The following is a 55153-nucleotide window of genomic DNA, read 5'->3' as shown; positions in this document are numbered from 1 at the left end:
GCGGGGCGAGCACCAGCACCGCCACCTCGGCCAGGGTCGGCACCGCGAGTCGGACGACCGCGGCGGCCGCCCGGTCGGGGTGCAGTGGGTTGCCCAGCTTGTCGCCGACCACGGCCAGGAACGCCGAGCGGGCTCGTTCGGCGAGCAGCGCGTCGGCGCGGCTGACGCTGTCGGTGACGTCCTCGACGTACCAGCAGCAGCGGTCACCGGAGAGCGGCACCGGGCGCGCGGTGAGCCGGCGCCCGCGATGGGTGAAGCTCCCGGGGACGCCTTCGCTCAACCCGGGCACACCGGCCGCGCCGAGCACCTCGCCGGGCGTCACCTCGGGCAGCAACCGCTCAGCCACCGGGCTGACGTGCCGCACGACGCCATCGGCGTCGCAGACCACCAGGCCCTCGCGGAAGTGCTCGACGACCTCTAACCAGTCGGGCGTGGCCTGCCCACTGTCGGGGGCCAGCGGCGGCAGGGCCGCGGTGGGGCGGCGAACGTCGGCGGACCACGCCGAGGGTCGTGTCGTGCTCGGCGTGGAGAGCCGTCCGTCGCCTGGGTCCCAGTCCCTGACGTCGGAAGCAGTCACCAGCTGAGCCTCACTCCTTGTCGTTCACCGAACCCGTGCCGGAACCGGCGTCCACTGTCAAAACTCTCCAGCCACCCTACGCCCGAACCCGGAAAGCGGCATCTCACGGCAGGTGGCGGGCACCGCCACCGCGAGGGCGTCGACGAGGCACACGGGAGCGTGTCGCCGCCCTGCTTTGCGTTTTGTCGCTGGACAAGGAGAATGGTGGGATGCCCGACCAGCTGTTGACCATCGAGACAACCCGGCTCGCCGCCGGGAACGTCCGACTCCGGCTGACCGGCGAGCTCGACTACGACAGCGCGCCCGAGCTGATCGCCGCGGCGGCCGAGCTGCGCGGCGACGACGACGCCCCGGTTCTCGTCGACCTGACCGGGGTGACCCTCTGCGACTCCTCCGGGCTCAGCGCGCTGCTGGTGGTGCACCGCGCCGCCGGGGCGATCCGCCTGACCGGGGTCAGCCCTCAGCTTCAGCGGATGCTGGACCGCACGGGCCTGAGTGAGTTGCTGGCCGAGGCGTACGCCGACGACGACGTGCGCGCCATCGGCTGACCCGTAGGGCCACCCCCGGGGAAGCGAGACGGGGTGGCCCCCGACCCTGGGACCTGGGGTCGGGGGCCGGAGGAATGTCTAGGGTGCCGTCATCGGCTGGAGCCGGGGGCCGTCCTCACGCAGCTCGCCGATCGGGGTCGGGTCCACGTCCTCGGGCTCTCCCGAATCGGGCGTCTGGTACAGGTAGCGGACGAACTGCCCACCCGCCTCGTTGTCGTCCGCGCCGGGCCACTGACCGATGCAGTCCATCCCGATCACCTCGCGGCCCGTTCCGTCGGCCTCCTCCAGCAGCGCCCACAGGCTCACCGGGTAACACCTGGTGATCTCGGGTGTGAGCTGCCAGCGGGCGTACCAGCCGGGTCGGGCGGGGACAATCTCGACAACTTCCTTCATGACGACCTTCCTTCCGCGTACCTCGGAAGAACTCCGGTCCTGAACCGATCGTGCGGCCCAGGTGGGTGAGCACCCCTCACCCCCGCCGGATGAAGCGTGGCGCGGGCCGCTCCGACCCGGCCGGCGGGCTCCGTTTCCTTCTCCGGGACGGCGGGAAGGCGACTCGCGCAGCCACGATCCCCAGCGGAAGGGATGCCAGCATGCGCAAGCAGATGGAGGGCGACAACCAGAGGCGTCGGGCACTGGCCCGGCAGGCCCGGGAACAGAATCGCCAGCCCAGCGAGATCGGCGCCAGCCTGAGCGCGTCAAAGCAGCTCACGAGCCTCGATGCGGGTAAGCGGACCGGCCCGCCGGCGGCTGGAGCGCGCAAGTCGGACACCACGCGCGGGGGGCCGGCACCGCCGCCGGTCGGTAGCGCCGACAACCCGCGACCGCAGCCGTCCCCGCCGAGCGGCGCGGCCGGTGTGACCAGCATGGGTTACCACGACCTGGTCGACGAGGTCCGTCGTCGCGCCGGGGTCGACTTCAAGACCGCCAAGGTGGGCACCGAGGCGACCGTTCTGGTCCTCGCGTTCGCCCTGGAGGCCGCCGAGCGGCAGCGGCTGCTCGCCGCGGTGCCGGCGTCGCTGCACGACGTGCTGCCGGTCGACGGCATCGAACGGCACCAGGACCTGCCCGGGTTCCTGGCCGAGGTGGGCCGGATCAGCGGCAACACCCCGGAGCAGGCCCGGTACCAGGCCGAGGCGACGATCGCCGCGCTCGCCGAGCAGGACGGCGACCTGGTCGAGTCGTTGCACGTACCCGACGGGTTGCGCGACCTGCTGAACCCGCCGGAGGCGGGCGGCGGCCTGGTGGGCGCCTCCACCACCACACCCACGCTGGACGCCGACGAGATCAGCGCGGCGCTGGACGACCTGCCCTACTGGGCCGGCGACAGCCAGGGCCTCTACCGGGTGGTAGCGCTGCCGCCCGACAACCTGGACCGTGTACTCGCCCGCCTTGACCGGCTGCGCCAGGACAACGGCCGCGGCCCGAGCATCGGGCGTCCGGGCGACACCGCCGCCGTGTTGACAGTCCGGACCAGCCAGGCCAACGGGGTCACCGCGCTCGACGTGGACCTCGCCCGCCAGATCGACGACGCGATCGACGAGGTGGGAGCCGGGATGGCCGGCGGCTGACCGGCCAGCACGACATCGGCGGGCCGGCGGGCCGGGGGCGACCCCGCTCCGCCGGCCCGTCCGCCGTGCCGGGTGCACAGTGGGCTCGGCTAGCGTGCCGGACATGAATCGCGCCGCCGACCGGCTGGAGCTGGTCGCCGACCCGGTCCGCCGGACCGGGCGGACACTGCTGTCCGCCGGCGTCGAGCAGTCGTACGTGGATGTCGAGGATCCCCGGCACCTGCACTTCGAGTACGTCCGGCGGATCGCCTCGGCGGTGGAGGTGGCGGCCCCGGCCGGCGCCCCGCTGAACGTCCTGCACCTGGGTGGTGGCGCGTTGACGCTGCCCCGCTGGCTGGCCGCCACCCGGCCCGGCTCCCCGCAACGGGTCGTCGAGCGGGACGCGGCGGTGGTCGAGCTGGTGGCCCGGGAGTTGCCGCCGCTGCCGCCGGAGGTGCGGGTGGAGGTCGCCGATGCCCGCGACGCTCTGACCGGCGCCCCGGACGGCCGGTACGACCTGGTGATCGCCGACATCTACCGCGCGGCCCGGATGCCCCGGCACGTGCGCACTGTCGAGTTCGCCGCCGAGGTGGCCCGCGTCCTGCGGCCCGACGGGTCGTACCTGGTCAACGTCACCGACCTGCCGCCGCTGGTCGGTACCCGGGTGCAGGTGGCGACCTTGCGGGCGGTCTTCGCCGACGTGTGCGTGGTCGGCGACCGGCGGATGTTGCGCGGCCGCAGGTACGGCAACCTGGTGCTGGCCGCGACCTCCCGCCCCGGTGGGCTTCCGGTGGCCCGGCTGGCGGTGGCCGCCCTGCGCGACCCGGTGCCCGGCGGGCTGCTGCACGCCGCCGCGCTCGACACGTTCGTCGCCGGTGCCCGCCCGGTCACCGACGCGGACGACAATTCCCGCCACTGATCACCGTTGTGCCCGCAATGCCGGGTTTCCGACGGCGGGCGCGGGGAAGGCCGGTCGGATGAGCGACGTCGACGATCGGGCGACCGGCCGCCGCACTCTGATCGTGATCGGTCTGGTGCTGGCCACCGCGCTCGCGCTGGGGTTCGTGTACGCGACCCGGCGGGTGCTGGTCTGGGCGGTGGTGGCCGCGTTCTTCGCCGTCGCGCTCAAACCCCTCGTCGACCGGCTGCAACGTCGCTTCGTCCGGCGTCGGGCGCTGGCCACCCTGCTGGTGTTCCTCGCCGCGTTCGTGCTGCTGGCGATCCTGGCGGCGCTCATCCTGGTGCCGTTGTTCGGAGAGTTGGGCCGCTTCGCCGACCGGGCACCCGAGCTGCTGCGGGAGGCCCGCGCCGGACGGGGCCCGGTGGGGCAGGCGTTGGAGCGCACCGGGGCACGTCGCTACGTCAGCGAGCACTCCGAGCAACTGCGCGACCTCGGCAGCCGGCTGCGCCAACCAGCTGTCGGTGTGCTGCGCGGCGTCGTCGAGTCGGTCGCCGGGCTGGTCACTGTCATCGTGCTCGCGTACCTCATGGTGTTGGAGTCGCCGCGGATCACCCGCGGCCTACTCGCGGCGGCCGGGGACGGCCAGGGCGAGCGGCTGCGCCGGGTGGGCCGGGAGGTGTCGCGTACCGTCACCGGCTATCTCACCGGGAACCTGCTGATCAGCGTGATCTGCGGGGCGTTGACCTTCGTGGTGCTGACCCTCACCGGGGTGCCCTTCGCGGCGGTGATCGCCCTGCTGGTGGCGGTGGCCGACCTGATACCGCTGGTCGGGGCGACCCTCGGCGCGGTGATCGCGGCCGGTGCCGGTTTCCTGCACTCCCCCACCGCCGGGGTGGTGGTGCTGGTCTTCTTCGTGGTCTACCAACAGGTGGAGAATCACCTGCTCCAGCCGCTCATCCTCTCCCGCGCGGTCCGGCTGAACCCGTTGACGGTGCTGGTCAGTGTGCTGCTCGCGGCGGAGCTGGCCGGTCTGCTCGGCGCGCTGCTGGCCATCCCCGCCGCCGGCATCATCCAGACCCTGCTGCGCGAGTACGGCCCGCGCCGGCTGCGGCCCGCCCCACCGGCCGCGCGGGCCGCGCGGCCGGCCGGCTCCACCGACTGACCGTCGCGGCTGGCCTGCTCTTGCGACGACCTGGCCGGGCGGGCCGCCCTGCTCCCGACGACCTGGCCGGTGCCCGCTCAGCGGGACCGGGTCGCGACCTCGGGTGTGGTGCTCTCCAGCGGCACCGCGTTGGCCGGCACCAGCCCCAACTGGACCGCCGACCGGGTCAACGCGGCATCCAACGCCCAGTCGGCGCTGACCCGCGTGCGGTTACCCGGCATCGCCATCAGGTGGTACGCCCGGGTGACCGCCTTGGCCGGCAACCCAGCGAGGTTGACCTGCAACGGGTTCGCCGCCGCGTCCTTGCCACCCAGGTCGACGACCCAGCCCAGGTCGTGGTGCTTGTACGGCTTGCGGCGGCCGAAACCGTACGACGCGGCGATGTTGTACGCCGCGCGCTTGCCCTGCCGCTGCGCGTGCTGGGCGGTCATCCCGCAGACCTTGCCCGGATTGACGAGGTCGGGCACCGCGGCGGCGTCACCGCAGGCAAAGACCTCTGGATAGCCGGGAACGTTGAGGAACTCGTCGGTGACCAGTCGACCCCGGTCGGTCCGCAGGCCCAGCTCGTTGACGAACGGGTCGGGACGCACCCCCACACACCACACCAGGGTGCAGGTCGGCACGTACTCGCCGTCGGTGAGCTTCACCCCGTCGCACGTCGCCTCGGCCACCGAGGTACCCATCCGCACGTCCACCCCACGCCGGTTGAGCACCTTGTGCGAGGTGTCCGACATCCGCTTGTCCAACTCCGGCAGCACCCGGGACGCCACGTCGAGCAGCATCCAGCGGGGTCGGACGGTGAGCCGGGGCCGCTGGGCGTGCAACGCGTCGGTGAACAGTTGCCCGTGCGCCGCGACCTCGGTGCCGGTGTAGCCCGCCCCGACCACAACGAACGTGGACCGGGCCTGCTGCTCGGCCGGGTCCTCGGCCTGCTCGGCCAGCTCGATCTGCCGGACGATGTGATCATGCAGGTAGACGGCCTCGGGCAGGCCACGGAAGCCATGCGCGTACTCGGTCACCCCCGGGATGGGCAGCAGCTTGTTGACGCTGCCCACGGCGAGCACCAACCGGTCGTACGCCAGCCGGTTCTTCTCCCCCTCGGCCTGGGTGAAGCCGACCCAGCGGTTCTGCAGGTCGACGTGGTCGGCCTCGCCGACCACCACCCGTACGCCCTTGAGCGTCCCGGTCAGCGGCACGGCGATCCGTTTGGGCTCGACCACCCCGGCCGCCACCTCGGGCAGCAGCGGCAGGTACAGGAAGTAGTCGGTGGAGTTCAGCACCACGATCTCGGCCCGATCCCGGGCGATCCGGCTCAACGTCTTCGCCGCGTGGTAACCGGCGAACCCGGCCCCCACGATCACCACACGAGGTTTCGTCATTGCGCGCCGTTTCCCGTCGAAGCCCGCGACAAACGTCCTACGCGCCAGCCGTGCTCAGCTGGGCTGAAGCCGGACGTGGCCGCTGCGACCGATCGCCTCCAACTCCCACTGTTGGCCGAACGCCCGGACCCGCTCGGCGGCGATCCGGCCCAGTTCCTCCGGGACGTCCGGATCGAGGACCAGCCGGCCGTTGACCGGGTTGACGCCGAGCATGGCGCGGATCAGGGCCAGCGGTGTGCCGGCTGCCCACGCCTGCGGGCTGCACGCGGTCGGATAGGGCACGGCGAAGAGCAGTCGCTCCCGATCGAACCCGCTGAGCGCCTCCGGCAGCCGGTGACCGAACTGTTCGGCCGCCTCGATCATCGCCAGGCTGATCCGGTTCGACTCGGCCCGGTAGCCGTACCGGGCCAGGCCGAGCGCGGCGATGGAGTTGTCGTGCGGCCAGACCGTGCCCAGGTGGTACCCGAGGGCGTTGTAGAGCCGCTCCTCCCGCGACAGCGTGCGAATGCCCCAACCGGAGAACATCTCCGGCGACATGAGTTGACGCACCACCGCGTCGGCCCGCTCCGGTGGCACGATTCCGCTCCACAGCAGGTGACCCATGTTGGAGGTCTTGGAGTCGACGCGGTTCTTGTCGCCGTCCAGGGCGACCGCGTAGTAGCCGCCCCGATCCTCGATCCAGAAGTCCTGGTTGAACCGCTCGTGCAGGGTGTTGGCCTCGTCGCGCAGCCGGCGCGCCAAGGTGGGATTGTCCAACGGACCGTCGAACAACTCGGCCAGTCGCATCTTGGCGTCGTAGGTGTAGCCCTGCAGGTCGCAGGTGGCCAGCGGGAGCACCGGAATTCGACCGTCGGCGAAGACGACGCCGTCCGGGGAGTCCCGCCAGCACTGGTTGCCCAGCCCCTCGGGCGAACGGGTCGCGTACTCGACGTAGCCGTCGCCGTCCCGGTCGCCGTACTCGTCGATCCAGCGCAACGCGGCCACCGCGTTGTCCCGCAGGTGCCGGACGGTGTCGTCGTCGCCGGTCCAGCGCCAGTACTCGGAGAGCAGGACCAACCAGAGCTGGGTGGCGTCGGCGCTGCCGTAGTACGGCCCGAACGGTTTCTCGCCGCTGCGGGTCAGCTCGCCGCTGCGCACCTCGTGCAGGATCTTGCCGGGCTCCTCGTCGGTGAAGTCGTCGCACGTCTCACCCTGGAGCCGGGCCAGGGCGAGCAGGGTGCCCTTCGCCAGCTCGGGCCCGGCGACCAGCGTCTGGTACGCGGTGATCAGGGTGTCCCGTCCGAAGACGGCGAGGAACCAGGGCAGTCCGGCGCCGGGGAGGAGAATCCGCTGGCCCTTGACCTCCAGGTCGAGCCGCAACGCCGCCAGGTCGTTGCGGGACTGCCGCACGGTGTGCTCCAACGCCGCGTTGTCACTGCGCAGCACCGCCCGGTCCTCCAGCCATCGGCGCAGCGGGTCGTCGGCTCGGCCGTGGATGACGTCGGCGATGTCGCCCCGGACCGGCTCCACCACCCCCATCCCGGGTGGCAACGGCACGTGCAGGTCGACCTTCCACTCCTCGCGAGGGCCCAGCTCCAGGTCCCACACCAGGTCGTCGCCCTCGATGCGGTCGGCCGGGGTCGCGCAACACACCCGGGTCTGCGCGGAGAAGTCACCACGTTGGTAGGAGAAGCACAGCTCGGACCCGTCGGCGGCGTGGTCGCGGCTGATCTCGGCGGAGCGGTCCCGGACCCTCGACTTGACCTCGAACAGGTCGGCGAAGTCGGCGGCGACGGCCAGCCGCAGCTCCACCCGGACCGGCTCCAGCCGGAAGGAGACCAGTTCCACGCGCTCGTGAAACCCGTCGCCGACGTAGCGCAGGCGCCTCAGGCCCAGCGTGTTCGGCGGCAGTCCGGGCAGCTCCGGGTTGGTGAGCACGTACTGCGCCGAGTAGTGGTCGATCGTCTCGGCGCGCAGCACCAGCAGCTCGCCGCCGTTGACGGTCAGGCTCCAACCGCTGATCAGGCGGGTGTCCAGGTGGACGAGCCCACCGATGCTGCCCGTCGGCACGTCCCCGCACGCGTTCGAGTACAGGAACGTGGGCCCGCTGAGCACCGCGAGCGAGTCGGGGCCCAACTCGGGCGGGATGGCCCGCTGGTCGGCGCTGTCCGCCTCCGCGACGGACAGACCGGGGAAGGGGTTGGCAGGGGTCGCGCGAACGGCAGCCATGCACCCACCGTAGGAAGCAGGGTACGGGGCGTCATCACCCGGTCCGGGTGAAAGGTCCGGTACTCGAGTTAACGAGATCGCAACCCGTGTGTCGGCAACTCGCCGGCGGGGCCAGGGCGTGCCGACAACGTCGGATCTTGGAACCAGGCCAAGGACTCAGCCTTCCAGGTAGGCGAGTACCGCCAGGATGCGGCGGTTGTCGTCCTCGGAGGGCTTGAGACCGAGCTTGGTGAAGATGTTGTTGCTGTGTTTGCTGACGGTTTTCTCGGTGACGAACATCCGGGCGGCGATCGCAGCGTTCGAGCGGCCCTGCGCCATCAGGGTGAGGACCTCATGCTCGCGTGGGCTCAGCTCCAGGAGCTTGGGGTCGGTGGAGCGGTGGGTGAGTAGCGCACTCACGACGTCGGGGTCCATAACGGTGCTGCCGGTAGCGACCTGCCGGACACTGGCGACGAATTGGTCGACGTCCGTAACCCGGTCCTTCAACAGGTAGCCCACCGCGCCCGCGCGATCTGACATCAGCTCCCTGGCGTAGATCTGCTCGACATACTGCGATAGCACCATGATGGGCAGCCCTGGGATCTGGCGGCGGGCCTCGATCGCGCACCGCAGCCCCTCGTCGGTGAAGGTCGGCGGCAACCGCACGTCGACGATGGCGACGTCGGGGCGGTGCGTCGTCAGCGACCGGATCAGCGCGGGGCCGTTGTCAACGGCTTCCACGACCTCGAATGAGTTGGCCCGCAGGATCCTGATCAGGCCCTCGCGGAGCAGCGCGAGGTCCTCGGCTATCACGATACGCACGGCAGCGACATCCTCACCTCGGTAGGTCCGCCCGGCGGGCTGTCAACGGTCAGCGTGCCGTCGAAAGCCGCCAGGCGACGGACGATGCCACGCAGGCCCGTGCCGGAATCCATCGAAGCACCCCCACGGCCGTCGTCGGACACCAGCATCGTCAGTTCCCCGGCAGCGCCGCCCCGGTGGGGTGCGAACTCCACGGTGATCCGGATCTGCTGGGCCTGGGCGTGCTTGATGGCGTTCGACAGGGCCTCGGCGACGGCGAAGTAGGCCGCTGACTCGATCGGGGCCGGCAGCCGTCCGGGTAGGCGAGTCACCACAGTGGTCGGGATCGGATTGACCAGGGCCAAGGCCTTGAGTGCGCCATCCAGGCCACGGTCGGCCAGTACCGGCGGATGGATGCCTCGTACCAGGTCGCGCAGCTCGGTGAGGGCGGTGGAGGTCGACTCGCGGGCCTCGGCCAGCAACTGCTGGACGGCCTGCGGATCGGTGGGCAGTAACTGTTCGGCCAAGCCCAGGCTCATACCCAGCGACACCAGCCGGGCCTGCGCGCCGTCGTGCAGGTCGCGTTCGATTCGGCGCAGTTCACCGGCCTGGGTGTCGACGGTCTCAGCTCGCGAGGTCGCCAACTGTTGGACGCGGGCCCGCAGGCGCGTCTGTTCGGTGGGGCCGAGCAGAGCGCGGATCACCCGAGCGTTGAGGTTCGCGAGGCGCACCGCAGTGACGTACCAGAGCAGAAGGAAAACCGGACCGAGCGGTACCAGCCCGAACGACTGCGCGACGCTGTGCAGCCGGAAGCCCTCCCCCATCGGAGTGCGGAACACCTGAGAAGGCGTCAGCTGATAAATGAGCGGATAGATCAGGTATACGACTCCGAAGGCGAAGAACAGCAGCGACAGTCCGCAACTCAACCAAATGGTGATCGAGTTGACCACCAACCAGATCCAGTCCCGCCACGTCGCCGGGTCGCGCAGGATCGTCCAGAGCCGCACCGGCCACCCGGCGTCCGGCGTCGGCTGATAGGGCCGGGCGGGCACCGGTTCGCCGAGCCGGTCGGCGGCCCACTGGCGATGCAGGTCGGCGAACCAGCGCACCAGTACGGTCGCGAGCAGGGTCAGTGGGATTCCGGCGCCAAGCGCGGCGATCGATATCGAGGTGATCCAGAGTGTGGCCAGCACGGCACCGACGGCCGCGCCCGGGAGCAGCACCAGCGACCAGCCCAGCAGGCTCATCCGCTGCGCCAGGGCGGTTCCGCTGTTATCGGTCATCTCGTTCCCTCATTGCGCATCGTGCCGAACAGCCTGGGTGGTGATTCATGGTGGCCGGCGATCCGCGCTTCCCCACGTCGGTGTCCCCCACGTCGCGTGGGATCCGGCGGCCGTGGTGTCCGTCCGTGGTCCACGGAGGCTCGCATCGCCGATCGGCGGCTCGATCGATCGACACCCGCACACACGCTACCCATCGCGTCAGCAGTTCCGGCCCGCTCCCCGAATCTCGACCACCACCTCGCCGTCATCGGGGATCCGGACCGTGTGGCTTGTCGCGCTCGCCTACGGCGCTGCCCCGGTCAACCAGGCTCGCCGGTCCTGTCAGCCGTCGGCCTCTACTTGAGGGTGGCGGTCATCTGTTCGATTTCCTTGAGCACCAGGGCGGGCTTGTCCTGGGGAACGTCGTGCGAGCTTCCCTCGGCGATGACGAGTGTGCGGTCGGGCCCCGCGTTGGTGAACGCCGCTGCCGCGTCGCGCCAGGCCTGAGCGTCCTGCGGAGATCCATCGAAGGGTGTCTTGTCCGACACGATATAGATGACGGGAACGCCGTCGGGCCAGGAGACCTTGTGGTACGCCTGGTGCGTGGGGCCGAAGTTGTCGGCCGTGGCGATGAGCTGGCGGTTCGCCTTCGTCGACGGCGCCTTCTTGAGCTCTTCGATCTGCGGCGTGGTCAGCGCGACGAGGCGTTGGGTCTGGGTGTCGGTGAAGAATTGCGGAACGTTGGCATCGATGAGCACCGCCCCGGAGACAACGCCGGGGTTCGCGAGGACGAAGTAGTGGGCCACCTCTCCTGCCTGCGAGTGGCCCGCGAGGACCACGTTCTGGGTGACGCCGAGTTCACGCAGACCGGCCTGCAGGTCGGAGGCTGCGGCCTTGGGGTCCCATGGGCCCTTCACCTCCTCGCTGGCGCCCAGACCGGCCCGGTCGTAGGTGATGATCTGCGATCCGGTGGCCTGCGACAGCTGCGGCACCAGGGCATCCCAGTACGAGGAGTCCTCGCCACCGCCGGCGTCCAGGACGATGGTGGGAGAACTTCCGGGCGTGACGTGGAAGGCAAGCTGATGCCCGTTGTTGGCGATCATATGCAAGCCCGCTGCGGGGGCCGCACTTGCCGGGCCGGCCGCGCTTGTCGAGGTCGAGGGAACCGCGGCTACCGAACTGGCCGTGGGCGCGGCCTTCGGCGCGGCCGAGCCATCACATCCGGCGACTGCCGCAATCACTGCGACGGGAAGGACGAGGGCCAGGGTGGCCCGATCGAACCGGGAGATCTTCTGCGTGGTCATGGAAATGAGCTTCCACGGTTGCTGGATCTTGCTCGATCCTGCTACCTCCCAGTCGGGTTGGGGGTTACCCCTACCCTCGCCAGGGGCACATCAGAACCCGTCAGGCAGGTGCCCGGTCCGGGTCGAGCGCACCAGCGCCCGCCGCACTGGCGCGCTCAGGCCGGGGTTGGTGCGGTGATCGCCCAGCGCTCGTGGTCGCGCCAGGCGCCGTCGATGAACAGGTAGTCCGGGGAGAAACCCTCCAACCGGAAACCCAGCTTGCGGGCCACCCGCCGCGACGGCTCGTTGCCCGGTTGGATGTTCGCCTCCAGCCGGTGCAACCCGACCGAGGTGAACGCGTGGTCGATCACCAGGGCGACGCCCGCCGAGGCGTGCCCGGTCCCGCTGTACGGCAGGAACGCCGCGTACCCCAGGTAGCCACCACGCAGCGCGCCGAGCACGATCCCGCTGATGTTCACGTAGCCGGCGATCTCGCCGCTGGCCCGGTCGCAGATCAGGTAGCCGGCGCTGTCGCGGCGACGGATCCGGCGCAGATAGAGCTCGTACTCCTCCGGGCTGGCCGGCGCGGCCAACCAGGGGTGGTGCAGGTCCCGGCTGCGCCGCGCGGCGGCGACGAACTCGTCCGAGTCGGTGGGCCGGGGTCGCCGGATCGCGGCGGGACCACCGGTACGCAGGTATCTCACGGCGGATCACTCTGACCGACCGGTGCCGCCGTTGTCCAACCGGCCGTCGCGTACGCGTCGCGGCGCGGGCTAGCGGGACGTCAGCAGGCTGAACTCCTGGCCGTCGGGGTCGCCCAGTACGACTCGGCCTGTCCCCTCCTGGTCGGTGTCGACCCGGGTCGCTCCGAGCGAGAGCAGACGGTCGACCTCGGCCTGCCAATCGACGCCGACAGCCGGGGCGAGGTCGAGACGCACCCGATCCCTGCCTCCGTTCGGCATGTACGGCGGACCGCCCCAGGAAATCTTCGTGCCTCCGAGCGGTGACTGGATCGCGGTCTCCTCGTCCTGGTCCCAGACCAGCGGCCACCCCAGCGCCCGGCTCCAGAAATAGCCAACCTTCTGTGACCCGTCGCTGGCCAGCGCACCGACGAAGCCGCAGCCGGCGAGGAACTTGTTACCCGGTGCGATGACGTCGAACTCGTTGCCCTCCGGGTCGGCCAGCACCACATGATCGATCTCCGGGCCCTGGCCGATGTCCGCGTGCCGCGCGCCGAGTTCCAGTGCCCTGGCCACCGTCTGCCGCTGATCCTCCAGCGAACTGCTGGTCAGATCGAAGTGCATCCGATTCTGGACCACCTTCGGCTCCTGGTTCGCGGCGAAGCGGATGTGGAACTCGTTGTCGTTGGTGGGCAGGAGCAGGACGCCCTCGTGCGGATCGTCGGCGATGTTCCGCCCCAGGAGCCCGGCCCAGAACTGCGCGAGCCGCAGAGGCTCGCTCGCGTCGAAACTGATCGCGAACAGGTGTGCAGTCATCGCTGCGCTCATCTCCCATCGACCGGACGCCATGACAGCCGTCGGAGCGGGAGCCTAGAGGTGTGCCAGGTCGACCGCACCCGAGTTTCGGCGGATCATCCCCGGTACGGCGGGGCCACACCCCAACCCCAGCGTGGGATCGGCGCCTGCCGGATCGGGTCCGCGTCCGGCTGAGAATTGCCCACCGCCAAGCGGGTGCCCCACTCCAGGTAGCTCGCGAAGGCGGCGCGAAACTCCGGATCGCCGGGTAGACCAACCTCGTCGGCAGCGTCCATCATCAGGTTCACCCACCGCCGACGCTGCGCCTCGCTGATCGCCCTGCCCAGGTGCTGGCCGAGCATGTGGCGGTAGCCGCCGTGCTCCATCGTGTAGGTGGCCGGTCCACCGAAGACCTCGGCAAGCCATACCGCTACATGCCGGGCGTGGTCGGGGTCCATCTGCGCGAACATCGGCGCGAGCAGGTCGTCGGAGCGGACCAGGCGGTAGAAGGCCTCGCAGAGCCTCAGAAACGCGTCGGAGCCGCCGGCCCACTCGTACAAGCTCGGCGGCGCGGCGCCACCGGGGCCGGCAACCGACGTTCGGGCGTAGTGCCGCATCTCCTGGATGTCCTCGACGTACGGCTTGATCGCGGCGAAGAACTGCCCGAACACCGGGCCACCCCGGAACCCTTTCCGGTGCTCGTCCGCCGACGTCCAGGTGATGCGCAGCAGGTAGCAGGCGGGGTCGTCCAGGCAGCGGCTCAACTCGTAGTCCACACACTGCGGCGCGGCGCGTAACGCGCTGGCGGCCCGCTCGTACGCCGCCTCGAAACCGTCCAGCCGTTCCTGCGGGACGCGGTACCTGATGTACTCGATCACCATGGCTACAGCTCAACACCCGCAGCGGTGATGATCAAGTACGCACCTTTTGGTACGTGCCGAGGGAGGCCACGATGCCTAAGCGATACCACTGCCCGGTGGAGCTCGCCGTCGACGTGGTCGGCGGGAAATGGCGACCGGTGATCCTGGCCCATCTCAAGGAGGGCGTCCACCGCTATGGCGAGCTGCGCCGCCGGATGCCAGGGATCAGCGAGAAGATGCTGACGCAGCGTCTGCGCGAGTTGGAGGCCGACGGGCTCGTCCTGCGGCACGACCACGAGACCACACCACCCCATGTCGAGTACCGGCTCACCGAGGAAGGCCTCAGCCTGGCCCCGGTGTTGCAGGCCCTGTACGACTGGGGCGCCGCGCGGGCCGCACGTACCGGTACCGCCATCGACGAACCCTCCGCTGCCTGATTCGACGCGCCGCACGCGGCCCGGCAGCAGTGGAAAGATCGTCGTCGGGACGTATGGCGTTGTGATCCACTGGCCCGGTGAGCCGAACCCCCTCGATCCCCCCGGCCGACGTCGACGAGCGACTGTCGCGGGAGCTGAACGTCTGGCTGTGCACGGTGCGGCGCGACGGGTCCCCGCACCTGACGCCGGTCTGGTTCGTCTACCTCTCGGCGACGTTCTGGGTCGGTTGCGAGAGTCGCAGCGTCAAGGTCCGCAACGTCGTGGCCGACCCACGGGTGTCAGTGGCCTTGGAGAGCGGCGACGCCCCAGTGGTGGCGGAGGGTGACGCCCACGTGCACCGAAGTGGATTCCCCAGCACCGTCGTCGAGGCGTTCGCGCGCAAGTACGACGGCTGGGACGTCGGCCGGCAGGTCGGTCCGGACGGCGAGCGAGCGCTGCTGGAGATCCCCGTCCGCCGGTGGCTGCTCGCGGGCACCGCCCAGTGAGCCGTCGATGCGAGAATCGGCCGGTGGAGAACGAGCTGACGACGGCCCTGGCGGGCGTACGGGACGCGTTCGCCCGGTATCCGCGCCGTGCGGTGCTCGACGGCTGCCCACACTGCCGGGGTTCGGTGCTGGTCGACGAGCACGACCTGTTCTCACTGACCATCAGCCTCGGCAACACTGTCGGTGGCCGGGCGGACGTGAAGGCCCTACTCCCCGTACTCCTTGAGCGCCTGCTCGGGTCCGACGACCTGGAACCGGTCATCGTCCTGGGCAAACTACCCCGTCAGGAGTGGCGCACCTGGCCGCGGGTCGAGCAGGAGGCCGTCGACGCGCACCTCGACGCCGTGTGGCGGTCGTTGTTGGCGGATCACCCGTCGCGGCTCGGGTCGTTCACCGATCCGACGGACTTCCTCGACGCGGCCCACGCGGCCGGCGAGCGCGTCGAACGATTCCTCGACGTCTGGGACGCCACGCTCACCCCGTCGGCAGACCGTCACCTGGCCGAGCTGGTCAGCAGACTCAACTTCACGAGTCAGAAGCCGAGCGCCCTGGGCGACTGGTTACGCCGAGAAGCGACCCGCGACCGCCTGCACCGCGCGTGGGAACGTGACTACGACGCACCGTGGGCCGACGACCTCGCCCGGGCCTACGACCTCCTCCGCGTCTGAAGCGCCCCTCGCTTCGCCAGGGGACCACGTGCACCCGACCGAACTGCCGTCGATCTGAAGCGCCGTGACGAGGAGGCCGAATGGATACCGAGCCCCAGGACCCCGTCGTCGTCGCGCTGTCCAGCCTGGTGCCAACTGGTGTCGACAGTGGCCGGCTGACCCGGGAGTCCGGCCGACAACTGCGGTGGGTAGCAGCCGGCAGCAGCGCCCCACCGGTCGTCCTGATCTCCGGAGCGGGCGAAGTGGGGTTGGACTGGGCCGTCGTCGTCCCCCCGTTGGCCGAGAGGTCCCGCGTCGTCGCCTACGACCGGGCCGGTCTGGGAGCCAGCGACCCCGACTCGTTGCTAACACTGGACTCCCAGGTACGCGACCTCGTGGCACTCCTCGACGACGTCGGTCCCGCCGTGCTGGTCGGTCACAGTTGGGGCGGACTGCTCGCCCAACTGGCCGCATTCGCCAGTCCCGACCAGACGCTTGGTCTGGTCCTGCTCGATCCGTTCCACGAGGACAGCACGGCAGAGGTGCCACTGGCTCTTCGTATCTCGTCGAACCTCCTGCTCAACGTCATCCCGGTGCTCAAGGCCATCGGGCTCTTCGATCGGATCGCGGCCAACATCGGTCGCACGCTCGCCGAGCGCTGCACCGACGACCCGGAGGCGCAGGCGTTGATCACCGAGGCGTACCGGGTCAGCTATCGCACGTTCGCTCAGGTCATGACCATTCGCGCGGAGAACCGTCTCGCCAACACCTGCGCCCGAGACGTACGCGCCGCGCGCGCGACGTCGACCGCCCCCGACGTACCGATGAGGATCCTGACCGCGACCCGCGGCAAGCCCGGGGCCCTGCGACAGCGCTCCGGTGACCTCGCCGACCAGACCGCCGCGGTCTTTCCACGCGGCGTCCACGTCGTGGTGCCCGACAGCGGCCACTACATCCACAAGGACCAACCCGCCGCCGTGGTCGACGCCGTGCGCGCTGTCCTCTCCCAGGCCAACCGGGATACGCCGTAGCGGAACCGGGTCAACGCCGCTTGACCGCGGACCGGGCGAACCACGGTGCCAGCCACGGACTGAGCGCGACGAGACCGACGGCGAGGCAGGTGATGGCGGCCTGCCCGGTCCGGCCCGGGGTGACACCGGCCGCCGGGTCCAGCACGTAGTTGGCGTACCCGTTCGCGGCCGCGTCCGTCACCAGCACCACGCAGCCCAGCACGAGCCCCTGCATCCGGCGAGCGGCCAACAGCAGCGCCGCCAACGGATCGGCCAGGGTCAGGGACGTGAAGTAGAACGTCAGCCACCCGGGCAGGGCGAGCTGCGGCCCGAACTGGGGCAGGAGCAAGTGCACCACGTGCACCCCGGTGCCGTAGACGAAGACCAGCACGGCCACCGCCACCACGCACCGGACCGCGAGCGGCACACCACGCCATCGACCAGTGCTCATCCGGCCATGTTGCCTCAGCCGGGCAAGCGTTCCGTCAGAGCGGGCCGGGGAACGTCTGTTCCATCGGCATCGGCACCTGGAGGTAGGTGGTGCCGCGCATGTCCAGCCAGGCCCGGTCCGGCCCGCGCACCAGGCGCACCATCACCTCCTCGCAGGAGGGGCAGCGGGCGACGAGGCCCGGAGCGTTCGAGTAGACGTGCAGGCTGGCCATGGAGCCGGTCGTCCCGCAGTTCTCACAGCGGCCCATCGCGCTGCTCAGGTCGACGGTGAACAGCTCACGCATCGGGCCGTCGAGCATGTTGCCGTCCAGGTACGACATCTCGGTCATCGAATTCTCCTCGGCACTGCGTGAGCGAGCGGGTGGTCAGCCGGTGGGGCCGAAGCGTTCGGTCTTGACGCGACGCGACGGGTGACCCAGGCCCACCAGCAGGTCGGCCACGGTCTCCACGAACGCTGTCGGACCGCAGACGTAGGTGAGTGGTTCCAGGTCCGGCGGCCACCCGTGCGTGTTGACGTCGGCCAGCCCGATCCGGTGCGGCTCACCGCGCCAGCCCTCGGGCGCCTCGCGGGTGTAGACGTACGCGACGTCCAACCCGAAGTCGTCGCGGACCCGGCGGCGCAGCTCGTCGGCGTAGATCACGTCGCCGGGGGTGCGCACCGAGTAGATCAGCCGGAACGGCGCCTTGCTGCCCACCGCCCGACGGGCCCGGATCATCGCCATCAGCGGCACGATGCCGGAGCCGCCCGCGACGAGTTGCACCGGCGCGGTCTCCTCGGGCCGCCAGATGAACCAGCCACCGAGCGGTCCGCGGACCTCCACCGGGTCGCCGCCGCCAAAGACATCAATGAGGTACGGCGACACCTCACCGTCGTGCACCCGCTGCACTGTCACCTCGACGCGTGGTCCTCCCGGCCCGTCCACGGCCGGCCCGGCGATCGAGTACGACCGGGCCGCCTGGTAGCCGTCCGGGGCGGTGAGCCGCAGGTCGACGTGCTGCCCGGGCAGGTGCCCCGGCCAGTCCGGCACCTCCAGCACCAGGGTCTGCGCGGTGGATGTCTCCACCCGGCGCTCCACCAGGCGGCCAACCTGCCAACGGTTCGGCGTCCGACGCTGGGTGCTCGTCGCCACTGCGCGCTCAGTCACCCTGGTACCGCTGTTCGCGCCACGGGTCGCCGTAGTCGTGGTACCCGGCGGTCTCCCAGAACCCCGGCTCGTCCATCGTCTTGAGCCGGAGGCCGCGCACCCACTTGGCGGACTTCCAGAAGTACAGGTGCGGCACCAGCAGTCGCGCCGGCCCGCCGTGCTCGGCGGGCAGCGGGGCGCCGTCGAAGGTGTGCACCACCCACGCCTGACCGCCCCGCAGGTCGTCGAGCGGCAGGTTGGTGGTGTACCCGCCGTAGGAGTGCGCCAGCGCGAAGTGCGCCCCCGTGTCGACGTCGGCGAGCAGCGTGTCCAGTGAGACGCCCTGCCAGTTGGTGCCCAGCTTGGACCAGCGGGTGACGCAGTGGATGTCCACCATCGGCGTCTCCTGCGGCAGGGCCATCAGCTCCTGCCACGACCAGCGGTGTTCGCTGCCGTTCTCGGCGGAGATGACGAACTCCCAGGTGTCCAGTGACACCCGGGGCGTCGGGCCGGCCGAGAGCACCGGAAAGTCCTCGGTCAGATACTGACCGGGTGGCAGGGCCGGCTCCTGCGTTCGGGGCCGACCCTGAAAGCCCGGTGACACGATTCCCATTGCACAGTCGTACCACCCGCGCCGGTGGGGGCGGAAGCTTTCCCGCGTACCGTGTCGTCAGCCGGCGCGGCGCGGTCAGTGCCGCTCCGCGACGACCTTGCGGTCCTCGGGGAGGTCGCCACCGCGGGTGGCGCGCAGGCTGGTCACCGTGACCACCACCAGCACACCGATGATCACGCCAAGCGAGGCCAGGGTGGGGATCTGCGGCACGCTGTCCCAGATGCCGTGCGCCCAGTGCAGACCCAGCTTGAGGCCGATGAACGCCAGGATGACGGCCAGGCCGTAGCTGAGGTGCACCAGCCGGCTCAGCGCCGCGTGCAGGACGAAGTAGAGCGCCCGCAGGCCGAGCAGGGCGAACGCGTTGGTGGCGAACACCAGGTACGGGTCCTCGGTGATGCCGTAGACCGCCGGCACCGAGTCGACAGCGAAGACGATGTCGGTGGCCAGCACCGCGACCACCACCAGGGCGAACGGCGTGAGTGCCCGCTTCGCGCCCTGCCGGACGGTCATCTTGGTGCCGTGGTAGTCGTCGACCACCGGCATGACCTTGCGCAGCAGCTTCACCGACCGCATCTTGTTGATGTCGACTTCCTGCTGATGCCCGGACATGGCATCACGCAGCAGCTTCACCGCGGTGGCGATGAGGATGATCGCGAAGAGCAGGAAGGCGAAGTCGAGGGTCTGCAACGCCGCCGCGCCGAGGGCGATGAAGACGGCCCGCAGCACCAGCGCGCCGGCGATGCCGTAGAGCAGCACCCGCTGGGCGAGCACCGCCGGCACCGCGAACGCCGCCAACAGCAACATGAAGACGAAGAGGTTGTCGACCGAGAGCGACTTTTCCACCAGGTAACCGGTCAGGTATTCAACGCCCTGCTGGGAGCCGAATCGCCACCAGATCCAGCCGCCGAACGCCAGCGGCAGCGCTATGTAGAAGGCCGACCAGCCGATGGCCTCCCGCATGGACACCTCGTGCGGGCGACGGGTGACCAGGAAGTCCAGCACCAACAGCAGGAGGACCCCGATGATGGTGACCGCCCACAGCGTGGGCGTGCCCACCGACGACAGGTCACTGGCGGCAGACAGATACGACACTTGACTCATGTGGGGTCTCCTCGAACACCGTCATGTTCGAGGTCTCCTTCACCCACCACCTGGTGGGCAACCACCCGAGGCGCGCCGGGCGCGCCGTACTGACCGGAATGGTTCGTGGGAAGTACTCCCCTCGCACGACAAGGTTAGGCCAGGCGGAATCGCCGCGCCAAGCGGGACATCGATGGTTGCCCTGGTAAACCGCTGTGTGTGCCCGGTGCGAGTGCTGTCAGCCGCGGCGCAACGTCGCGCCCGGGGCCATCGCCTGCTCGACCAGGCCCCGATAGTCGCGTGGCAGTTGGGTCACCACGTCATCGAACTCACCGCCGGTGATCGCCTCGCGCAGGGTGGTGAAGACCGCTCGACCGGCGTCCTCCGCGGCGGGCTCCGGCACACCGGCGCGCAACGCGACCCGGGCGACGAACTCCGCCGCGCCGAACCGGTCCGCCTGCTCGGTGCTCGGGCTCGGTTTGAGTACCAGTTGCAGCGGTTGGGGCAACTGGGCGGCCAGGTCCAGGACCTCGCCGCCGGTCAACCGCTCGGCGAATGTCTCCAACACGGCCCGGGTCAGCTCGACCGCCCGCTCGGACGACGTGGCGGTGCGCTGGGAAACCTGGTCGATGAAGGTGTCGTAGTTCATCGCGTACTCCCTTGGACTCGCGTCGGCGCCTGCGGGTACCCGCGGTGGCCCAGGAGAAACGGCGCCGGAATCCTGCACCGGGCGGGCGTGACCGGCCGGCGGGCGGGTAACCGCCGCCGGTCGTCACCACATCGATGCCCGAGGGAGCCCACGCCATGGCGAGCTACGCCGACGTCCTGCAGTACCTGTCGAGCCTGGATTACCCGGCCGAGAAGGACGACGTGGTCCGCGAGGCCGAACGGGAGGGTGCCCCACCGGACGTGCTGAAGGCGCTGCGCGCCCTGCCGCCGGTCGACTACGCCAACGGGACCGAGGTGGCCCGGTCGGCCGGGATCGAGGCGGCGCCCGAGGTCGGCCCCGCCCAGCGGGCCGAGCAGGCCCGGGACAAGAAGCACAACCGGGTCTCACAGCACCTGCGCGGCATCTGACCCGGCGGTGGCGCCCACCACCCCGACCCGGGAGCGTCCCGAATGACCCAGACCGGTCCCGACCGGCCAGCGGACGTGCGTTTCCCGGCTGCGAAGCAGCTCGCCGTCGTGGCGGTGGTCGGCGTCATCGCCGGCTGCGTCTTCGCGCTGCTGTTGCCACTGCCGCTCGCCGCGCTGGCCGGCTGGGACGTGGGCGCGCTGAGCTGGCTCGTGCTGGTCTGGCACAAGATCTGGCCGATGGACGCCGAGCGGACCGCCCAACTGGCCGTCCACGAGGACCCGAACCGGGCGATCCGGGACGCCCTGCTGCTCGTCGCCTGCCTGGCCAGCCTGCTGGCCGTCGGGTTGGTCGTGGCCAGCGCACAGAGCGCGCCCCCCGGGATGGCCCGTGAGCTGCACAGCGGCGTGGGCGTGCTCAGCGTGGTGCTCTCCTGGTTCGTGGTGCACACCGTGTTCGCCGCCCGGTACGCCCGGATCTACTACACCGGCCCAGACGGCGGGGTGAACTTCAACCAGCCCGAACCGCCGCGCTACTCCGACTTCGCGTACGTCGCGTTCACCATCGGGACGACGTTCCAGATCTCCGACACCAACCTGACCAGCAACGAGATGCGTCGTACGGTGCTGCGCCACTCGATGGTGTCGTACCTGTTCGGCGCGTTCATCATCGCCGTGACCGTGAACCTGCTGGCGGGTCTGGCGCGGTGACGGCTATTGACGCCGCAGGCCCCGCAGTCCCCCGGAGCGCGACACGGGGGGAGCCGATCGAAGGGCCGGGACAGGCGGGCGCCCCTGGTCACGAACCGCGACCTAGGGCGCCACGCAAGCCTGCCCAGGCGGTGAACCGCATCCGAACCGGTCGCGGTCACCAGGCGGTGGAGGTCCGCTCGAACCGAGCGGCCAGCACTGCCGGGTCCAACCATACGGCAGAACATCCTCCGTTTGGTCAGAATTTGGGGAAGTGTGGGCCAGGGCACGTCACGGCCGACCGGTCACCTCCGCGTACCGATGCTCCAGGTCGACCCGGGCCAACGCCCCCACCAGCCAGGCCAACTGCTCGGACTCGCCAGTGGCCAGGCCGGCCAGGTCGTCCGCCGACCTGCCCAGCCCGAGCCGACGCGCGGCGGCCAGCGCCCGCCGATCGGCAACCGGGGCCACCTCCCGCCACAACGCCTGCGCCTCGCGGAGAAACAGGACGACGACCTGATCGTCCACGCCCGGAAGCGCGGCCAGCAGCGCCCGCTCCCGGACCGGGTCGTGGCGCGCCACCGCCCGCAGCCGGCGCAGATCACCCCGATACCGCTCGATCACCGTCCGAGCCAGGTCACCCAGCACCGCGGCCAGCGCGTCCACGTCACCGCGCTGGCCGCTGGCGCGCAGCACCCGGACCCGATCCTCGTGCAGCGAACGCGCCAGCCGGGCCGCGCTGTCCCACCCCTCGTCGCGCAACGCCCGCGCTCCGTCCAACGCCCGCCGGAAGTCACCACGACGGGCCAGCAGCACCGACAGGTACAACACCTGGAACAGGCTCGCCGGGTTGTTTGTCACCCGGAACCCGTACTGCTCGGCGAAGCCACGCCCGCTACCGGCGAGCCGGCGCGCCAGACGTTTACGGTCCTCCACCGGATTGATCAGACTGGTCGCCATGCCGGCGACTACCCGCGCCGGCGGCCAGCCACACACCGGCCGCACGTGCCCGTCAGCCGTGCAGGCCGCCGGTGCGGTCGCGGGCCTTGAGGCGGGTCGTGGGCAGGGCGGGTGCCGGCAGCGGCGGCGCCGAATCGTCGGCGACCACACCGAAGCGCCCGTCGCCGGCCATCCAGTCCTCCCGGGCGGCGGCGATCTCCTCGTGCGACCGACCCACGAAGTTCCACCACATCACCAACGGCTCCTCGAACGGCGTACCGCCCAGCAACAGCAGCCGGGCCCCGGCCCCGCCCCGCACTGTCAGCTCCCGGCGGCCCGAGCCCAGATAGAGCAGCGCCCCCGGCTCGAACCCGACCCCGGCCGCCTCCGCGGACCCGGACATCGCCAACACGGCGTACTCGAAATCGGGCCGCAACGCCATCGTCGCCGGCGCCTCGCCGCGCAGCTCCAACTGCACCCCCACCAGCGGGGTGTGCACCACCGCCGGTGACCGCTCCCCGGCGAACTCGCCGACCAGCACTGTGACGTCCAGATCGCCGTCCCGCCAGCGAGGCAGGTCGGCGTGGTGCGCGAAGTCGGCCGCTCCGGCCCGCGCCGGGTCCGGCAGCGCCACCCAGAGCTGCACGCCGTGCATCACCGGCGGATGGGTGGCCGGCGAGCGCTCCGAATGGGCGATGCCGTTCCCGGAGGTCATCACGTTCAGTTGACCGGGCACGATCGGCTGCACGTTGCCGAGGCTGTCCCGGTGCAGAATCTCGCCGTCGAGCAGCCAGGTCACCGTCTGCAACCCGGTGTGCGGGTGCGGCGGCACCTCCATGCCGGGCCGCTGCGCCACATCGTCCGGGCCGAAATGATCCACGAAACACCACGCGCCAACCATCCGGCGGGCGCGCTGCGGAAGCAGCCGCCGCACCGTGGTGTACCGACCCAACGGCACGTCGTGGCCGGGCAACAACACACTGCCGGGATCGACGTCGGCCACGCCAGGCGGTCGGGTCTGCGCCAGCATCGATTCAGTACGCTCCACCGCCCGACTGTACGCGCACGCCCATTCGCGACCGCTGTGCTTTGAAGCGGGGCGGGCGGGGTTCACCAGCGCGTGGTTCTCACGGCCGGTTCGCCCAGCGTGAGTTGGCCCGGCGTGGGTTTACCGGTTGCTGGAGGAGACCAACACGCTGTTGGCGCCGGCGACCAGGTCCAGGTACAGGCGCTCCGCCGACCGGTCCCACCCCGGCGTACCCAGCACCGAGCCCGCAGCCACCCCATCCCAGCGGTCGCCGCGTACCACCACCGAGCCGGCACCGGCTCCCGCCCGCACCCGTACCGGAGTCGCCCCCGGGACCCGGACGTCGAGCTGGCTGGTGCCACCGGTGAGTCGTACGGTCAGGATGCTGGAGGGCAGGTCTGAGCGCGGGCCGGTGGGGTTGCCGGTGCCGGCGGCGGTGATCGGTGGCAGGAGAATCTCGGTACGGCTGGAACCTCCGGCGAGTTCCACCCCCAGCAGCCGAGCCCGGGTCAGGTCCAACACCTGACTGCTCACCCCGCCAACGAGGTGGAGGCGCCAGGCGACCCGCTCGTTGAGCAACACCCGCACGGCCCGTGGCCCGCGCGTCCCGGACTCCACGAGGTCGAGCCGCACGGTCTCCCCCCGCACCGCCGGTCGGCCCGCCACACCCGAGCCGGCCGGGGTACTGATCCGGTACAGGTCATCGCCCAACTCGGCCACCCGCAGCTCGAACGAGGACAGCCCATCCGCGAGCACGAAGGTGCCCTTCTGCCGACCCGCCAGCGGCGCTGTCAACAGTTGCTCGGCAGCGGCGCCCCCACCACCGCGGCGACCCTCAGCCGCGTCCGGGTCGACGACGCCACCTGGGCGGGCGCCGTCACCGGGGTCGGTGCTGTCGGGGCGAGTGCCGTCGGGGCGAGTGCCGTCGGGGCGAGTGCCGTCGGGGCGAGTGCCGTCGGGGCGAGTGCCGTCGGGGCGAGTGCCGTCGGATTGCCCGGAGTAGGTCATGCCAAGGTGGTCGGGATCGGCGACGATCACGGCCACCGCTGCCGCACCCAGGAGCAACACGACGGCGGCAGCCGCCACCAACAGGCGAGCGCCGGTGGACCACCGCCGCGGTGTGGCCTTACCGGACGGTTCCGGCTCTGACTCCGGTTCGCGACCCGCGCCGTATCCCACTGCGGCCATGCCTCTTCCCTCCGCCGGTCCCCGCCCAGGGGTACGTACCCGCCGGCCGATCGGATCACTCGGCGCCGATCACGTCACTCCGCTACGTCGCCACCGTAGATCTTGGACATTTTCCGTTCCGCGAACGGAAACTGTCCAAGATCTACGGACGCCCGCCAATTCAGACGACGTCATCTGCTCCCAGAGTGTGCAAGGCGGCGTCCCCAGCCCGATGACCAACGACCAACGGCCCCGTGGCCCAGCGGTCGGCGGTCGGCGGTCGGCGGTCGGCGGTCGGCGGTCGGCGACGCAGTCGGCGGTCGGTGAACGTTGGCGGCGGTCGGTGTACGGCGAACGGCTAGAGCAGACAGGCCGTTGGCCGGCACCCCGGGTTGCGGGTGCCGGCCAACGGTCGGTGTCGTGCGGTGGTGCTGAGGCGCAGTGCTTCTGCGGTGGTGCTGTGACGCGGGTCAGCTGTTCCAGTACTGGCCGACCAGGTCAGCGGCCTGCTGCTCCCACTGGGCGTAGGCGTCCGGGTACGCCGACACCTGCACCGTCTGCGCGGCGTCGGTCAGCGGCATGTCCTGCCACCCGTCGACCTGCTTCAAACCCTTGAGGAACGCGGTCGTGGAGTACTCAGGGTCGGTGATCTGCTCCGGGGTACCCCAACCCGAGCTCGGGCGCTGCTGGAACAGGCCCAGCGAGTCGTGGTCGTTCATGTCGCCCAGGTGACCCAGGTTCTCCAGCTTCGATTCCTGCAGGCTCGTCGCGATCGAGATGACCGCGGCCCGCTCCGGCAGACCGGCCTTCTTCGTGGCGGCGATGATCGCCTTCACGTTCGCGGTCTGCTCGTCGTTCAGGCTGATCCGGGACTGGTCGCCCTGGGTGCCGTGGGGGATCAGCTTGCTGGTGTCGGGCTTGTCGGCCTGCACCGCAACTGCGACGGGCTTGGCATCGACCGGGTTTGCCACGTGGGCGATGGGGCCGGCGAAGACACCACCGGCGAACGCGAGACCAGCAACGGACAGAACGCTCTTACGCATGATCGTGTTCATGGGGGTAGCTCCTTCGGGGGTAGGACACCCAACCGCCAAGGGGGACGGCGGCCGGGTGTGAGCACCTCGTCCGGCGCTGCACTAACAAGGAAAAAGTCTGGAGGGCGTCGAGGTCGGCGACCTGCCGAGCGGGGGCTCGTGGCGCCGGGTCCCTGTGTAACGACCGGGGGGCCGGGGTCATTCCGGGGTTGGCCCACCTGCCGGCACCCTCATCGTGGCGGTGCCTGCGGTCGTTCGTGGGGACTGTAACGACCGGGTGGAGGCTGGCATTCCAACCTGCGCGACCAGCCTTCAGGGGTCGGGCGGTCGGTGGTGCTGCGATCGTCAGGGTATGTAACGACCCCGGCCCGGCCATGATTCCGGCCCCCGAGTGCGCCCGGCCACACCCCACAAACACCCGCCGACGGCCAAACCGACCCACACGGCAGCCGGCCACGGCGTCCAACCGGCCCGCACCGGGTGATCCACTCGCCTTCACGGAAGTCGGGGCATCCCGGATTCCCGGACACCCCGACTTCCTGAAGCCCGAGTCGATCACGAATGAAAGCGACCGGGGCATACCACCCAATGCCGGCAAAGTTCTCAGAGAGGCCCGGCAGGCGACCGCCGGGAAGGGGACGGCAACAGCCGGACGCCAGGGGCGGTTATTGGCCCGTCAGGCGGGAGCGCACTTTTGCGGCGCAGGCGTCCAGAGTCGTCTGCGCGTCCAGGCCGAGGCTTTCGATGGCCACCAACGCGGTGAAGGCGACGTCGGCCAACTCCGCCGCGACGTCCTCGCGGGTGTGGGTGACACCCTTGCGCGGATTCTGCCCAAGCAGGCCGATCCAGGCAGCCGAAGCCTCCCCCGCTTCCTCGGTGAGCTTGAGGATGCGGCAGGTCAGTTCGGTCTGCCCGGTGCCGTTCGCCGCGTCCAGCCAGCCGCGCGACGCTCGGGCCGCCTCCCAGATCGACTCGTCCACGACGACCAGTCAACCCGATCGGCCCACCGGCCCGAACGACCGGGTATGACTGGACCAGCCTGTTGACTGGCGGATCAGCGAAGCCATTGACACTGGTCGACGGCAGTTCTAGGTTCAGGACGCTACCGGCCGGTAGGCAACCGTCCCGCTGGTCGCCCCCGGGCGACGACCGTCCGATGGGGAGCATCGATGCTGTCCACACCCGTTCGTACCCTCCGCCGCCTGCTGGCCGCCGCCGCGACGCTGACCCTCGCGGTCGGGTTGGCCGGTGTCGCGCCGGCCAGCGCCACCGGTCGCGACGCGAGGGGCGGCGAGCCGCTGCCCGGCTACACCATCGAGAATCCGCCGTTGGCGCCGCTGGTCGTGGGTGGCAAGCCGACGGTGGTACGCCAGGGCGTGCACCGCCACGCCGGGTACATCATCGAGGTCCCCGCCCGGTGGAACGGCGACCTGGTGTTGTGGGCGCACGGCTACCGCGGCCAGGGCACCGTGCTCTCGCCGGAACCGCCGGCCTTCGGGCTGCGCCAGCGCCTTCTGGAGCAGGGGTACGCCTGGGCGTCGTCCTCGTACGACCGCAACGGCTTCGACATCCGCTCCGGGGTGCTGGGGACGAAGGATCTCGCCGACCACTTCGGGCGGACTGTCCGCCGACCGCAGCACACCTACGTCGCCGGGGTGTCGATGGGTGGGTACGTCATCGGTCGTTCGCTGGAGCAGTACCCCGGCTTCTACGACGGCGCGATGCCGATGTGCGGTGTGCTCGGTGATCAGACGTTGCTCGACTTCTACCTGGACTACAACCTGGTCGCGCAGGCGCTCGCCGGGGTGCCGGCCCATCCCACGCCGGCTGACTATCTGACCAACGCGGTGCCCCGCATCCAGGTGGCGCTCGGCCTGGCCGGGCTGACCCCCACCGGGCCGGACACCACAACGGAGCGGGGCAAGCAGCTGCGGGCGATCACGGTGAACCGTTCCGGCGGGCCGCGTCCGGGCGCCGAGGCCGCGTTCGCGGTCTGGAAGGACTTCCTCTTCTCGATCAGCGTGCCCACCGGGAGCGGCAACTCCCCCGCCCAGCGACCCGGTCAGCTGTCCACCAACCTGCTCACCCGCTACGCCCCGAACAGCCCGGTGAACGTCAACGCGACAGTGCAGCGGGTCGCCCCGGAGAACGTCGTGCAGCGGCTCCTGCCGACGCTGACCGAGGTGCCGCGGATCGCCGGTCGGCCCACCGCGCCGGTGCTCAGCCTGCACGGTCTCGGCGACCTGTTCGTTCCGTTCAGCATGGAGCAGGCGTACGCCACCGACGTGGCGCGCAACGGTCGCGGCAAGCTGGTGGTTCAGCGGGCCATCCGGGCCACGCAGCACTGCGAGTTCACCCCGGCGGAGGCCGGCGCCGCCTGGGACGACCTGGTGTCCTGGGTACGCACCGGCAAGCGCCCGGCCGGCGATACCGTGACCGACCCGGCGGTGGTGGCCCGAGCCGACTACGGCTGCCGGTTCAGCGACCGGGACGCGTACGCGGCCGGGGTCGGCACCCGCCGCCTCTACCCGGCCTGCTGAGGTACGCGGACACGAAGAACCGGCCGGCTCCCGTCGAAGGGAGCCGGCCGGCCTCGTGTGCGGTTGTCACCAGAGCTGCTGGACGATGTCCGCCGCCTGCTCCTCCCACTGCGCGTACGCGTACGGGAAGGCGGAGACCTGCACGGTCTGCGCGGCGGCGGTCAGCGGCAGGTCCTGCCAGCCGCCGACGTTCTTGAGTGCGGTGAAGAACGCCGTGGCGGCGTACTCCGGGTCGGTGATCTGGTCGGGCGTGCCCCAACCGGACGACGGACGCTGCTGGAACAGGCCCTGCGAGTCGTGGTCGTTGTACGCGCCGAGGTGCCCGAGGTTGTACAGCTTCGACTCCTGCAGCGAGGTGGCGATGCCGATCACCGCGCCCCGGTCACCGACGCCGGTCTTCTTGGCGGCGTCGACGATGGCCCTGGCGTTGGCCAACTGGGCGTCGTCGAGCGGTACGCGCGACTGCGCGCCCTCGATGCCGTGCGGGATCAGCTGGGCTCGGCTCGGCTTGCCGGCCGGCGGCTTGCCGGTGGCGGAGCCGGTGGTCAGGCCCGACTCGACGGGCTGGTCGTCCTGGCGGGCCGAGGTGGCGGCCTTTCCGGTGGCGCGGTCGATGGCGGCGACGGCGCCCTGGTGCGGTCCGGAGGTGACCGGTGCGGCGACCGCGGTCGGCGCGAGAGCCAGACCACCGAGGGCTGCCACACCCGCCACGCTCAGCGCGGTCTTGCGGTACGAATCCTTAGCGATGGCGGGGAGCCATCGAGTGAAGTCGACCTTCACGATGGTTGCCCTTTCGATCGTGCGGAGCGCTCCGGGGTGAACACTCCTCGGGAGATGACCGCGGAAATGGGTTTGGGCTCCGGCGGTACGGGGGACACAACCGGGTTCACGTGTCGGGCATTCCGGAAATGCCCGAGGGTCGGCCCGGTGCGGTCCCGGTCACGGCGCGGATTCGGGCAGGTGGGGCTTGCGAGACATCAAGCCGGACACCGTGACGGATGGTGTTTGCGGACCCGGGGGCAAGTGTGGGAACGCCAACCTTTGCTCTGCTTACCTATATGCACCGGCTACGTTTCGTGACCGCCGGTGAGAGACCTCTGTGGCTGGCGCAAAGGGCCCACTCGCTGCTCGGGGGCCGTGGTGCATATAGGTAAGCAGAGCAAAGGGCCAAACAGGGTGATGGGGGAGGCAGGCGGCTGGCGGTTCGTCGCTACCCTGAGTAGGCGCCTTGGCCAGCACGGTGGGTGAAGGTTGCCAGTCCGGCTCGCCTTGGCGGCCGAGAGCGTGGCGAGGCAGGCGGCGTTGGAGGATCTCGACGACCGCGCACCCGACCGCCAGCCGATGGCGCCGGGGTGAAAGTGACCCCCGGAAGCTGCCCGACTCAGCTGTCGCCGTCACCGTGGGACGACGCACCCCGCGTTCCGACACCCTCGTCCGGCGTGAGCAGTTCCTGGAAGATGGTGATCTGGAGGTCGGCGGGGGCAGCGAGGCGGGAGTTGAGCGACTGCCACGGCGTACGCGTCGGCGGCGCGATCTCGCTCGCCCCGGCGGCCACCAGTCGGGCGGTCGTCGCCTCCGTGTCGTCCACCTCGAAGGCCACCCGGATGCGCGGCGCGACCTGCCGACCCACCTCGACCTCGTCGACCAGGCGTTTCTGTGCGGAGTTCGCGATTTCCAGAGTGGCGCGGCCGGCGTCCAGGATCACCACCCGCGCATCCCCCTCGCCGCTGAACGCCGCCTCCTCCGGCAGGCCCAACGCGTCGCGGAAGAACTCGACGGCGGCCTCGTGGTCGGTGGCCTCCACCACGAGGCGCAGCTGACGGACGGCGGGGGCGGGCGAGTCGGCGGCCATGAGCGGGATCCTAGTGCGGTGTCCACAAACGCCCACCGGGTTTCCGGTGGGCGTTGTGGACATCGCCTTGAAGGGCGAGCGACTCCCCACCGGGTGTGGGGCGGGCCGCCGCGGGCGTCAGTGGCCGCGGTCCAGCCACTCCTGCAGGTGCGGCGCCTCCGCGCCGATGGTCGTGTCGTCGCCGTGGCCGGTGTGCACGATCGTGTCCGCGGGAAGGGTCAGCAAGCAGGTGCGGATCGACCGGACGATGGTGTCGAAGTCGCTGTACGAGCGGCCCGTCGCGCCGGGCCCACCGGCGAAGAGCGTGTCGCCGGTGAACACTGCGCCCAGCTCCGGCGCGTGGAAGCTGCACGCCCCGGGGCTGTGCCCGGGGGTGTGCAGCACCCGCAGCGTGGTGCCGCCCACCTCGATGCTCTGCCCGTCGTGCAGCTCACCGTTGGGTGGCAGGTGCGGGTGGACCATGTCCCAAAGGACCCGGTCGGCGGCGTGCAGCAGCACCGGCGCGCCGGTGGCCTCGGCCAGCTCGGGCGCCACCCGGACGTGATCGTCGTGGGCGTGGGTGGCCAGGATCGCCCGGACCTGCCGGTCGCCCACCAGGGCGAGGATCGCCGCCACGTCGTGGGGCGCGTCCAGGACGACGCACTCGCGGTCGTCACCGATCACCCAGACGTTGTTGTCCACGTCGAAGGTCTGCCCGTCCAGGGAGAACGTGCCCGAGGTGACCGCGTGGTCGACGCGGGCGGTCACGGGAACACCACCACCGAGCGGAGCACGTCGCCGTGGTGCATCCGGTCGAAGGCGTTCTCGACCTGGTCGAGCGCGATCTCCTCGGTGACGAACGCGTCGAGGTCGAGCCGGCCCTGCAGGTACAGCTCGGTGAGCATCGGGAAGTCCCGGCTGGGCAGGCAGTCGCCGTACCAACTGGACTTGAGGGCGCCGCCACGTCCGAAGACGTCCAGCAACGGCAGCTCGATCTGCATCTGCGGGGTCGGTACGCCGACCAGCACCACAGTGCCGGCCAGGTCGCGGGCGTAGAAGGCCTGCTTCCAGGTCTCCGGTCGGCCCACCGCGTCGATCACCACGTCGGCGCCGAAGCCACCGGTGGCGGCACGGATCGCCTCGACCGGGTCGGTCTCGGACGCGTTCACCGTGTGCGTGGCGCCGAACGTGCGGGCCCAGTCGAGCTTGCGGCTGTCGGTGTCCACAGCGACGATCGTGGTGGCGCCGGCGAGGACCGCGCCGGCGACCGCCGCGTCCCCGACGCCGCCGCAGCCGATCACCGCGACCGAGTCGCCCCGGGTGACGTTTCCGGTGTTCATCGCCGCACCCAGCCCGGCCATCACCCCGCAGCCCAGCAGACCCACGGCGGCGGGTCGGGCCGCCGGGTCGACCTTTGTGCACTGCCCGGCGTGCACCAGGGTCTTCTCGGCGAACGCCCCGATGCCCAGCGCCGGGGCCAGTTCGGTGCCATCGGTGAGGGTCATCCGCTGGGTGGCGTTGTGGGTGTTGAAGCAGTACCAGGGCCGCCCCCGACGGCAGGCGCGGCACACCCCGCAGACCGCCCGCCAGTTGAGCACCACGAAATCGCCCGGGGCGACGTCGGTGACGCCCTCGCCGACCTGCTCCACGATGCCCGCCGCCTCGTGACCGAGCAGGAAGGGGTAGTCGTCGTTGATGCCACCCTCGCGGTAGTGCAGGTCGGTGTGGCAGACCCCGCACGACTGAATCCGGACGATCGCCTCACCGGGCCCGGGATCGGGCACCACGATGGTGGTGACCTCGACCGGCGCGCCCTTGCTGCGGGAGATGACTCCCCGGACTTCCTGGCTCACTTCGCCTCCTGCTGGTGGTCTGCGGCGGGGCCGGGCGCCGGGGTGGGCGGGTGTGCCACGGGCTCGGCGGTGGGCCCCCGGCGAACCTACCGCGACCACCACGGCCAGCCCAGCCGGCCCGGCGGGTTATCGCGGGCGGTGCGGGGTACGCGGGCCGCATTCGACCACGGCCAACGGGAGTGACAATGAAACTTGCGCACCTGCCGCTACGGGTCAGCATCGGCGCGTACTTCCTCAACTCGGGTCTGGGCAAGCGCACTCTGGAGGGCACCGCCGCGGAGGGCTTGCACGGCATGGCAGTCGCCGCCATGCCCCAGCTCGGTCAACTGGAGCCGGCGCGATTCGCCAAGCTGCTGTCGTACTCGGAGATCGCCCTGGGGGCCGCGCTGATCGCGCCGTTCGTCCCGGCGCCCCTGGTCGGGCTCGGCCTGACCGCGTTCGGCGCGGGCCTGGTGCAGCTGTACCTGAAGACGCCGGGGATGCGCGAACCCGGCAGCATCCGCCCGACCCAGCAGGGCGCGGGGCTGGCCAAGGACGTCTGGCTGGTCGGCGCGGGGCTGACCCTGATGCTGGAGGGGCTGACCCACGGCCGTCGGCGCCGCTGACCCGGCGGGCGGTCTGAGGGAGCTGCGGTGACCCGACCTCGGCCGGTACGGCCGTTCTACCGGCCGATGCGCCCACATCGTCGCGACGAGCCGCACCGCACCGCCACGCCGCTGGAACTCTTCTTCGACCTGTGCTTCGTGGTGGCCGTGGCGCAGGCCGCCGGCAACCTGCACCACGACGTCTCCGAGGGACACCTCGGCCACGCCCTGAGCAGGTACCTGATGGTGTTCTTCGCGATCTGGTGGTCGTGGATGAACTTCACCTGGTTCGCCTCGGCCTACGACACCGACGACGACCTCTACCGAATCACCACGCTGGTGCAGATCGCCGGGGCGTTGATCATTGCCGCCGGGGTGACCAGTGCGTTCACCGACGGCGATTTCACCGTGATCACCTACGGGTACGTGGTGATGCGGCTGGCCGCCGTCGTGCACTGGAGCCGAGCGGCGATCGGCGACCCGGCGCACCGGGCGGCGGCGACCCGCTACGCGATCGGCGTGACGGTGGTGCAACTCGGCTGGCTGTTGCGGTTGCTGCTGCCCGGCGAGTGGGGCATCGCGTCGTTCGTGCTGCTCGCTCTGGCCGACCTGCTGGTGCCGGCGGTGGCCGAACGGCCCGGGATGACCCCGTGGCACCCGGCGCACATCACCGAACGGTACGGGCTGTTCACCCTGATCGTGCTCGGTGAGGCGGTGGGGGCCGTCTCGTTGGCGATCCAGGACGGGCTCGACGCCGGGGAACACGACCTCTGGTCGCTCGCGGCGGCCGGCGCGGTCATCGTGTTCGCGCTCTGGTGGCTGTACTTCGACCGGCCGAACGAGGCTCCCGACCGGCAGCCGTACTCCCTGATCTGGGGTTATGGCCACTACCTGATCTTCGCGGCAATCGCCGCGGTCGGCGCCGGCCTGAGCGTGTCGGTCGACTACGAGCGACACCTCGCGCACATCTCGGAGAGGACCGTCGGGTACGCGGTGGGCGTCCCGATCGCCGTCTTCCTGCTCACGGTCTGGTTGCTGCACGTACGCCGACAGCAGCACGGCGCGGTGGTCGTCGCCTTCCCGGTCGTCGCGCTGCTGGCACTGCTCGCGCCGCTCGGCCCGGCACCGGCGTACGTACTCGCGGCACTGCTGGTCGCTCTGGTAGCGCTGACAGTGGTGTTGCGCCGCGGCGACGTCGGCACGAGCGCGGCGGTGGTCGACCCGGCCTGACTGCGGTCACACCCGGTGGCGGAAGCGGCGCCGATGATCAGCACGTCGACGTGGTCGGAGGCCATCGCGTTCCTCCATCCGGGGCGGTGATCGGACCCTAACACCGCACCCGAACGGCGGAAAGTCGTCGCGGGAGCCCTAGGACGCTCGGGTGAACGTCATGATCCAGTTGGTCTCCCAGGTCTGCTCGCCGTCGACCGAGAACGCCTGCTCCCAGCGGGCGGTGGTCGCGCTGATGCCGGACCAGATGAACCGGCACCGGACCGGCCGCCCCTCGTGTTGGTCGTCGGCGTAGAAGTGGCCCACCCCGTCGACGAAGCGACCCACCATCGGTGGCAGTCCCAGGATCCCGTCGACGCTGCTCATCCAGTAGATCGACCACTCCTCGCGAGCCGGGTCGAAGATCCGGACAGTGGCACCAGCGGAGCCCTTGGTCGGGAACGTGATCTCGTCGAAGTGACCGCCACCGGCGAAGAAGCCGTGCGCCACCGACACCCCGGGGAACTCCTCCCACTCGTCCGAGCCGACCAGCCGCTTGCGCAGCCGCCGGTTGACGACTTTCCAGGTGCCCATGAAGAAATCGAAGTCGCCCATCAGCGGCCCACCGGCCCTTCCGCTCGCGTGTCACGCAGATAATCGGTCACATTCGGACTCTCCGGCAGCAGCATGTGCCGGACCCAGGCGGCCCGCTCGTGTTCCAGAACCGCCAACTCCCAGACACAGCCCACTGCCGGGCGGCGTAGGTGGACGAAGTGTGCCGGGTCGTCGTCGGGGCAGTCCAGCGCCGGCTGCCCGGCCGCGGCGACACGGACCTCCACCGCGTTGTCCCACACCCAGGTGTACGCCAGCAGATAGGCGCCGGTGTCCGCGCCCCGGTGCAGCACCACCCACCCGGCGGCCGGGGTGCCGTCGTCGACGACGTCGGCCAGCAGGTCGGGCAGCAGGTCGTACGCGGCCTTCTCCACCTCGGGTTCGATAGGTCGCTCCGGCTGGTCTATGTGGTAGCGCTTGAGTTGCCGGCCGCCGATCAGCACCGGTCCGGGCGTTCGTAGTTCCTTGTCGCGAAATGCCATGCCGGGACGGTAGGACGGGTCCCCTGACAACTAGTGTCAGTGAAGTGCGGGCTTCTCGACTTCTCTCCGTCCTGCTGCTGCTCCAGTCGCACGGGCGGTTGACCGCCGCGCAGCTCGCCGAGCGGTTGGCCGTCTCCGCCCGCACCATCTACCGGGACGTCGAGTCGCTGCACGCCGCCGGCATCCCGCTCTACGGCGAGGCCGGACACGCCGGCGGCTACCAACTGGTCGACGGCTGGCGGACCCGACTGACCGGGCTGACCGCCGAGGAGGCCGACCGGCTGTTCCTCGCCGGGCTGCCCGGCCCCGCCGACGAGTTGGGCTACGGCGACGTGGTGGCGGCGCTGCAACTCAAGCTGCACGCCGCGCTCCCCGCGCCGCTGCGCGACCGGGCGACCCGACTGCAACAACGCTTCCACCTGGACACTCCCGGGTGGTACGCCGATGGCGACGCCTCCCCTGAGCTGGCCCGCACGGCCGAGGCGGTCTGGCGGCAGCACCGCGTCGAGGTGCGCTACCGCGGCTGGAACGGCGAGGTGACCCGGGTCCTGGAGCCGTACGGCCTGGTGCTCAAGGGCGGCCGTTGGTACGTGGTGGCCGACCAGCCCGGCCGGGGCGCCCCGGCGACCTACCGAGTCAACCAGATCCTCGCGTTGACCCCACTGGCGCAGGAGTTCGACCGACCAGCCGACTTCGACCTGCCGTCCTGGTGGCGGGCGCACGTGGTGCAGTTCCGGGCCCGGCTGCACCGCGACGAGGCCCACGTCCGGCTGTCCCCCGCCGGGCGGGAGCGGTTACGCGAGGTCGGCAGCGATCCGGTGGTGACAGCGATGGACACCAGCGCCGGACCACCGGACGCGCGGGGTTGGGTGACAGCGGTACTGCCGATCGAGTCGCTCACCCACGCCCACGGTGAGCTGCTGCGCCTCGGTGCCGACGTCGAGGTGCTGGCCCCGGTGGCGCTGCGCGAACGGCTTGCCGCCACGGCGGCCGGGCTCGCGGCGCTCTACTCCCCCGCCTGAACAGCTCCGATCGTCTCCACAGTGGAAGCGTCGTGGGCGTCGATTGTCGTCACGGTGTGCCACCCTGGGACGGTCATCAATGGTCACCGGAGGTGAGGGCCACGTTACGGCTACGCGCACTGGTCGCCGTCCCCGGCACCGGGCCGGTGACCCTCGACGTTCCCGCCGGCACGCTCGCCGCCCTGGTGGCGCCGCCCCGGTTCGGCACGGCGGTCGCCCGGGTGCTGGCCGGGCTGGCCCCGCCGGTGACCGGTCGCGTCCTCGTCGGCGACCGGGACGTCACCGGCCTGCCGCCGCCCCGCCGGCAGACCGGCTACGTGCCCGCCGGTGGCGCGCTGCTGCCGCAGCTCACCGTGCGGCGCAACATCGAGTACGGCCAGCGCAAACGCGAACGGGTGCACGAGGTGGCCAACGACTGGACGGCCACCGTCGTCGACCGGCTCGAGTTGGGGCTCTCCCTCGCCCTGCTGCCGCACCAGATCTCCGCCGCGCAGCGGTTCCGGGTGGCGCTCGCCCGAGCGGCGGCCTGCCTGCCCGAGGTGCTGGTGGTCGACCTGCCGGCCGGTTCCGCGGGTGACAGCCGCCTCGGTGACCTGATGCCTCGCCTCTCGCCGCCGGACGCCCCCGGGGTGGCGGTGCTGGTCTGCACCGCCGACCCGGCCACCCTGGCCGAGATACCGGTGCGGCACGAGCTGGTCACCGAGCCGAGCGAGGCGGCCCGATGAGGCCGTCCACCGGCGTGAGTCGTCGTACGCTGCTGCGCGCCACCGCCGCGGGCGCCACCGCGCTGACCGCCGGCTGTTCCGACGGAACCCGGTCCGTGCAGGTCGCTGTGGTCTGGAGCACCAGCGAGCTGGACCGGTTCCGCGAGGTCGTCGCCGCCTACCCCGCCCCGGTGCAGGTGATCAGCGCCGGCAACGACATCGACGCGTTCCTGCGCGCCCGACACCTGGCCGGCACCAGCCCGGACGTGGCGATCCTGCCGCGCCCCGGCCTGGTCACCGAGTACGCCCAGCGCGGCTGGCTGAGCCCGCTGCGCGCGTCCACCGAGTACGCCGTACCCGCCGGGTTGGGCGAGCTACTGACGGCCGAGGGCCAGCGCTACGGCGTCTGGGTCAAGGCGGCGCACAAGTCGCTGGTCTGGCACCTGCCCTCGATGCTGCCCGCGCAGCCGGCCAACTGGGACGCGCTGGTCCGGCGGACCCGGGAGCTCGGTGCGCTCGCCCGGCGCGACGGCGGGCCGGCGCCCCTGGCCATCGGCGCCGCGGACGGCTGGGTGCTCACCGACTGGTTCGAGAACGTGCTGGCCGACATGGCACCCGAGAGTTACAACGCCCTGGCCCGGCCGGACGCCGACTGGCAGGGCAGACCGGTGCGCGAGGCGCTGGACCGGCTCGCCGGGCTGTGGAGCATCAACGGGGCGTTCGTCGGCGGTGGCCGTCGTGCCCTGCTCACCCAGTACGAGGAGTCGGTGATCCAGGTGGTGCACACGAAGCGGGCGGTGATGCTCGTCGGCGCCGACTTCACCGCCGATGTCGCCGACCCGTTCCAGCGCGGCCCGGAGGCACCTGTCACGTTCCGGTTCCCGGGCGCCCAGCCGGGCGGCGGCCCGCTGATCGTCGGCGGAGACGCGGCGGTGGCGTTCGCCGACGCCCGGGGTGGGGTCGAGCTGGTCGAGTGGCTCACCCGGGCCGACTCGTTCCAGCCGTGGCTGCGCGCCGGCGGTTACCTCTCACCCAACACCACCGTCGCGATCGACAGCTACCGGGACCGCGTCGGCCAGGGTCTCGCCGAGGAGATGCGGGCGCCCGGCACCCTGCGTTTCGACCTCTCCGACCAGCTGCCCGGCGCGTTCACCGGCTCGGACGGGGTCGGCATCTGGCGAATCATGCAGGGCTTCTTCGCCGACGTCACCGACGGGGTCCGCGCCAGCGACGCGATCCGCCGGGCCACCGGCCTGCTCGCCGCGGCGGCCCGCACCGCGGGGGGCGGCCGATGAGCCAGGTGCGGGTCCTCGGCGAGCTGGCGGTCCTCGACGACGTCGGCCCAGCCCGGCGGGGTCGGGCCTATCCGGCGGCGGGGGCCACGTCGGCCCTGCTGCTACCGGCCGCGGTGCTGCTCGGCGGGCTGGTGCTGTGGCCGGTGCTGCGGACCATGCACGCCAGCGTCACCACCGACGGTCGCTGGGTCGGCGCAACGCACTTCCGGACCGCGCTCGCCGCCCCGGGCACCGGCGCGGTGGTCGGCCGGACGGTCCTCTGGGCCCTGCTGGTGCCGGCGGTGGTGACGGCGCTGGGCTATCTGCTCGCCGCCGCGTCCCGCCGCTCCCAGGAGGGCGGCCTGGTCCGGTTGATCCTCCTGGTGCCGGTGGCGTTGCCGCTGGTCGTCACCGGGGTCACCTTCCGGCTGATGTACGACCCGGACCCGAGCCGGGGGCTGGCCACACTGGTCGCGACCCGACTGACCGGCCGCTCGGTGGAGGACGCCCCGCAGTTGCTCGGGCCGGGAATGGTCACCGTCGCGTTGATGTCGGCGTTCGTCTGGGCCTGGGTCGGGTTGGCGGTACTGGTCTTCCGCTCCGCGCTCGACGCGGTGCCGCCGAGCCTCGCCGATGCGGTCCGCGCCTACGGCGGCACGCGCCGCCACGTGCTGTGGGACGCGCAGTGGCGGCCACTGCTGCTGCGCACGACCGCAGTGGTCTTCGCGTTGGTGGCGGTCGGCACCAGCCGCACGTTCGACCTCATCCTGGTGATGACCCCCGGTTCGGTCCGCGACGAGGCCTCGGTGCTGGCGCTGCGGATCTGGCAGACGTCCGGGGGCACCACCACCGGCGACGGCGCCGCGCTCGGCGTGGTGTGGCTGGTGGCGGTGATCGGCGGGATCATGGTGGCCGCGCTCTTCGTCCGGCAGGCCTGGCCCCCGCCGCGCGTCGAGGCCGCACCCGAGCCCGCCCCGGTCGCCCCGCCCCGGCGGGTGTTCCGGCTGCTCGCGGCGGGTGCCGCGATCGCCTGGCTGGTGCCGCTGGCGGTGCTGGTCGCCACGTCGGCGCACGGCCGAGTGGACGCCGCCGCGCGCGGCTGGTGGTCGGCGCCGCCGAACGGCGAGTCCTACCGCGACCTGGTCACCGGCACCGAACTGTGGCGCACGCTCGGCTTCACCCTGCTGCTGGCCACCGCGGTGACCGCCACGGTGCTGGTGGTCGCGCTGCTGGCCGCGTACCCGTTGGCCTGGTTGACCGGGCCGGCCGCGCAGGCCACCGGGCTGCTGCTGCTAGCTGCCAGCGTCGTGCCGATCCAGGTCATCGCCGGGCCGGTCAACGAGGTGCTGGGCCTGGTGCTCTCCTCCGGCACGGCCCAGGGCCTGGCCCTGGTGCACATCGCGCTGGGCGTGCCGTTCGCGGTGCTGGTGCTGCGCAACGCGTTCGCCGATCTGCCGGTGGAGCAGGTCCGCGACGCCCGGTTGGGCGGGCGTCGGTGGTGGCACACCCTGCGCCGGTTGGCCCGGCACAACCTGTCGGCGGTGGTGGCGGTCTCCGTGCTGGAGTTCGTCCAGGTCTGGAACGACCTGGTGGTGGGGCGACTGTTCGGTGGACCGGGGTCGTCGCCGCTCGGGCCGTTCCTGGCCGAGCAGACCCGCAGCTTCGTGAGCAACAGTGGGGCGTTGGCCGCCAGTTCGGTGCTCGCCTCGGTCCTGCCGGTGGTGCTGGTGGTCCTCTCGCGGCGGCACCTGGTCGCCGGGCTCGTCTCCGGGGGCGTGCGGTGACCGGGCCGGGTGGATCGCGTGGTGGCTCACGCTGGCCGGCGCTGATCGCGATCGGCGGCGTGGTCGGCAGCGTCCTCGCCAACGTGGCCAGCAACCTGGCCGGCAATGTCCTCTCCGAGCTGGCGGCCAGCGTGCTCGGGCCGGTGACCATCGTCCTGGCCTCCGGCGGCGTCGTCGGTTACGTGGTGTACGAGGTGCGCCGCCGCCGGGGTGGCCGGGAGGTCGACCCCGAGCCGACGGAGGTGCTCACCACCCCCGCCGCCGGGGCGCCCAACCTGCCCTACACGGCCGAGTTCACCGGCCGTGAGGAGCACGTCGAGGCACTGGTCGGCCTGCTCACCCGGGAACACGCGGTGGCGGTTCTGGGTCGACGCGCGGTGGGCACCTCGGCGTGCGCGGTGCAGGCCGCGAACGAGTGCCGGGAGGATTTCCCCGACGGGCAGTACTACCTCGACCTGCGGCGGCGCGGCCGACCCCGCTCGGCCCGGCAGGTGCTCACCGCGCTGGCCCGGATTCTGGGCACCGCCCCGCCGACCTCCGGCCGGCCGGACGCGCTCGCCGCCGCCGCCGACGCACTGCGGGGCCAGCTCGACGGTCGCAAGATCGTCCTGGTGCTTGACAACGTCGACCGTCCCGACCAGGTCCGGCCACTGTTGCCGCCCACCGCGCGCACCTGCCGCCTGTTGCTTGCCGGCGGTCCGGCGCTGGTCGGTCTGGAGGGTGTGGTCGCGCACTGGATCGCCGAACCGGGCACGTCCGAGGCGGTGGAGCTGTTCGCGACGGCGGGCGGGGCCGCACCCGCCGCCCGGGTCCGTCGCGCCGACCCGCGCACCGATCCGGCGGTACGCGAGATCGTCGACCTGTGCGGGCGGCAACCGCGTACCGTCCGCGCGCTCGGTTACCGCACCGCTCAGCACGGCTGGCGGCACTCCGACGTGCTGGACGCGCTGCGCCGCGCGGTGCAGACGCCACCGCACCAGCGGCTCGCCGTCTCACCGGCGGCCCGCCTGGTCACCGAACGGGACATCGCGTACCGGGTGTTGCCCCGCCAGGCCCGACGGTTGTACCGGCTGATGTCGCTGGTTCCCGCCCCGGTGGACCGGCCCACCATCGCCGCGCTGGCCGGACGGCACCCCGACCTGGTGACCGCGCTGCTCGACCGGTTGGCAGCGGCGGCGTTCGTGGTCGGCGCGCCCGGCGACCGGTACGAGATCCGCCCGCTGCTGGCCGGCAGCGCCCGACTGCACCTGCGCGACGCCGATCCGGTCCGGGCCCGGGTCGCCGCGCAGGCCCGGCTGACCCGGCACCTGGCCCGCCGGGCCGAACGGCACGCGGCCAACCTGGCGGTGCTCGGCTCCCCGGGGGACCGGGAGTGGTCGCTGCCGCTGGACGACGACCCGTACGGCTGGTTCGACCTGCACCAGGAGCTGCTGCTGGCGGTGGTTCGGGTGCCGGCCGGCGCGAAGGAGACACTGCCCCGACGGGTCCGTCGGTGGTGGTTCCGGCTGGCAGTGGCGCTGTGTGGGTGGCTGGCGTACGCCGACCGGCTCGACGAGTGGGAGCAGGTCTGCCGCACCGTGCTGGCCACCCCGACCGCCGACGACCGTCCAGAGATCGCCGGGTGGGCGCACAACGAGTTGGGGGTGCTGCGTCGACGCCGGCACGACCCGCAGGGGGCGGCGGCCGCGCTCACCCTCGCGGTCAACGAGCGGGGGCGGCGGGGCAACGCCCAGGCGCGGATGAACCTCGGCCTGGCCCTGCTCGACCTGGGGCAGCTCGACGACGCGGTGGAGCACCTGGAGATGTCCCGTCGACACCGCTCCAGCGCCGACCGGGCCGGACACGCCCTCACCGAGTTGGGCCTGGGCGCGGCCCAGCTGGCCCGGGGTGAACCGGACACCGCGCACCACCACCTGGTGCGGGCGGCCAACACGTTCCGGTCGGTCGGCGACGCGCGCGGGTACGCGGCGGCGCTGACGAACCTGGTGCTGGTGCACGCGGCGCTCGGCGAGCACCTGGACGCCGCCCAGGCGTGGCGGGCCGCTTTGCGCGAGTACGAGTCGGTCAACGACCCGACCAGCCGGGCGACGGCGCTGCTCAACGCCGGGGCGACCCTGCTGAGCAGCACCCCCGGACAGGCGCGGACGGCGTACGAGCTGCTGGCCGAGAGCCGCCGGCTGCGCGAGGGGACCCAGCCGACCGCCGGGCTGGCGCGCACCCTGCTCTACCTGGGTGACGCCTGCGCCGCGCTGGGCGACCAGGCCGACGCGCGGCGGCACTGGGCGGACGCGGCGGCGGTGGCTGAGGAGGTCGCCGACGCCCAGGGGCTGGCCGCCGCCGACGCCCGACTGGCCCGGGTGACGTAGGTCGCTCGGGTTGGTCGGTGGCGCGGCTCTGGGAGACTGTGTGATCGTGGACGCGCTCTCGGTACGGGGACTCAGTCGCAACTTCGGCAACCTGGTCGTGCTCGACGAGGTGAGCTTCACGCTCCCGGCGGGCCGGATCGCTGTGGTGCTGGGCCCGAATGGCAGCGGCAAGACGACTCTGCTGCGCTGTGTCGTCGGCGCTGACCGGCCGGACGCGGGTGAGGTGCTGGTGCAGGGCCGCCGGGCCGATGAGACCGATCCTCAGGTGCGGGCGCTGGTGGCGGCCGCCCTGGACGACATCGACTTCTTCCCCGACCTGTCGGTCGTCGAGCACCTGGAGTTGGTCGCGTACGCCCACGGGGGTGACGCCGAACCGGTCGAGGAGGTCCTCGCCGAGCTGGGTCTGGAGCCGGCCCGCGACCAACTGCCGGTGACACTGTCCAGCGGGCAGCGCCGCCGCCTGGCGTTGGCGTCCTGTTTCGTCCGGCCCCGCCGGGTGCTGATCCTGGACGAGCCCGAGCAGCGGCTGGACGTCCGCGGCCGACAGTGGCTCGCCGACCGACTCCTGCGGGAACGCGCGGCGGGCACTGCCGTGCTGTTGGCCTCGCACGACCCGGAGCTGATCGACGCGGTGGTCGACGAGCGCATCGAGATCGGCAAGTGACCGCCGCGCCGGCCACGATCGCCGACACGCCGGTCGGGGTGCCGACCGCCCGGCAGGTGCGGACGCACCTGCGCAAGGCCCGCAGCCGGCACCACGACCATTCCCTCGGTGACGTGCTCGGCGACGCGTACGTCATGGTCCTGTTCGTGGGGATGTACGGCTGGTTCGCGATCAGCGCAAGCCGCGACCTGCTGGACTCCCCCACCGTGGGGCAGGCCGAGCCGGGCGTGCGGTGGTGGCTGGCGGTCGCCGCGCTGCTGGCCGGCGCGGGGCTCGCCTGGCGTGGTCTGCGCGCACTCGGCCCGCTGCTGGTGACCCCGGCGACGCAGAGCTGGGCGACCAGCGCGCCCATCGACCGGCGGGCCTGGCTGGCGCCGCGTTTCGTCCTGTTGCTGCTGGGCGCGTCGGCCGGCACCGCGGCGCTCGGGGTGGCAGTGGCGGCGCTCGGTGGGGTCAGCGAACCGTCCGCCCTGGGCTGGGCGGCGGCGGCCGGCGCCGGGTGGGGCGCGGCCGCGCTGGCGCTCAGCGTCGTCGCGCAGAGCAGCCGGTCGGGGCGACGCTGGCCGACGGTGGTCGGGGCGGTGCCGATGGTGGCGGCGGCCGCGATCACCGCCCTGGTGGTGCTCGTCGGTCGCCTCGGCGACGGGCTGTCCCGGCCGACGACGACGCCGACCGTCGCGTTGTTCGCCGCCGCGGTGCCCCTCGCGGGCCTCGGCATGATCCTCGCGGTACGCGCACTGCCCCGGGTCGACCGGGCCACCCTGACCACCGGCGCGCAGTTCGCCAACGCCGCCGCCACGGCGACCATCCTGCTGGACCCGAGCTTGCTCGCCGGCCTGGTGGAGAGCCGCCGCTGGCGCCGGATCGGCCGGGTTCGCAGCCGCCGGTTCCGGCCCGGCCCCGGCTGGTGGGCGCTGCTCCAGGCCGACGTACGCCGGTTGCGCCGCCACCCGAGCGCCGTGCTGATCTGGGCGGCGCTGATCGGGGTTCAGTACGCTGCCGCGCTCGCCCTGCCCGGGTTGGCCGGGGCCGCGCAGGTGGTGTTCGCGTACCTTGCCGCCAACCGGCTGACCGGCGGTCTGCGGTCGGTCAGCCGCTCGCCCGGGCTGCGTCGGGCGCTCGGTGGCAGCGACAACCTGCTGCGCGGGATCCACGTGGTGGTGCCGGCTGTCGGCGCGGGCGTGTGGTGGTTGCTGACCCTGCCGTCCGTCGACCCGGGGCCGGCCTGGCTGGCGCCGACACTGGCGCTGGGGGTGGTGGCCGCAGCGTTCCGGGCCGGCACCCGCCCGCCGATCGACTACGGCGGCGCGACGGTCAACACACCGTTCGGGATGATCCCGGTCGACCTGATGCGTCAGGGGTCACGGGGGCCGGCGCTGCTCGCCGTGCTGGTCCTCGTCCAACTGTTCCTGGGCTGATTCCCAGCATGCCGCTGCCGATGGTCAACGGTGGCCGAGCGCGGCGGCGACAGCGGCGACGCCGTCGGCGATCTCGGTGGGTGTCCGGGCCGCGTAGCCGAGCACGAGGCCCGGCCGGTAGGGACGCTGGCAGTGCCAGGACAGCGGTTGCACCTTCACCCCGCGCGCCAGCGTCGCGGCCGCCAGCTCGGTGTCGACCACGGCGTCGTCCAGCGTGATCATCAGGTGCAGGCCGGCGGCGGCGCCGTGCACCGTCGCCAGTGGCAACGCGCGGGCCAGCGCGGCAATCATGGCGTCCCGCCGGCGGATGTGGCGGCGACGCAGCAGCCGCAGATGCCGCTCGAAGGCGCCGGAGGTCATCAACTCCGCCAGCACCAGTTGCGGTAGCACGGCGTTGCCCAGGTCGGCGTTGCGCTTGGCGGCCACCACGGCCTCGCGCAGCCGCGCCGGCACGAGCAGCCAGCCCACCCGCAGGGCGGGTGCGAGCAGTTTGGAGACGCTGCCGGCGTAGCAGACCTGCTCGGGCAGCAGACCACGCAGCGCCGGCACCGGAGGACGGTCGTAGCGGTGCTCGGCGTCGTAGTCGTCCTCGATGATCAGACCGCCGGCCCGCGCCCAGGCGACGAGTTGGCGGCGGCGGTCCCCGTCGAGCACCACGCCGGTCGGGAACTGGTGGGCGGGGGTGAGCATCACGGCTGGTGCGCCACTGGCGGTCAACTCGTCGACCCGCAGCCCGGCGTCGTCGACGCTGATCGGTGGGGTGTCCATTCGCCAGTTGTTCAGGTGCTGGCGCACCCCGAGCGAGCCCGGGTCCTCGACGGCGATCCGGTCGACGCCGGCGGCGGTGAGCGCCTGGGCGAGCAGCCCGAGCGCCTGGGAGACGCCGGCCACGATGATCACCTCGGCGGGGTCGACGCTGATGCCGCGGTTGCGGGCCAGCCAGGCGGCGACGGCCTGTCGCAGCACGGGCGTGCCACAGGGGTCGCCGTAGCCAAGGTCGGCCGCGGCGAGGCGGCGCAGCACGCTCCGTTCGGCGCGTAGCCAGTCCGCGCGAGGAAAGGCGGCCAGATCGGGTACGCCGGGCGTCAGGTCGATGGTCGCGTGCGCCGCGCGTAGCGCCTCGAAGATGTCGGTGCCTGGTGCCGGAGGGAAGGTCGTGACCGGTGCCGGCGCGGCGGCCGGTGTGGGTGTGGGTGCGGCCGGCGCGGCGACGACGACAGTGCCGGCCCGGCCCCGACCGGCGATGTGCCCCTCCTCGGTCAGGCGCTGGTACGCCTCGGTGACCACGCCCCGGGAGACACCGAGGTCGGCGGCGAGCACCCGGGTCGGCGGCAGCCGGTCACCGACCGGCACCCGTCCTTCGGCGATGGCGTGCCGGAGCCGGTCGGTCAGCCAGGCGGCGCGCCCGCCTGGTGTCGCGTCGGTGATGGTCAGGTGCAGGAAGTCGGATCCGGCCGATATGGACCTCTCGGATGCAGTCGCTTTGGCTCTGCCCATCGGACCATTGTGGCAGCAGAGTGAACAGGAGCCAGACCTGCCAACTCCGCCGGAGGACGATCGTGACCATCCCGTTCCTGATCACCACGCTGATCGTGGTGGTCACCCCCGGCACCGGGGTGATCTTCACGCTCTCCGCCGGCCTGTCGCGGGGTGCGCGGGCCGGGGTGCTGGCCGCGTTCGCCTGCACGCTGGGGACGTTGCCGCATCTGCTGGCCGCGATGACCGGGTTGGCCGCGCTGATGCAGACCAGCGCGGTGGCGTTCGAGACCGTCCGCTACCTCGGCGTCGGCTACCTGCTCTACCTGGCCTGGTCCATGGCGCGGGACCGCGACGCGTTCGCGGTGGCCTCCGACGCCCCACCCCGCTCGGCGATCCGGGTGATCGTCTCCGGCGTGCTCGTCAACCTGCTCAACCCGAAGCCGACGATGTTCTTCGTCGCGTTCCTGCCGCAGTTCGTGGACACCACGGCACCGGGCTCGACCCGGGCGATGCTCGGCTGCGGCGCGGTGTTCATGCTGCTCACCTTCGTGGTGTTCAGCGGCTACGGCATCTTCGCGGCCCGGGTACGCGACCGGGTGCTGACCCGACCCCGGGTCACCGACTGGCTGCGCCGGTCCGCCGCCGGCACGTTCGTCGCGCTCGGCGTGACCCTCGCCCTCACCGAACGATAGGACCACAGTGCGGTTCGAACACTCTCCGCGGCTTCGCGACGCGTACCCCGACCTGGTCGCCGGTGTGGTGCAGGTCGCCGGGATCACCGCTACCGCCGACGTGGCGGCACGCACTGCCGCTCATCTCGCCGAGGCCCGGCGGCGGTTGGCCGGTGGGGCCGAGAGCAGGTTCCCGGAGATCCAGGCGTGGCGGCGGGCGTACGCGGCGATGGGGCTGCGACCTACCAAGTACCGGTGCGCGGCCGAGGCGCTGCTGCGTCGGCTGCGGCTGGACGGCGAGCTGCCCCGGGTGCACCCGCTCGTCGACCTCTGCAACGCCATCTCGGCCGCGTACGCCATCCCGGTCGCGGCGCTCGACCTGGACCGGGTCGACGGCGACCTGGTGGTCCGGCCGGCACACGGCGACGAGGCGTACCTGAGTTTCGCGGGCGACACCGAGCATCCCGAGCCGGGCGAGGTGACCTTCGTCGACTCCGCCGGTCGGGCACACGCCCGACGGTGGACGAACCGGCAGAGCGGCTGGTCGGCAGTGCGGGCGGGCACGTCGTCGGTGCTGATCGTCGCCGAGGCGCTGCACCCGGGTGGCGGGCCGGCCGTGACCCGGCTGGTCGCCGACCTCGCGACGGAGCTGGCCGAGGGGTGGTCCGCCCCGACGGCCACCGCGGTGCTCACCGCCGCCGCACCCCGTTTCCGCACCCCGGCGGCGGACGACGACACGGGTCAGGCGGTGTCGCCGGGCAGCAGGTGACGGTAGCCGGGGATCGTCTCGGCGAACCAACCCGCGACACTGGCCAGGCCACGGTCGTTGAGTTGCGCGTCGTGGATCGGGTACGCCGCCGCCGCGCCCACGGCGCCGGCGAACCGGATCGCCTCGTCGAGGCGCAGCCAGGACCCCTGGGCCGGGACGAGCAGGGTGCGCACCGGCTCGTCCGGCACGTGCAGGGCGTCGCCCGGATGGTAGAGCTCACCGCCGATCAGGTAGCCGAGGTTCGGGCAGTCGGGCTGCCCCCCGTGGATCGCGGCGTGCCGGCCACCGTGCGCGCTGACCGGAATGCCGGCCGCCGTGAACCGCTGCCCCGCACGGACCCGGGTCACCGGCAGCGGGGCGAGATCCGGCAGTCGGGCGCCCTCCGGCGCGTACACGGGCACACCGAGACCGGCGAGCCGCAACACGTCAATGTGGTCGGTGTGCTCATGGGTGACCAGGACGGCGTCCGCACCGACCAGGGCTCGCGGCTCGCTCCACGTCCCCGGGTCGACGACCAGCACCCCGCCGTCGTGCTCGACGCGGACACAGGCGTGCGTGAACCGGGTGATCCGCATCAGGCGACCGTACGCCGCCGGCGGACGAGCGTGGCCCCCGTGGCGGTTGGACCGGCCCCGCCGGGGTAGTGCGGCAGAATGCCTCAGCGATACGAGAACTACCCGAGGATCGCCGTCGTCACCGGCGCGGACTCCGGCATCGGCAAGGCCTGCGCGGTGGCGCTGGCCAGTGCCGGCTTCGAGATCGGCATCACCTGGTACGGCGACCCCGACGGCGCGGAGCGGACGGCCACCGAGGTCCGCGCGACAGGGCGGCGTTGCGAGGTCGCCGAGGTGGACCTGACCCGGCTGCCGGACGCGGCGGCGGTGGTGGACGAGTTGGCCGACCGGCTGGGCGGCATCGGGGTGCTTGTCAACAACGCCGGCACCGGGGCCTCGACGCCGTTCGTGGACACCGGGTGGGAGCAGTGGCGCGAGGTGCTCGCCGTCGACCTGGACGCGCCCTTCCTGTGCGCCCAGCGGGCCGCGCGACGGATGCGGGCCACCGGCGCCGGCGGGCGGATCATCAACATCACCAGCGTCCACGAGCACGCGCCCCGGGTCGGCTCCGCCGCGTACTGCGCCGCGAAGGGCGGGCTCGGGCTGCTGACCCGCGTGATGGCCCAGGAGTTGGCCGCCGACGGAATCACCGTCAACGCCGTCGCACCGGGCGAGATCGCCACGCCGATGACCGGTCAGGAGGATGTCGACCCGTTCACCCAGGAACGGCCCGGCGTGCCGCTGGGGCGGCCCGGCGACGCCCGCGAGGTGGCCGCCGTTGTCGCGTTGCTCGCCTCCCCCGCCGCCAGCTACGTCACCGGCGCCTCGTGGCCGGTCGACGGAGGCATGCTGCTGATGGGTCCCCAGGCCACGGCGTTGACGAACGACGAGTGGCGAACGGTCTGAGCGGCACCGGCGAGCGCCGTCAGCGCATCGGTGCGGCCGACGCCCGGACGATGTACGCGAACTGCACACCGAACGCCACCACCGCTACCAACACCCCGACCACTACCGTCAACGCGCCCCCGGCCCCGACGGTCGCGGCCACCAGGGCGATGCCGAGCCCGCTCAGCACCGCGTTGACCGCACCCACGAGTGCGGCAGTGGTCAACAGGAACTCCCACCGCCCCGGTCGCGTGCCGACCAGGTTCCAGGCCGTGCTCATGGCGTCGTCGGCCACCACCGCGTCGGCGAAGAAGTCGTGCTCGCCGGCGAGATTGTGTTGGTAGTAGGCCCGGATGCGTTGGATCCGCCGCAGGTCCAACGAGTTCTCCACGGTGGTCTCCACCAGCCGCAGAAACGTCAGCACCCCGAGGATGACCAGCGTCGGCAGCACCGCGGCCAGGTACGGCCGCACCAGCTTGTCGTTGCTGGCGACGAAGCCGAGGCCGATCAGTGCCGCCGACAGGACGGACAGGAAGATGGTGGCGCGGCCGGTGGCCTCGGCGATGGTGCCGGCGCGGGACGTCTGCAACGCGTAGTGCTCGGTGGTCAGCACGGTGAGAAGCGCCTGCTCCCGTTCGCTATCGTCCACCCCGCCACCCTCCGTGGTCGCACGACTCCGTTACCGTCACCCTATGAGCGGTGGAGCGGGTCCGAGCGGTGAACCAGCCGCTCGGAGAACGGGACAGCGCCCAGCAAAGCGGGCACGTATCCTCCGATCTCCGGTGATCAGCAAGCGGCGGTGGGGCCGACCGACGGCGGAAGGGGACCGGATGCCCGGGTGGGCTGGTCGGGGCGGGCGGCAACGACGGGCCTTCGTCGTCGGTGGGGCACTCTTCGCGATCGCCGTCGTCATGCTGGTGGCCGCGTGGCGCAGCACCGGCTTCCTCAGCGACCTGCTGCTCAACCTCGGGGCCAGCGTGGTCCTCGCGGCCATCTCGTACGTCATCTTCGACCCGTTGTTCGAGGAGGCCCGAAAGGCCCGGGTGCAGGAGCACCTCAGCTTCGACCAGCAGGCGTTCGTAACGCGGCTGCACCGCTCCGGCCGTCGGGTGCGCATCCTCGACACCTGGACGATCCTGCTCGAGCAACGGCACCGCGAAGAGACCCTGAGCGCGGTACGAGCGGCGCTCGCCAACGGCGCCCAGGTGCAGTTGCTCCTGCTCGACCCCGACTGCACCGCCGCCCAGCAACGCTCCGAGGAGCTGGAACGGCAACGGGTGGACGTGCCCCGACAGATCCGCACCAACCTGCGCCATTTGGCCGCGTTCGCCGACGCGCTCGACGCGCGGCTGCGCCACCGCCTCCAGGTCCGGCTCTACGACGCGTCCCCGTCGATCCAGCTCTACCAGTGGGACGGGCGGGCGCTGATCTCGTTCTTCCCGATCGGGAAGTTGTCGTTCAACGTGCCGCAGCTCGAGGTGGACATGGACAGCCCGTGGGGCGGGTTCGTGCACGCCCGGTTCGAGGAGCTGTGGGAGCACGAGCAGGCCACCCTCGACCTGGAGCGGTACTGGTCGGTCATGGTCACGCTGCGCCACGACGAGTCGGACGTGGTCGAGGTACGCGTGCCGTTCGTGACGGTCGACGGGCAGCACTACGTCGACTGCCGGGGGTTCCGGGTGACCGGGCCGCTGACCGTGCGAGCCGTACTGCCGCCCCGCGCGCCGGGCGCGGCCCCCGGGGTGTTCGCGCTGGCCGAGCCCGCCGACGGGGACCGCACGCCGGTCGCCGTGGTGAAACGGCACTTCGACCAGAAGTACGGGCACGACGACGGCGAGCGGGACGTCCGCCGACTGGTGCCGCCACCGGGCGATGCCCGTACGCCGGCGCCCCGCCCCGCGACGGCCGGTGACACGCACGCACGGTGACCCCCGACCGACCCGTGGGCGCGGCACAGGAAACAATGGTGGTCCAGCCTGATCATCAGGAGGACCGTCGGCGTGTCGCACCGCACCGCACCGCCGTCCGGGGCGGCACAGCTACGCGCCGACTGCGGACGCTGCTTCGGGCTGTGCTGCGTGGTGCCCGCCTTCGCCGCGTCGGCGGACTTCGCCATCGACAAGCCGGCCGGCTCGCCCTGCCCCAACCTGCGCTCCGACCACCGCTGCGGCATCCACACCGAGCTGCGACAGCGTGGTTTTCCCGGCTGCACGGTGTTCGACTGCTTCGGCGCCGGGCAGCAGGTCGCCCAGGTGACCTTCGGCGGGCGGGACTGGCGGGACGCGCCGGAGACGTTGCCGGCGATGGCGGAGGCGTTCGCGGTGCTGCGACCGCTGCACGAACTGCTCTGGTACCTCACCGAGGCGGTGGCGCTGCGCCCGCCGGCCGACCTGCGCGCCGAGCTGGAACGCGCCCGCACCGATACGCTGACGCTCACCGAGGGTGACCCGGCGCGGCTTCGCGCGGTGGACGTCGCCGACCACCGGAACCGGGTCAACCCGCTGCTGTCCCGGGCCAGCGACGCGGCCCGCGCTCCCGGCGGCGCCGACCGGCGGGGTGCGCACCTGCTCGGGGTGGACCTGCGCCGCGTCGACCTCCGCCGGGCCAACCTGCGCGGCGCGCTGCTCATCGGCGCCGACCTGCGCGGAGTGGACCTCGGACTGGCCGACGTCACCGGCGCCGACCTGCGCGGGGCCGACCTGCGGGGCGCGGACCTGCGGCGCACGCTCTTCCTGCACCAGACCCAGCTGGACGCCGCCCGGGGTGACACCCACACGGAGCTGCCGCAGACGCTCACCCGGCCGGCGCACTGGACGGCGCTGCCGCTCACCCCGGTCCGTCAGCCGACCCGCTCCCCCGCCCGTCGGGGTCGTCGCCGCTAGGAACGGCCCGACCGCCGCACGCTGCCGTCACCTCCTGGAAGCCGGCGTGGACCGGGCACTGTGGGCAGCGGGCGCGGTCGCAGAGCCGGCAGAGGTGGGCCAGGCTGCCGGCGTCGGCCACCTCGTCGTGCAGCAGGGCGCGGGCGATGTCGGCGAGCTGGGCGCGCTGCTCGACGGTCAACGGGGCGAGCAGCGCGGTCAGCACCTCCTGTCGGGCGCGCAGGGTCCGGGCGGCCGCCGCCGTGCCCTCGGTGGTGAGGTGCAGGGCGCGGCTGCGCGCGTCGGTGCCGGGACGCCGCTCCACCCAGCCCTGTTCCCGAAGCCGCCGGACCAGGTGCGCGACGCCGGGCTGGGTCAGCCCCAGCACCTGGCCCAACCACTCGGCGGTCACCCCCGGCTGGTCCTTGAGGACGACGAGCGCCTCGGCGAGCGCGCCGCCGGCACCGACGGACGCGCTGACCGACGACCGCATCCGCGAACCGACGTGCAGGGCGAGTGCGCCGAGCAGGTTCGGCGAGCCGTCCTCAGGTAAATTCATAACTTGTGAATGTACCTCGCCGGGCGATGTTGCTCATCATGTTGATGACGGTGGCGCAGCTCCCGGTCGCGCTGCGGCAACTGCTCGTCGTGCTGCTCGGTCACCAGAACACCGGCAGCTTCGCCACCGCCGGCGTGGCCAGCGCCGGCTGCGGGATCGGGCTGGCGGTCACCGCGCCGCTGGTCGGCCGACTCCTGGGCCGGCTCGGCGCCCGGCCGGTGCTGCTCGCCACCGGCCTCGCCCACCTGCTCGCCCTGCTCGGCCTGGCCGCCACCACCGAACCGGTGGCGTTCGTGGCGCTGGCCACCGCGGCCGGGCTCAGCACGCCACCGGCGGTCGGCAGCGGACGCGCCCAACTCGCCCGGCTCGTCGCCCCCGCCGCGCTGGCCCGCGCGTACGCGGTCAACGCCGTCGGGCAGGAGGTGCTCTACGTGGGCGGCCCCCTGGCGGTGACACTGAGCCTGCTGATCAGCGGACCCACTGCCGCGCTGCTCGCCTTCGCGGTGATCGGCAGCATCGGGCTGCTCGGCATGGTCGCCGTGCTGCCACCGCGCGAGGCCGACCGGCAGCCTCGCGAGAAGGGATCCGCGCTGCCCGGCCAGGCCACCCGCCGCACCGTCGTCGGCACCCACGTCGGCTACATGATGGGCATCGGGGCGATGTGGGTGCTGGTGCCCGCGTTCGCCACCACCGTCGGGCACCCGGACCAGGCCGGGCTGCTGGTGACCATCTGGTCGGTGGGCAGCCTGGCCGGTGGCGTGCTGCTGGCGAGCCGGGGGCGGCCCGGCAGCCCGGCGGCGGCGTACCTGACGATGCTCGGCACGCTGGCCGCCACCTCGGTGGCGCTGCTGCTGCCGCGCAGCGTGCCGCAGATGGCCGTCGCGCTGGCGGTCTTCGGTCTCGCGCTGGCACCGTTCCTCGCCGTCACCGACGAGATCCTCGCCCGGTCCACCCCGGCGGTCCGGCTGCCCGAGACGTACGGGTGGTTGCAGACGGCCGGGCAACTCGGCATCGCCGCCGGCTCCGCGACCAGTGGCGTGGTCAACGACCACCTCGGTAACACCTGGGCGTTCCTGGTGGTCGTCGGCGCACTCGCGCTGGCGCTGGTCGTCGCGCTCAGCCGCCGCCGGACGCTGCGGCTGCCGTCCGCTGCGCCGCAGGCCGAGACGGTCGGGTCGACGGTCCCCGCCGGCGGGTCAGGTTTCGGCCGGGACGACGCCGGGTAGCCAGCGCCGACGCGGACCGGCATCGACGGGGGGCACGGCGTGGGCTACCGAAATCGTCAAGGTGAGCAGCCGGGCGACCCGCAGCACAGCGAGGACGAGGCCGGCCAAACGCCACTGGTGCAGGTCGAGGCGGACACCGAGGTCCCCGCACCGGCGGACACCGACGTCCGGCCGGACATCGTGACCGAGCCCGACAACTCGGGTGTCGCCGGTGGTTCGTCCGGCAGCAGCGGCGGAGGTTCCAGCATGCCGGGGCACCCCGACTCCACTCGCTGACCGGGGCTCAGCGGCTGGTCAGCGCGCCCCGGGCCTCGGTCATGCCCTTGTTGGCGAGCCCGTCGGCCCGCTCGTTCTCCGGGTGACCGTTGTGCCCCTTGACCCACAGCCAGGTGACCTCGTGCCGTTCGCAGGCCGCCTCCAGCCGCTGCCACAGGTCGGCGTTCTTCACCGGCTGCTTCGCGGCGGTCCGCCAACCGTTGCGCTTCCACGACGCCAGCCAACTGGTGATCCCGTTGCGCACGTACGTGCTGTCGGTGTGCAACTCCACGGTGACCGGCCGGTTCAGGCTCTCCAATGCCTGGATGGCCGCCATCAGCTCCATCCGGTTGTTGGTGGTGGGCGTGGCCTCGCCGCCGCACAGCTCCCGCTCGTGATCGCCGTAGCGCAGCAGCGCACCCCAACCACCCGGACCGGGGTTGCCGCTGCACGCCCCGTCGGTCCAGATCTGCACGCCCCTGCCGGCCGCCGCGTCCACCATGCCCGGCAACCTACCGGGCGCTGACGTCGTCCTCCCCGCTCGGGGGGCCGGCGCGCCGAGCCGTCGGCGTCGAACCCACCACAGCGGGTGGGATGGCCGGCGCGGGCCGGGTGGGGCGTAGCCGGTCGCGGACGCGGTGTGCGGCGTCACCGGCGGTCGCGGCGATCATCGGCAACAGCCGGGTCGAATTCATGATCGCGACCTCCTCGGCCGCAGTGGTGCCGCCGTCGAGGAAGCGCAGCACCCGCTCGGCCGGGTTGCGGTCGAAGAGCCGGTCGAAGAACTCGGGACCGCCCACCCCGCCCCGGTCCAGCGCCCGCAGCGCCACCGCGTCCATCCAGCGGTGCCGGCGCGGGTACGCCGGCTCAGGCACCGGCGCGCGACCCGCGGCGAGGGCGCGGGCCACCTGGTCGGCCTGCCGGTACATGGCGGAGAAGGTGAAGCCGGTGGAGGGACGGGTCGCGCCACCGGCCGTGCCGAGCCGGACCACGCGGGGGGTGGGCCGGGCCGGGAACGGCGCGTCGGTCATCGGGATCACCCCGTTCTCCACCTCACGCACCCGCAGCCCGGTCGGATCCAGCCCGAGCAGATCCCGGTAGCCGGCCAGCGCCGCGTCGTACCCGGCGTCGGTCAGCAGGTCGGGCGAGAACTCGGTGTACTCGACAAGGGCGTAGCGGTCGCTCACCGGCAGCACATACCCGAAGGAGACGCCCCGGGGCGGCTGCGGGGTACGGAAGTCCATCAGCACCGCACGCGTCGGGTCGAACACCGGCCGGTCCGCCTCCAGCCACCACCCCCGGAAGTGCTGCAACCAGGTGGTACGCCCCGCTCGCGTCGGCGGGCGGGGACGGGAGTCGAGCACCCAGCCGGCCCGTACGCCGTGCCCGTCGCCGGTGCCTACCAGCACCCGGTCACCGTCGTCGCGCACCGTCTCGGCGGGCGCGACGATCCGGGTGGCGTCGAGGCGACGTTCGGCGTCGGCAGCCCGGTCGTAGACCGGGCCGGAGCGGAGCATGGCGTACCGCAGCGGGGTGAGGTCCAGGACGCGGCGTCGCGCCGCCGTCGCCACCTCGACCTGCTGCCAACTCGCGCTGAGCAGCGGGTCCAGGTCACTGTCGGGATGACCCCAGAACGCCCAGGTGCGGTCCTGACCGCGTCGGCGCACCGGGTCGACGATGGCGATCCGCAGATCCCGGACACCGTGCCGGTCCAGTGCGGCGAGCAGCAACGACGCGGCGCCGCCGCCACCGAGCAGCGCGAGGTCGACGTCGAGCGGCGCGGAGTCGG

General features: G+C 72.0%; 60 protein-coding genes (2 of these 60 only partly in view). 27 read left to right on the top strand and 33 right to left on the bottom strand.

Annotated elements, in window-relative coordinates; all coding sequences use genetic code 11:
* Positions 1–577, bottom strand: the start of a protein-coding gene (locus tag NIE111_RS02170) for a PP2C family protein-serine/threonine phosphatase (RefSeq protein WP_238682793.1). Its footprint begins 1175 nt before the window's first position; 577 of the gene's 1752 nt are visible here — the first part of the coding sequence; it begins with the start codon at positions 575–577; its stop codon lies off the left edge, out of view.
* A 209-nt stretch (positions 578–786) separates the two neighbouring features.
* Between NIE111_RS02170 and NIE111_RS02165 the strand changes: the two genes are divergently transcribed.
* The gene (locus NIE111_RS02165) at positions 787–1125 is read left to right on the top strand and encodes an STAS domain-containing protein (RefSeq protein WP_238682792.1); all 339 of its coding nucleotides are present in this window, start codon (positions 787–789) and stop codon (positions 1123–1125) included.
* A gap of 78 nt (positions 1126–1203) precedes the next feature.
* Here NIE111_RS02165 and NIE111_RS02160 read toward each other — a convergent pair whose 3' ends face one another.
* Complete coding sequence (locus tag NIE111_RS02160; protein ID WP_238682791.1) at positions 1204–1518, bottom strand: hypothetical protein; 315 nt, start codon at positions 1516–1518, stop codon at positions 1204–1206.
* Between the two features lie 200 nt (positions 1519–1718).
* Here NIE111_RS02160 and NIE111_RS02155 point away from each other — a divergent pair, with 200 nt between their 5' ends.
* The 3 genes from NIE111_RS02155 to NIE111_RS02145 all read left to right on the top strand — a co-directional run bounded on the left by NIE111_RS02155 (position 1719) and on the right by NIE111_RS02145 (position 4738).
* The gene (locus tag NIE111_RS02155; RefSeq protein WP_238682790.1) at positions 1719–2696 is read left to right on the top strand and encodes a DUF2267 domain-containing protein; all 978 of its coding nucleotides are present in this window, start codon (positions 1719–1721) and stop codon (positions 2694–2696) included.
* A gap of 103 nt (positions 2697–2799) precedes the next feature.
* Positions 2800–3594, top strand: coding sequence for a spermidine synthase (locus NIE111_RS02150; RefSeq protein WP_238682789.1), 795 nt, complete (start codon positions 2800–2802; stop codon positions 3592–3594).
* Positions 3595–3652: 58 nt separating this feature from the next.
* Positions 3653–4738 carry an AI-2E family transporter gene (locus NIE111_RS02145; RefSeq protein ID WP_238682788.1) on the top strand — a complete coding sequence of 362 codons (1086 nt, stop codon included), beginning with the start codon at positions 3653–3655 and terminating at the stop codon, positions 4736–4738.
* A gap of 77 nt (positions 4739–4815) precedes the next feature.
* Here the strand turns inward: NIE111_RS02145 and NIE111_RS02140 are convergent, their stop codons facing one another.
* The 8 genes from NIE111_RS02140 to NIE111_RS02105 form a co-directional block, all read right to left on the bottom strand.
* Positions 4816–6117 (bottom strand): NAD(P)/FAD-dependent oxidoreductase, encoded by a 1302-nt coding sequence (locus NIE111_RS02140; protein WP_210785140.1) that lies wholly within the window; start codon positions 6115–6117, stop codon positions 4816–4818.
* A 54-nt stretch (positions 6118–6171) separates the two neighbouring features.
* Entirely contained in the window at positions 6172–8325 is a 2154-nt protein-coding gene (locus tag NIE111_RS02135) for an amylo-alpha-1,6-glucosidase (RefSeq protein ID WP_238682787.1), read from the bottom strand.
* A 156-nt stretch (positions 8326–8481) separates the two neighbouring features.
* Positions 8482–9126 carry a LuxR C-terminal-related transcriptional regulator gene (locus tag NIE111_RS02130; protein WP_238682786.1) on the bottom strand — a complete coding sequence of 215 codons (645 nt, stop codon included), beginning with the start codon at positions 9124–9126 and terminating at the stop codon, positions 8482–8484.
* Positions 9114–10388, bottom strand: coding sequence for a sensor histidine kinase (locus NIE111_RS02125; RefSeq protein WP_238682785.1), 1275 nt, complete (start codon positions 10386–10388; stop codon positions 9114–9116). Before NIE111_RS02125 ends, NIE111_RS02130 begins: the two co-directional genes overlap by 13 nt.
* Positions 10389–10723: 335 nt before the next feature.
* Positions 10724–11671 (bottom strand): alpha/beta fold hydrolase, encoded by a 948-nt coding sequence (locus tag NIE111_RS02120; protein WP_238682784.1) that lies wholly within the window; start codon positions 11669–11671, stop codon positions 10724–10726.
* Between the two features lie 155 nt (positions 11672–11826).
* Positions 11827–12354: a GNAT family N-acetyltransferase gene (locus tag NIE111_RS02115; protein ID WP_238682783.1), complete on the bottom strand. Its 528-nt coding sequence runs from the start codon at positions 12352–12354 to the stop codon at positions 11827–11829.
* Positions 12355–12423: 69 nt separating this feature from the next.
* Entirely contained in the window at positions 12424–13146 is a 723-nt protein-coding gene (locus NIE111_RS02110) for a VOC family protein (protein WP_238682782.1), read from the bottom strand.
* A gap of 95 nt (positions 13147–13241) precedes the next feature.
* Positions 13242–14006, bottom strand: a complete 765-nt coding sequence (locus NIE111_RS02105) for a group II truncated hemoglobin (RefSeq protein ID WP_238682781.1) — start codon at positions 14004–14006, stop codon at positions 13242–13244.
* A gap of 71 nt (positions 14007–14077) precedes the next feature.
* Between NIE111_RS02105 and NIE111_RS02100 the strand changes: the two genes are divergently transcribed.
* The 4 genes from NIE111_RS02100 to NIE111_RS02085 all read left to right on the top strand — a co-directional run bounded on the left by NIE111_RS02100 (position 14078) and on the right by NIE111_RS02085 (position 16585).
* Positions 14078–14422: a winged helix-turn-helix transcriptional regulator gene (locus NIE111_RS02100; protein ID WP_238682780.1), complete on the top strand. Its 345-nt coding sequence runs from the start codon at positions 14078–14080 to the stop codon at positions 14420–14422.
* 77 nt (positions 14423–14499) lie between these two features.
* A complete protein-coding gene (locus NIE111_RS02095; RefSeq protein ID WP_238682779.1) occupies positions 14500–14907 on the top strand; it encodes a pyridoxamine 5'-phosphate oxidase family protein in 408 nt (135 codons plus the stop codon).
* 23 nt (positions 14908–14930) lie between these two features.
* Positions 14931–15575: a hypothetical protein gene (locus tag NIE111_RS02090; protein ID WP_238682778.1), complete on the top strand. Its 645-nt coding sequence runs from the start codon at positions 14931–14933 to the stop codon at positions 15573–15575.
* 80 nt (positions 15576–15655) lie between these two features.
* Positions 15656–16585 (top strand): alpha/beta fold hydrolase, encoded by a 930-nt coding sequence (locus NIE111_RS02085; RefSeq protein WP_238682777.1) that lies wholly within the window; start codon positions 15656–15658, stop codon positions 16583–16585.
* 10 nt (positions 16586–16595) lie between these two features.
* On the opposite strand, the gene NIE111_RS02080 is transcribed toward NIE111_RS02085, so the two are convergent.
* The 6 genes from NIE111_RS02080 to NIE111_RS02055 all read right to left on the bottom strand — a co-directional run bounded on the left by NIE111_RS02080 (position 16596) and on the right by NIE111_RS02055 (position 20480).
* Positions 16596–17015: a hypothetical protein gene (locus tag NIE111_RS02080; RefSeq protein ID WP_238682776.1), complete on the bottom strand. Its 420-nt coding sequence runs from the start codon at positions 17013–17015 to the stop codon at positions 16596–16598.
* A gap of 34 nt (positions 17016–17049) precedes the next feature.
* A complete protein-coding gene (locus NIE111_RS02075) occupies positions 17050–17343 on the bottom strand; it encodes a DUF6510 family protein (protein ID WP_210785135.1) in 294 nt (97 codons plus the stop codon).
* Positions 17344–17379: 36 nt separating this feature from the next.
* Positions 17380–18144, bottom strand: a complete 765-nt coding sequence (locus tag NIE111_RS02070) for a ferredoxin reductase (protein WP_238682806.1) — start codon at positions 18142–18144, stop codon at positions 17380–17382.
* Positions 18145–18151: 7 nt separating this feature from the next.
* Positions 18152–18751, bottom strand: a complete 600-nt coding sequence (locus tag NIE111_RS02065; protein WP_091408112.1) for a sulfite oxidase-like oxidoreductase — start codon at positions 18749–18751, stop codon at positions 18152–18154.
* A gap of 75 nt (positions 18752–18826) precedes the next feature.
* Positions 18827–19852, bottom strand: a complete 1026-nt coding sequence (locus tag NIE111_RS02060) for a TerC/Alx family metal homeostasis membrane protein (protein ID WP_238682775.1) — start codon at positions 19850–19852, stop codon at positions 18827–18829.
* 217 nt (positions 19853–20069) lie between these two features.
* A complete protein-coding gene (locus NIE111_RS02055) occupies positions 20070–20480 on the bottom strand; it encodes a DUF2267 domain-containing protein (RefSeq protein ID WP_238682774.1) in 411 nt (136 codons plus the stop codon).
* A gap of 155 nt (positions 20481–20635) precedes the next feature.
* Between NIE111_RS02055 and NIE111_RS02050 the strand changes: the two genes are divergently transcribed.
* Both NIE111_RS02050 and NIE111_RS02045 read left to right on the top strand, forming a co-directional pair.
* Positions 20636–20908, top strand: a complete 273-nt coding sequence (locus tag NIE111_RS02050; protein WP_030332551.1) for a DUF2795 domain-containing protein — start codon at positions 20636–20638, stop codon at positions 20906–20908.
* A gap of 42 nt (positions 20909–20950) precedes the next feature.
* On the top strand, positions 20951–21616 hold the full coding sequence (locus NIE111_RS02045; RefSeq protein WP_238682773.1) for a DUF1345 domain-containing protein: 666 nt from the start codon (positions 20951–20953) through the stop codon (positions 21614–21616).
* 270 nt (positions 21617–21886) lie between these two features.
* On the opposite strand, the gene NIE111_RS02040 is transcribed toward NIE111_RS02045, so the two are convergent.
* From NIE111_RS02040 to NIE111_RS02020, 5 genes are all read right to left on the bottom strand, one after another.
* Complete coding sequence (locus tag NIE111_RS02040) at positions 21887–22555, bottom strand: hypothetical protein (protein WP_238682772.1); 669 nt, start codon at positions 22553–22555, stop codon at positions 21887–21889.
* A gap of 52 nt (positions 22556–22607) precedes the next feature.
* Positions 22608–23582, bottom strand: a complete 975-nt coding sequence (locus NIE111_RS02035) for a pirin family protein (RefSeq protein ID WP_238682771.1) — start codon at positions 23580–23582, stop codon at positions 22608–22610.
* Between the two features lie 120 nt (positions 23583–23702).
* Complete coding sequence (locus NIE111_RS02030) at positions 23703–24749, bottom strand: hypothetical protein (protein ID WP_238682770.1); 1047 nt, start codon at positions 24747–24749, stop codon at positions 23703–23705.
* A 449-nt stretch (positions 24750–25198) separates the two neighbouring features.
* Positions 25199–25783, bottom strand: a complete 585-nt coding sequence (locus NIE111_RS02025) for a hypothetical protein (RefSeq protein WP_238682769.1) — start codon at positions 25781–25783, stop codon at positions 25199–25201.
* A gap of 644 nt (positions 25784–26427) precedes the next feature.
* Positions 26428–26742 (bottom strand): MazG-like family protein, encoded by a 315-nt coding sequence (locus NIE111_RS02020; RefSeq protein WP_238682768.1) that lies wholly within the window; start codon positions 26740–26742, stop codon positions 26428–26430.
* Between the two features lie 189 nt (positions 26743–26931).
* On the opposite strand from NIE111_RS02020, the gene NIE111_RS02015 reads away from it, so the two are divergent.
* On the top strand, positions 26932–28302 hold the full coding sequence (locus NIE111_RS02015; protein ID WP_238682767.1) for an alpha/beta hydrolase family protein: 1371 nt from the start codon (positions 26932–26934) through the stop codon (positions 28300–28302).
* A gap of 66 nt (positions 28303–28368) precedes the next feature.
* Here NIE111_RS02015 and NIE111_RS02010 read toward each other — a convergent pair whose 3' ends face one another.
* From NIE111_RS02010 to NIE111_RS01995, 4 genes are all read right to left on the bottom strand, one after another.
* Positions 28369–29082 carry a hypothetical protein gene (locus tag NIE111_RS02010; RefSeq protein WP_238682766.1) on the bottom strand — a complete coding sequence of 238 codons (714 nt, stop codon included), beginning with the start codon at positions 29080–29082 and terminating at the stop codon, positions 28369–28371.
* Between the two features lie 601 nt (positions 29083–29683).
* The gene (locus NIE111_RS02005) at positions 29684–30154 is read right to left on the bottom strand and encodes a VOC family protein (protein WP_238682765.1); all 471 of its coding nucleotides are present in this window, start codon (positions 30152–30154) and stop codon (positions 29684–29686) included.
* A 117-nt stretch (positions 30155–30271) separates the two neighbouring features.
* Positions 30272–30901 carry an MBL fold metallo-hydrolase gene (locus NIE111_RS02000; RefSeq protein WP_238682764.1) on the bottom strand — a complete coding sequence of 210 codons (630 nt, stop codon included), beginning with the start codon at positions 30899–30901 and terminating at the stop codon, positions 30272–30274.
* Positions 30898–31986 (bottom strand): S-(hydroxymethyl)mycothiol dehydrogenase, encoded by a 1089-nt coding sequence (locus NIE111_RS01995; protein WP_238682763.1) that lies wholly within the window; start codon positions 31984–31986, stop codon positions 30898–30900. Before NIE111_RS01995 ends, NIE111_RS02000 begins: the two co-directional genes overlap by 4 nt.
* 185 nt (positions 31987–32171) lie before the next feature.
* On the opposite strand from NIE111_RS01995, the gene NIE111_RS01990 reads away from it, so the two are divergent.
* The gene (locus tag NIE111_RS01990; protein ID WP_238682762.1) at positions 32172–32591 is read left to right on the top strand and encodes a hypothetical protein; all 420 of its coding nucleotides are present in this window, start codon (positions 32172–32174) and stop codon (positions 32589–32591) included.
* A 27-nt stretch (positions 32592–32618) separates the two neighbouring features.
* Positions 32619–33800, top strand: a complete 1182-nt coding sequence (locus NIE111_RS01985; protein WP_238682761.1) for a low temperature requirement protein A — start codon at positions 32619–32621, stop codon at positions 33798–33800.
* 138 nt (positions 33801–33938) lie between these two features.
* On the opposite strand, the gene NIE111_RS01980 is transcribed toward NIE111_RS01985, so the two are convergent.
* Positions 33939–34394 (bottom strand): hypothetical protein, encoded by a 456-nt coding sequence (locus tag NIE111_RS01980; protein WP_238682760.1) that lies wholly within the window; start codon positions 34392–34394, stop codon positions 33939–33941.
* Complete coding sequence (locus NIE111_RS01975) at positions 34394–34873, bottom strand: hypothetical protein (protein WP_238682759.1); 480 nt, start codon at positions 34871–34873, stop codon at positions 34394–34396. Before NIE111_RS01975 ends, NIE111_RS01980 begins: the two co-directional genes overlap by 1 nt.
* A 44-nt stretch (positions 34874–34917) precedes the next feature.
* On the opposite strand from NIE111_RS01975, the gene NIE111_RS01970 reads away from it, so the two are divergent.
* The 7 genes from NIE111_RS01970 (at position 34918) to NIE111_RS01940 (ending at position 44105) form a co-directional block, all read left to right on the top strand.
* Positions 34918–35895, top strand: coding sequence for a helix-turn-helix transcriptional regulator (locus NIE111_RS01970; protein ID WP_238682758.1), 978 nt, complete (start codon positions 34918–34920; stop codon positions 35893–35895).
* A gap of 92 nt (positions 35896–35987) precedes the next feature.
* Entirely contained in the window at positions 35988–36620 is a 633-nt protein-coding gene (locus NIE111_RS01965) for an ATP-binding cassette domain-containing protein (RefSeq protein WP_238682757.1), read from the top strand.
* Positions 36617–37894 carry an extracellular solute-binding protein gene (locus NIE111_RS01960; protein ID WP_238682756.1) on the top strand — a complete coding sequence of 426 codons (1278 nt, stop codon included), beginning with the start codon at positions 36617–36619 and terminating at the stop codon, positions 37892–37894. Before NIE111_RS01965 ends, NIE111_RS01960 begins: the two co-directional genes overlap by 4 nt.
* A complete protein-coding gene (locus tag NIE111_RS01955; protein ID WP_238682755.1) occupies positions 37891–39657 on the top strand; it encodes an ABC transporter permease in 1767 nt (588 codons plus the stop codon). The genes NIE111_RS01960 and NIE111_RS01955 overlap by 4 nt, the downstream gene beginning before the upstream one ends.
* Positions 39654–42023 carry a tetratricopeptide repeat protein gene (locus NIE111_RS01950; protein WP_238682754.1) on the top strand — a complete coding sequence of 790 codons (2370 nt, stop codon included), beginning with the start codon at positions 39654–39656 and terminating at the stop codon, positions 42021–42023. The genes NIE111_RS01955 and NIE111_RS01950 overlap by 4 nt, the downstream gene beginning before the upstream one ends.
* A gap of 40 nt (positions 42024–42063) precedes the next feature.
* Positions 42064–42687, top strand: coding sequence for an ABC transporter ATP-binding protein (locus NIE111_RS01945; RefSeq protein WP_112602474.1), 624 nt, complete (start codon positions 42064–42066; stop codon positions 42685–42687).
* Entirely contained in the window at positions 42684–44105 is a 1422-nt protein-coding gene (locus tag NIE111_RS01940; RefSeq protein ID WP_238682753.1) for a DUF6297 family protein, read from the top strand. Before NIE111_RS01945 ends, NIE111_RS01940 begins: the two co-directional genes overlap by 4 nt.
* A gap of 24 nt (positions 44106–44129) precedes the next feature.
* On the opposite strand, the gene pdxR is transcribed toward NIE111_RS01940, so the two are convergent.
* Complete coding sequence (gene pdxR / locus NIE111_RS01935) at positions 44130–45602, bottom strand: MocR-like pyridoxine biosynthesis transcription factor PdxR (RefSeq protein ID WP_238682752.1); 1473 nt, start codon at positions 45600–45602, stop codon at positions 44130–44132.
* A gap of 62 nt (positions 45603–45664) precedes the next feature.
* Here pdxR and NIE111_RS01930 point away from each other — a divergent pair, with 62 nt between their 5' ends.
* Together NIE111_RS01930 and NIE111_RS01925 are read left to right on the top strand one after the other, a co-directional pair.
* On the top strand, positions 45665–46276 hold the full coding sequence (locus tag NIE111_RS01930) for a LysE family translocator (RefSeq protein WP_238682751.1): 612 nt from the start codon (positions 45665–45667) through the stop codon (positions 46274–46276).
* Positions 46277–46283: 7 nt separating this feature from the next.
* A complete protein-coding gene (locus NIE111_RS01925; RefSeq protein ID WP_238682750.1) occupies positions 46284–47024 on the top strand; it encodes a B3/B4 domain-containing protein in 741 nt (246 codons plus the stop codon).
* Here NIE111_RS01925 and NIE111_RS01920 read toward each other — a convergent pair.
* Positions 46997–47599 carry an MBL fold metallo-hydrolase gene (locus tag NIE111_RS01920; protein ID WP_238682749.1) on the bottom strand — a complete coding sequence of 201 codons (603 nt, stop codon included), beginning with the start codon at positions 47597–47599 and terminating at the stop codon, positions 46997–46999. The two genes, NIE111_RS01925 and NIE111_RS01920, sit on opposite strands and share 28 nt — an antisense overlap.
* 78 nt (positions 47600–47677) lie before the next feature.
* Here NIE111_RS01920 and NIE111_RS01915 point away from each other — a divergent pair, with 78 nt between their 5' ends.
* Positions 47678–48484, top strand: a complete 807-nt coding sequence (locus tag NIE111_RS01915) for an SDR family oxidoreductase (protein ID WP_238682748.1) — start codon at positions 47678–47680, stop codon at positions 48482–48484.
* Positions 48485–48503: 19 nt separating this feature from the next.
* Here the strand turns inward: NIE111_RS01915 and NIE111_RS01910 are convergent, their stop codons facing one another.
* Entirely contained in the window at positions 48504–49112 is a 609-nt protein-coding gene (locus NIE111_RS01910) for a hypothetical protein (RefSeq protein ID WP_238682747.1), read from the bottom strand.
* A 181-nt stretch (positions 49113–49293) separates the two neighbouring features.
* Here NIE111_RS01910 and NIE111_RS01905 point away from each other — a divergent pair, with 181 nt between their 5' ends.
* Together NIE111_RS01905 and NIE111_RS01900 are read left to right on the top strand one after the other, a co-directional pair.
* A complete protein-coding gene (locus tag NIE111_RS01905; RefSeq protein ID WP_238682746.1) occupies positions 49294–50391 on the top strand; it encodes a DUF5919 domain-containing protein in 1098 nt (365 codons plus the stop codon).
* A gap of 72 nt (positions 50392–50463) precedes the next feature.
* The gene (locus NIE111_RS01900; protein WP_238682745.1) at positions 50464–51345 is read left to right on the top strand and encodes a pentapeptide repeat-containing protein; all 882 of its coding nucleotides are present in this window, start codon (positions 50464–50466) and stop codon (positions 51343–51345) included.
* Here the strand turns inward: NIE111_RS01900 and NIE111_RS01895 are convergent.
* On the bottom strand, positions 51290–51883 hold the full coding sequence (locus NIE111_RS01895; RefSeq protein WP_238682744.1) for a MarR family winged helix-turn-helix transcriptional regulator: 594 nt from the start codon (positions 51881–51883) through the stop codon (positions 51290–51292). The genes NIE111_RS01900 and NIE111_RS01895 overlap by 56 nt on opposite strands.
* A 5-nt stretch (positions 51884–51888) precedes the next feature.
* On the opposite strand from NIE111_RS01895, the gene NIE111_RS01890 reads away from it, so the two are divergent.
* Together NIE111_RS01890 and NIE111_RS01885 are read left to right on the top strand one after the other, a co-directional pair.
* Positions 51889–53109, top strand: coding sequence for an MFS transporter (locus NIE111_RS01890; protein WP_238682743.1), 1221 nt, complete (start codon positions 51889–51891; stop codon positions 53107–53109).
* A 39-nt stretch (positions 53110–53148) separates the two neighbouring features.
* Positions 53149–53385 carry a preprotein translocase YidC gene (locus NIE111_RS01885; protein ID WP_238682742.1) on the top strand — a complete coding sequence of 79 codons (237 nt, stop codon included), beginning with the start codon at positions 53149–53151 and terminating at the stop codon, positions 53383–53385.
* Positions 53386–53392: 7 nt separating this feature from the next.
* Here the strand turns inward: NIE111_RS01885 and rnhA are convergent, their stop codons facing one another.
* Positions 53393–53866: a ribonuclease HI gene (gene rnhA / locus NIE111_RS01880; RefSeq protein WP_091406604.1), complete on the bottom strand. Its 474-nt coding sequence runs from the start codon at positions 53864–53866 to the stop codon at positions 53393–53395.
* Between the two features lie 10 nt (positions 53867–53876).
* Positions 53877–55153: the 3' portion of a lycopene cyclase family protein gene (locus tag NIE111_RS01875; protein WP_238682741.1), read on the bottom strand. 4 nt of this gene lie beyond the right edge of the window; only the last 1277 of its 1281 coding nucleotides appear in the window; its start codon lies off the right edge, out of view; its stop codon occupies positions 53877–53879.

It is taken from the genome of Micromonospora hortensis, assembly GCF_022230935.1.
Classification (GTDB): Bacteria; Actinomycetota; Actinomycetes; order Mycobacteriales; family Micromonosporaceae; genus Micromonospora; species Micromonospora hortensis.
This window is presented reverse-complemented; position numbering and strand designations above follow the sequence as displayed.

Excerpts from the sequence above, each read along its gene's own strand:
- NIE111_RS02165 (WP_238682792.1), top strand. The coding sequence starts at position 787 with ATGCCCGACCAGCTGTTGACCATCGAGACAACCCGGCTCGCCGCCGGG.
- NIE111_RS02160 (WP_238682791.1), bottom strand. The coding sequence starts at position 1,518 with ATGAAGGAAGTTGTCGAGATTGTCCCCGCCCGACCCGGCTGGTACGCC.
- NIE111_RS02155 (WP_238682790.1), top strand. The coding sequence starts at position 1,719 with ATGCGCAAGCAGATGGAGGGCGACAACCAGAGGCGTCGGGCACTGGCC.
- NIE111_RS02150 (WP_238682789.1), top strand. The coding sequence starts at position 2,800 with ATGAATCGCGCCGCCGACCGGCTGGAGCTGGTCGCCGACCCGGTCCGC.
- NIE111_RS02145 (WP_238682788.1), top strand. The coding sequence starts at position 3,653 with ATGAGCGACGTCGACGATCGGGCGACCGGCCGCCGCACTCTGATCGTG.
- NIE111_RS02140 (WP_210785140.1), bottom strand. The coding sequence starts at position 6,117 with ATGACGAAACCTCGTGTGGTGATCGTGGGGGCCGGGTTCGCCGGTTAC.
- NIE111_RS02135 (WP_238682787.1), bottom strand. The coding sequence starts at position 8,325 with ATGGCTGCCGTTCGCGCGACCCCTGCCAACCCCTTCCCCGGTCTGTCC.
- NIE111_RS02125 (WP_238682785.1), bottom strand. The coding sequence starts at position 10,388 with ATGACCGATAACAGCGGAACCGCCCTGGCGCAGCGGATGAGCCTGCTG.
- NIE111_RS02120 (WP_238682784.1), bottom strand. The coding sequence starts at position 11,671 with ATGACCACGCAGAAGATCTCCCGGTTCGATCGGGCCACCCTGGCCCTC.
- NIE111_RS02110 (WP_238682782.1), bottom strand. The coding sequence starts at position 13,146 with ATGACTGCACACCTGTTCGCGATCAGTTTCGACGCGAGCGAGCCTCTG.
- NIE111_RS02105 (WP_238682781.1), bottom strand. The coding sequence starts at position 14,006 with ATGGTGATCGAGTACATCAGGTACCGCGTCCCGCAGGAACGGCTGGAC.
- NIE111_RS02100 (WP_238682780.1), top strand. The coding sequence starts at position 14,078 with ATGCCTAAGCGATACCACTGCCCGGTGGAGCTCGCCGTCGACGTGGTC.
- NIE111_RS02085 (WP_238682777.1), top strand. The coding sequence starts at position 15,656 with ATGGATACCGAGCCCCAGGACCCCGTCGTCGTCGCGCTGTCCAGCCTG.
- NIE111_RS02080 (WP_238682776.1), bottom strand. The coding sequence starts at position 17,015 with ATGAGCACTGGTCGATGGCGTGGTGTGCCGCTCGCGGTCCGGTGCGTG.
- NIE111_RS02075 (WP_210785135.1), bottom strand. The coding sequence starts at position 17,343 with ATGACCGAGATGTCGTACCTGGACGGCAACATGCTCGACGGCCCGATG.
- NIE111_RS02065 (WP_091408112.1), bottom strand. The coding sequence starts at position 18,751 with ATGGGAATCGTGTCACCGGGCTTTCAGGGTCGGCCCCGAACGCAGGAG.
- NIE111_RS02060 (WP_238682775.1), bottom strand. The coding sequence starts at position 19,852 with ATGAGTCAAGTGTCGTATCTGTCTGCCGCCAGTGACCTGTCGTCGGTG.
- NIE111_RS02055 (WP_238682774.1), bottom strand. The coding sequence starts at position 20,480 with ATGAACTACGACACCTTCATCGACCAGGTTTCCCAGCGCACCGCCACG.
- NIE111_RS02050 (WP_030332551.1), top strand. The coding sequence starts at position 20,636 with ATGGCGAGCTACGCCGACGTCCTGCAGTACCTGTCGAGCCTGGATTAC.
- NIE111_RS02045 (WP_238682773.1), top strand. The coding sequence starts at position 20,951 with ATGACCCAGACCGGTCCCGACCGGCCAGCGGACGTGCGTTTCCCGGCT.
- NIE111_RS02040 (WP_238682772.1), bottom strand. The coding sequence starts at position 22,555 with ATGGCGACCAGTCTGATCAATCCGGTGGAGGACCGTAAACGTCTGGCG.
- NIE111_RS02030 (WP_238682770.1), bottom strand. The coding sequence starts at position 24,749 with ATGGCCGCAGTGGGATACGGCGCGGGTCGCGAACCGGAGTCAGAGCCG.
- NIE111_RS02025 (WP_238682769.1), bottom strand. The coding sequence starts at position 25,783 with ATGAACACGATCATGCGTAAGAGCGTTCTGTCCGTTGCTGGTCTCGCG.
- NIE111_RS02015 (WP_238682767.1), top strand. The coding sequence starts at position 26,932 with ATGCTGTCCACACCCGTTCGTACCCTCCGCCGCCTGCTGGCCGCCGCC.
- NIE111_RS02005 (WP_238682765.1), bottom strand. The coding sequence starts at position 30,154 with ATGGCCGCCGACTCGCCCGCCCCCGCCGTCCGTCAGCTGCGCCTCGTG.
- NIE111_RS01990 (WP_238682762.1), top strand. The coding sequence starts at position 32,172 with ATGAAACTTGCGCACCTGCCGCTACGGGTCAGCATCGGCGCGTACTTC.
- NIE111_RS01980 (WP_238682760.1), bottom strand. The coding sequence starts at position 34,394 with ATGGGCGACTTCGATTTCTTCATGGGCACCTGGAAAGTCGTCAACCGG.
- NIE111_RS01975 (WP_238682759.1), bottom strand. The coding sequence starts at position 34,873 with ATGGCATTTCGCGACAAGGAACTACGAACGCCCGGACCGGTGCTGATC.
- NIE111_RS01960 (WP_238682756.1), top strand. The coding sequence starts at position 36,617 with ATGAGGCCGTCCACCGGCGTGAGTCGTCGTACGCTGCTGCGCGCCACC.
- NIE111_RS01955 (WP_238682755.1), top strand. The coding sequence starts at position 37,891 with ATGAGCCAGGTGCGGGTCCTCGGCGAGCTGGCGGTCCTCGACGACGTC.
- pdxR (WP_238682752.1), bottom strand. The coding sequence starts at position 45,602 with ATGGGCAGAGCCAAAGCGACTGCATCCGAGAGGTCCATATCGGCCGGA.
- NIE111_RS01920 (WP_238682749.1), bottom strand. The coding sequence starts at position 47,599 with ATGCGGATCACCCGGTTCACGCACGCCTGTGTCCGCGTCGAGCACGAC.
- NIE111_RS01915 (WP_238682748.1), top strand. The coding sequence starts at position 47,678 with ATGCCTCAGCGATACGAGAACTACCCGAGGATCGCCGTCGTCACCGGC.
- NIE111_RS01905 (WP_238682746.1), top strand. The coding sequence starts at position 49,294 with ATGCCCGGGTGGGCTGGTCGGGGCGGGCGGCAACGACGGGCCTTCGTC.
- NIE111_RS01895 (WP_238682744.1), bottom strand. The coding sequence starts at position 51,883 with ATGAATTTACCTGAGGACGGCTCGCCGAACCTGCTCGGCGCACTCGCC.
- rnhA (WP_091406604.1), bottom strand. The coding sequence starts at position 53,866 with ATGGTGGACGCGGCGGCCGGCAGGGGCGTGCAGATCTGGACCGACGGG.